The sequence below is a fragment of the Faecalimonas canis genome (assembly GCF_054601575.1).
On record NZ_BAAHSI010000017.1, the window covers coordinates 1 to 57671 of the forward strand.

The window sequence follows — 57671 nt, forward strand, 5'->3', positions numbered from 1 at the left end:
CGTGGTTTTCTTAATACAAGAAAAAGATTGCGTAAAACGCAATCTTTTGTAAAATCTATATATTATTTTTCTGCTTGAAATAAAATCTCATTCTTACGGGCAAGCCCCAATTCCTCTTTCGCCTTGTCCTCTATATACTCGTCTGTCTGCACATATTCTTCTAATTCTTTAATATCTTCCAGTCTTTCTTCCTCTTCTTTAATCTGTCTTCGCAATTCCTCTTCCTGTGCTTTGTATGTTTTGTTCTTTGCCTGAAGCGAAATGCTACTTACAGAAACGACCCCGCCCAGCAACATTAAAACACAGGTAACAATTACCATACTTCGTTTATGGCGTTTTAACTGTTGTTTTTTTTGGCGTGCAGATATTTTTTTGTTTATTTTCGCCATAAAAATTCCCCATTTACTACTTATTTATACGTCATTATCCCCATAACACATGTCCATATTAGCGTGTTTTCGCCCGTTTATCAACACTTTTCTTGATTTTTTCACATATTTTTTTCGTCAAAAAAATCAAAAAAGATAACATAATCATGCCTAAAACAACACCTAGTATGAAGAACCAACGGACACTACCATCACTTGTATAATAGATTTCTATAAACAAATAAAAACTCGTCCCTACCCAGAACAAAAAATCTTCTATCGAAATGGAAAGCAGGTTATGCCCGATAATTCTTCTTATAACTCTCAATAAAGTATATGTACCATACACGACCATTCCCGCAATTATGGCGTGGACAAATATTGCCATTTCTTTCTCTAACCCAAGCATCGACGATTACCTAAACAGTTTTGCAACCAGATTTTCTCCTTGTTTCGCTTTTGCATGAATTTCTGAGTAAGCGATACTGTCAATATTTCCCGAGAGGTCCACTTCTCCCTTTTCCAAACTAAGACGATTGACATGAATATCGCTTCCTTTGACCATAAGCATTCCCTGTTCCGTTTCCAGTAATATTTCATTCAAATCAAAAGACAAAACGTCCAGTACCCCCGTCACCACACTTGTCTTTCGGTTATTAATGATAATTTTATGTGCTTTTGGCACTTGCTTCTCTTCCATTCACCTACACGCCCTTTCCATTTGTCCGAACAGACAATACATTCTTTTTGCTATTATATGAAAAGAGCGGTAAATTTATGACTGTATCTACAGATAGCGGAATAAATCTTTCGCTTCCTCTTTCTTTGTTGTTTCCTGAAGGGCAAGCACTTCCGCTTTTACACTTTTCGTTCCGAATTGGATTTCAATAATATCGCCTATTTTTACTTTCTGCGATGCTTTCGCCACTAGCCCATTTACCAATACACGTCCCGCATCGCAGGCTTCATTTGCCACGGTTCTTCTCTTAATCAGACGGGATACCTTTAAAAATTTATCTAATCTCATACTTCCTCCTCTTAAAAGGGGACGTAGTAAAACTTAATTTTACTACGTCCCCTTTCACAGTTTTTTAACAATTCACAGCATCTTTTAATGCTTTTCCAACTTTAAATTTTGGTACTTTACAAGCTGCAATACTCATTGTTTTTCCTGTCTGTGGATTTCTTCCTTCTCTTGCTGCTCTTTCGCTTACTTCAAATGTTCCAAATCCTACTAACTGGATTTTTTCACCTTTTTTCAATTCTTCTGTAACAACTTCAACGAAAGCTTTTAATGCTTTCTCAGCGTCTTTTTTTGATAATTCTGCATTTTCAGCAACTGCTGCAATTAATTCTGTTTTATTCATGGATATATCCTCCTCTAGTTGTATCATAAAATCTATCTTAGATTCTATAGCAATTATGAGCATTTCACCTGTTTTTCCTGCTCTTGCCCTAAGTACTGTTATAACGGTTTCCCCTATATTTGTCAAGGGAATTATAGCATTTTATCAATCATTTCAAGCACTTCTTTGCCCAATTCTTCCGATTTTTTGTCCGCATCCTCTAAAGATGTTCCCTTTACTCCATAGTAGAATTTTACTTTCGGCTCTGTACCTGACGGTCTTACACATAACCAGGCTTCATCCGTTAAATCATAATAGATTACATTTGAGTTTGGAAGTCCTGTCGGTTTCATTTCTCCCGTTTTTATATCTTTGATTGTACCCGCCTTATAATCACGGGCTTTCACTACTTCATACGGACCAAATAACGCCGGTGTTTCTTCCCTCAATGTATTTAAAATCTGTTGGATTTTTTCCAGCCCTTCAATTCCTTTCAATGTAATCGACTGGATTCCGTCTTTGTAATATCCGTATTTTTCATACATATCAATCATTGCATCCCATAATGTTTTGCCTTTTGTTTTGTAGTATGCCGCCGCTTCACAAAGCGCCATTGTCGCAACAATAGCATCTTTATCTCTGGCGTGTGTTCCGACAAGGCACCCGTAACTTTCCTCAAATCCAAACAAATAGTGACCTTTTCCAGTTGTTTCAAACTCTAAGATTTTCTGTCCGATATACTTAAATCCTGTTAATACTTCGATAAGTCCTACTCCATATCCTTTTGCAATAGCATCAGCCATATTTGTCGTAACAATCGTTTTAATAAGATAACTATCCTCAGGAAGTCCTTCTCTTTCTTTTCTCTGTCCGATTTCATAGTCTGCAAGAAGACACCCTGACATATTTCCTGTAAGAACTTTATATTCTCCTGATACCGTATCTTTTACATATACTCCAAGTCTGTCAGCATCAGGATCTGTTGCCAAAATCAAATCGGCATCAACTTCTTTTGCTAATTTCAGACCAAGTTCAAACGCTTCTTCTGACTCTGGATTTGGATAAGATACTGTAGGGAAATTTCCATCTGGAAGTTCCTGCTCTTTAACAATATAAACATTTTCAAATCCCAATTCTTTTAAAACGCGTCTTACAGGAACATTCCCCGAACCGTGAAGGGCACTGTAAACGATTTTTAATTCTTTATTCATGGCATCAATGGCATCCTGATGGATTACCTGCTCTTTTAACGCTGCAATGTAAGCGTCATCAATATCCGCTCCGATTGTTTCATATAAACCTGCTTCTTTCGCAGCTTCTAAAGGCATTGTTTTTACACAATAGAAATCTTCCACCGCCTGCACTTCTGTCATAATTCCTTTATCATGCGGTGGTGTAATCTGTGCACCATCCTCCCAGTATACTTTATATCCGTTGTATTCCGGCGGATTGTGGCTTGCAGTAATATTAATACCTGCAATGCAGTTTAACTGACGCACTGCAAAAGATAACTCAGGAGTCGGTCTTAACGTATCAAATACATATGCCTTAATTCCATTTCCTGCAAGACAGAGTGCTGCCTCATCCGCAAATTCCGGCGACATATGGCGTGAGTCGTATGCAATTGCAACTCCTCTTTCCTTCGCTTCTCTTTTTATAATATAATTTGCCAATCCCTGCGTTGCTTTTCTGATTGTATATATATTTAAACGATTTGTTCCTGCACCGATAATTCCTCGAAGCCCTGCTGTTCCAAATTCTAAATCTTTATAAAAACGTTCTTTAATTTCTTTTTCGTCATCTGCGATTCCCTTTAACTCTGCTTTTGTATCTTCGTCAAAGTAAGCATCATTTAACCATTGATTATATTTTTTCTGATAATCCATACTTTCTTTTACCTCCCGTAAATTCCTAGTCTTTATTATACAACAGTATTTTCCAAATGAAAAGCAAATATACTCTTTAAAAACTGATTCTTTTCCTCTGTCTGCGAAATAGCAACAGAAAGTTTTTCTACATTTTTCTCAGAAATCCATGCTTTATTGGAATGATAATAATTATTCAGCACTTTCCAAAACTTCTCCGGATAAATAAATCTAAGACAAAGATATTCTTTTTCTTCCTCATCCAAAGGATTGATCTCCTGATATGTACGAAGCATCGCTCTGCCGAGTTCCACACTCCAATGATATTTTTCCAACACTTTTCGCATGAAATAGTATAAATCCGCCGCCTGAATATCTAAACAGGAATGTTCAAAATTAGTCGTTGCCATTCCTCTCTGTGTCATAATCAAATTATGGTAATTGTAATCCCCATGTGTAATCGTTCCTTCCTCAATACTTTTTTGTCGAAGTATTTTATATGACGAGTTTTCCAATTTTCTGCCGGCATATTCCGCCCACATATACATTTCATCAAAATGCTGCAGAACAACATTCTCAAACAGATTTTTCGCAGTCTTATTCCGTATAAATTTTCTTACTTTTCTCAATTCTCTATTATGCCGTATATACTCCTCTTCCAAATCATTTCCTACCAATGCTTTCCAATCTTCATCCGGCATTTTCATCAGTAAATGTATTCTCGCAAGATTTTTTGTCGCCTCTAAAACTTCCGTTTCTCTCTTCACGTCACACTCACGTCCCAAATACCACTTTTTCAGTACATAACGTGTCCCGTCTTCAGCCTCACTAACAAAGTTCCCTTCTTTATTGATAAACATATTGTCTACCCGTTCATATCCTCTATTTATCATTTGAGTTGTAAGTGTTTCCAACGCCGGAATTTTTTTCTCCGAGTAAACGGTTTCCTTAAGCAAGAGTACCCCCTTATCCGTTTCGCATAAAATAGCTCCTCTTACTCTTTTCGTTGCACTGACTTCTATATCATATTGCTCCAATACATTTAAACTATATTCTTTCATGACTCCCCCTACATTTTCTGTTTTGCTCTTTTAACTGTATGAGGAAGTATTATAAAGTAGAACAAAATCTATTGTACAAGTCAGATTTTTCCACTTTCTTTTACATAAAGTTTTAATAGTTCTTCATTATTATATTCAGGGTTATCCAAAACTAACTGTAATAATTTATTCAACATTTCTCCAATTTCTTTCCCCGGTTTCATTCCAAGTTGAATTAAATCATCTCCCGTAACAGAAAGAGTTTTTAGAGAAACACACTGCCCTTTTTCCTGTATTTCTTCAAAACAATCTTTAATTCCGTCAAGATTTGCCAATTTTTCCGTACGCTGATATTCACTCTGTGCCAATGTATCCGCCATACGCACTTCCAAATAAAACGGAAATAAATCTTCCCCGATAACATTTACCGCATGTCTGACATTTTTTGTCCGTGCAGGCATTCTGTAATCGTGGTGTTTTACCAGTTTTGTCACTTTTCGCAACGTATCATTATCAAATTTCAATCGTTTCAAAATCCTCTTAACGATTTTTTCACCTTCTACATCATGATATTTAAAATGAGCAACTCCGTCCTCATCTATTGTTTTCATCATCGGCTTACCAACATCGTGCAATAACATTGTCAGCCTTAAAATTTTATCCGCTCTAATAAGTGTGAGTGCCTTAATCGTATGTTCCCCGACCGTATACATATGGTGCGGTGTTTCCTGTTCTGTTGACATCATCTCATCAAATTCTGGCAAAATCACTTTCGTAATACCAAGTTCATATGCAAGACGAATTCTCTCAGGATTCGGAGAAACAAGCATTTTCACCAATTCTACCTGTATTCTCTCCGCACTAATCTGTTGTAATGTGGGTGCTAACGCCACAATTCCCGCTTTTGTTTCTTCCTCGATGGAAAATCCAAGCTGTGCCGAAAAACGAACCGCCCTCAAAATACGAAGTGCATCCTCGCCAAATCTTTCTTTTGCATTGCCGACACATCTAATCACACCTTGTTTTAAATCTTCCATACCGCCAAAAATATCGACAATTCCCTCTTCTTCATTGTATGCCATTGCATTAATTGTAAAATCTCTACGTAACAAATCTTCCCGCAGACATCTTGTAAACGTTACCTGTTTTGGATGACGGTTATCCTCATATTTTCCATCAATACGATATGTCGTCACCTCAAATCCTTCTTTTCCCATTAATACAGTAATTGTTCCATGCTCAATTCCTGTATCAAAAGTTCTCTCAAATAATGCTTTCGTTTCCTCCGGCAGAGCCGATGTAGTAATATCCCAATCTTCAGGCTCTCTTCCCAAAATGGAATCTCTCACGCATCCGCCAACTGCATATGCCTCATAACCGTGACTTTTCAACGTATGAATAATTTTTCTTACTTTTTCCGGTAATGTAATTTTCATTTTCTTTCCCTTTCCTATTCTCCCGCAGACCGAATATGTTTTTTCACTTCATCTTTTTTCATCACTTTTCCAACAGAAATCATTTTTCCATCAATCATCAGCGCCGGCGAAGTCATCACACCCAGTTTAACAATTTCCATGAGGTCTTCCACCTTTTCTACTACTGCCTCCACGCCCGTTTCATCTACTGCTTGCATAACGTTATCATATAATTTATCACATTTATCGCAACCTGTTCCAATCACTTTAATATTCATCTTTTTCACCCCTAGTTTCTCAACTTCATTTCCGTGTCATTATATTTTGCCCACAATTCAAAAATCTTTTTAATAATGGCCGGTCCAATTTTGGAAATAAACACAACCTGTCCTTTTTCTAACGCATCCGTCTTTTGAAAATCCACTTTTTTACCAACCAAATCTACCTGTTTCCAGCCTTTATCCTTAAGATTTACAAAACCCTTTGCCCTATATAAATCCGGTGCGATCTCTTCCAAAAAAGAAAGCAAGCCTTTTTCATCCACTTCCTGCTCTATCTCCATAAACAGCGTCTTCGGCTTTGTTTCTTCCGTATTTGTCGTTTCCTCGCCTTCCGCCCACTGATATAACAATAAATCTTCGTCTAAAACAGATAACTCCAAATCTCCATTTGCACTCTCCACAATTTTGCAGACAGGATTAATTTTTCTAATAGTTTTACAAAGATTGTCAATTTCTTCTGCTGTGATCAAATCTGTTTTTGTAATTACCGCCAAATGACAATGCTTTAATTGCCGATACACCGTTTCCAAATCATCTAACTGTGACAAAAAATTTACTCCGTCCACAAAGCAAATCACACCTTTAAATTCATACTGTTTCCCTGACACCATTTCAGCTGCTCTTAATATTTCTTCCACATTGGACGGATCTCCCAATCCGGAACTTTCCACAAATAATTTATCAAATTCATGCTGTGCCATTTCACTCAATGCCTGTACAAACTGTAATTTTAAACAGGAACAAAAAATTGATCCCCTATTAATTTCCACCATTTTAATATCATTGTGTTTCAAAATTTCTCCGTCAATTCCCAGTTTTCCAAATTCATTTTGAATCACTCCAATTTTTTCCCCCTGTAATTTTTGTAAAATTTTCAACAAAACCGTTGTTTTTCCCGCTCCCAAAAATCCTGTAAGAACATACAATTCCATTTTCTATCCCTTCTTTCTCTATACTATCAAAAACGAAATTCCATTGAATAAATATCCGACTAAAATAATTCCTATCGACACAATTCCTATAAATACGCCGAGAAGTTTTGGTTTAACCGCCTTTTTCAACATAATCATTGATGGAAGCGACAAAGTAGTGACCGCCATCATAAATGACAAAATCGTTCCCAATCCCGCTCCTTTTAAAAGCAGTGTTTCCGCTACCGGAACTGTTCCAAAAATATCTGCATACATTGGAATACCTACAATAACCGCCAGCAGAACAGAATACCATTTTTCTTTTCCTAATATACTTTCTACCCATACCTGCGGAATAAAATTGTGAATAATCGCTCCAATTCCAACCCCGACCAAAATGTACGGTGCAACTTTCTTAATCGTTTCTAACACTTGGTCTTTACCATACAAAACTCTCTCTTTTATTGTCATCTTGTGCCATTCACCTGATACATTTCCCGCATTTCTAATAAATTCTTCCACATATTTTTCCATATGCAGTTTCTCAATAAATATTCCGCCAATCACGGCAATAAGAAGTCCAAACACCACATAGATTACCGCAACCTTCACTCCGAAAATACTCATCAAAAGAACAAGTGAGCCTAAGTCTACCATCGGTGAAGAAATCAAAAAAGAAAAAGTAACGCCTAGAGGAAGACCTGCTCCGGTAAATCCCATAAAAATCGGAATAGAAGAACAGGAACAAAACGGGGTAACCGTTCCAAGCAATGCCCCGAGTATATTACCGCCTATTCCTTTAAATTTACCTAAAATCTTTCTGCTCCGCTCCGGTGGGAAATAACTTTGAATGTAAGAAGCAATAAAAACCAATACAGAAAGTAAAAAGAAGATTTTTACGGTATCATAAATAAAAAATTCTATCGCCTCTCTCATCTTTTTCCCTCACTTTTTTCAAACATTATTTTCCCTAAAACATCATACATATCCTGCAAAACCTCTTTATTTAAGGAATAATGTGTCCATTTCCCTTCTTTTCGCGGAATGACAAGTCCCACATCACACATCAACTTCATATCATGAGAAAGTGTAGGCTGTGTAACATGAAATTCTTCCTGTATTTTACAGGCACAAAGTTCACCTCCCGATAACATATGGATAATTTTTAATCGCTTCGGGTCCGAAAATACTTTCAAAATCCCTGCATATTTTATATAATCCATTTCTGCGTTTCCCCTTTATATATAGATTTTTTTCTATGTATAGAATACTCCTCACATAGAAAAATGTCAATATAAAAAGACACCTCAATATGAAGTGCCTTTCATTTTCTCTATTCTAGTATGATTTTCCCCAGTAAACCATATGTTTAGCAGGCTTACCACAGCAGATACACACGTCTGATAACTGTTCCTGTTCAGGCGGAATACAACGTGAAGAGGCTCCTCCTGTCTGTGCTTTGATTTCGTCCTCACAAGCCTCATCTCCACACCACATTGCTTTAATAAATCCACGGTTTTCTTGGAATTTTTCAATCATTTCATCCATAGTAACCGCTGTGTCAATGTGTGAATCAAGGAATTCTTTCGCTTTATCAAACATATCTTTCTGAATTTTTTCTAAGATTTCCCCTAATTTTGTTGTAATTTCATCTAAAGATACGACAATTTTTTCTCTTGTATCACGGCGTACAACAACAACCTGATTATTTTCAATATCTTTTGGTCCTATTTCAATACGTGTTGGGATTCCCTGCATTTCCTGTTCGCTGAATTTCCATCCCGGACTCTTATCTGAGTCATCCATATTAACCGAATATCCCGCTGCCTTTAATATGTTCATAAGTTCTGTTGCTTTTTCAAGAACACCTTCTTTATGCTGAGCAATTGGAATTACTCTTGTCTGAATAGGAGCAATTCTTGGCGGAAGAACAAGACCGCTGTCATCTCCGTGTACCATAATTAGTGCACCAATCATTCTTGTTGTTAATCCCCAAGATGTTTCGTATACACTGTGTAATTCATTATTTTTATCCAAATATTTAATGTCAAATGCATCCGCAAATCCGCTTCCAAAGAAATGGCTTGTCGCTGCCTGCAATGCTTTTCCGTCATGCATCAACGCCTCAACCGTATAAGTATCTTCTGCTCCTGCAAATTTTTCACTGTCTGTTTTTTTACCTGCAACAAGAGGGATTGCAAGACTTTCTTCAATAAAGTCTTTGTAAATCTTTTGCATTAAAATTGTTCTTTCTTCTGCTTCTTCATATGTCGCATGAATTGTGTGGCCTTCCTGCCATAAAAATTCTCTCGAACGAAGGAAAGGTCTTGTTGTTTTTTCCCAACGCAGTACAGAACACCATTGATTCCAAATTTTGGGAAGATCTCTGTAAGACTGTACTGTTTTGCTCCAATGGTCGCAGAATAATGTTTCAGATGTAGGTCTGATACACATTCTTTCCTGAAGTGGTTCGTTACCTCCATGTGTAACCCATGCAACTTCCGGTGCAAATCCTTCAATATGATCTTTTTCTTTCTGAAGAAGATTTTCCGGAATTAACATTGGAAGGTATACATTTTCTACACCTGTTTCTTTAAATCTTTTATCCAAGTCTGCCTGCATTTTCTCCCAGATTGCATATCCGTTAGGAAGATAAACCATGCAACCTTTTACTCCTGTATAATCACACAGTTCCGCCTTACTTACTACGTCTGTGTACCATTGTGCGAAATCCTCATCTCTTGAAGTAATCGCTTCTACAAATTTCTTTTCTTTTGCCATAGCACTCTCTCCTTTTACTACTTTATTTGATAGTTTACGGAAACAAAAAACGCCGGATTTTTCGTTCCCTAAAGGGACCGAAAAACCTCGGCGGTACCACCCTAATTAATTATGATAACATATACCTGTTTATCATAATTCACTTTCTTCCCTTTAACGCAGAGATACGTTGTATTTTCATACAAAGCTCGAAGGCAGGTTCTATATAGCATCCGTAGAAATATTCCACCACAAATTTCCTCTCTGTAACTTCTTCTATATATACTAATCCTTTTCATCGCCAATCTGTATAACTATTCGTAATTTTACGGGAAACACGCATCTTTGTCAAGTCCGTAACCCGAAAGATTTTATACTTATATTATAGAATTCCTCTGCTTTTCTTTTGAATATTTACCTGAGCCGGCATTGATTTGCAACCGCAAATCCTTTCATTCGGATTTGCGGTGAATAGATTTGAATTTTTGATAAAATATTATTTACATTTTAGAAATAAATTCATCTAAAGATTTTGACTTAGCTGCTGTTTGTATCCTGCATTTTAACACTTCCTGATCCCGTTCTTTAAAAAATTTTTCCTTAAGTTCTTCAGGTACTTCTCCGAAATTTTCCAAAAACATTATTAAAGATTTTACCATTCCGGCATTTTCCCCTTCTTTTCTTTCATCTTTCAGCAATTCTTCAAAAAGCATATATTTTTCCTCCATTTCTCTATTCTGCTTAATATGCTTCACAAATTCCTGCAACTTCCTTACATACTCATCTTGAAAATCATTCTGACTTTCTTTTAAATCTGCTTCTACAAATTTTAGAAAACGTATAAGTTCTTTCGGCACTTCCTCATCGTTACGTCCTTTTGTACTTAGGAATACAATATTTCTTTTATCTTGCAGTCTTACCTTTTTCGTTTCTTTACATTCCATTTGAAAAGTATATTTGTATTTCTTTTCTCCAAACGGATCAAAATCACAAATAAAAATAACATAACTATTTGGAAGTTCAGCATACTCTGAACCGGATAATAGCATCTCCATATCCATCTGACTTTGGTAATATCTGCTTCTCAATCCCAAGGAACTCTGACTGGATACCTGCATCTCCACATTGTAACGAGTATTATTTTCATCTTTCGCATACACATCTAAACGAACTCCTTTATACTCGGGATAATACACGATATTCTTCTCTGTACTGACTTCCACATGATCTATTTGTATTTGTAATGCTCTCTCCAGAAAGCCTTTGCAGTTTTCTTCATCTAACATTACCGCCGCAAACATAAAGTTGTCTTTAATTGTAAGGTTCTTTAATTGTTTCTTCATCTAAACTCCTCCGTTTACAGAGGAATTCTATAGATTATATTATAACAAACTTCTCACAAGATCGCCATGCCATTTTACTCCAGTTCAAACACCATTTCCTTTTTTGTCTTCGGATGCGTAAAACTAAGTCTATAAGCACAAAGGGCAATCTTATCCCACTTCTTTCTTTCATAGTTGCCAGCATTATATTTTGCATCACCCATAATTCCGCAACCGATATTTGACAACTGTACCCTTATTTGATGATGCCTGCCTGTTTCTAAACAAATATGTAAGACTGCAGTTCCATTTTCTCTTTCTTCCTTTACCTCGTAATGTAAAACCGCCCGTTTCGCCCCCATTTCATTTTCATCACATATCCGCGATGTATTAGAACGCTTATCTTTTACCATATAATTAGTAAGCGTCCCCTCTTTCTGCGGAGGAACTTTACAGACAATTGCCCTGTATTCTTTTCCAAACCCTTTTTGCTGCAACTGTCTACTCAATTCTTTTGCTGCAAAAGGTGTTTTTGCAAACACGAGTAGCCCTTCTACCATTTGGTCTAAACGGTGTATAACAGCAAGATACGGCTCTTGCTTTTTTACTGATTGCTGATACAAATAATTTTTCAGCAGACTTACCATATCTTTTTCACCTATTCGACTTGTCTGTGTTGCTATCTTAGGCAATTTATGACAAACGAGCAAATACTCATCTTCATACAAAATATAATCTTTTATATCCATTCTTCTTCCCCTTTATTTTTTATCTATTATACACAATTTATATAAAAAGTGCCACGAAACCATCTTCTGATTTCGTGACACCTTATCATCCTTAAACCTTATACAACTTCCGGTTCTTCCCGTAACGCTTCTTCATATTTTGCTAAAATTGTACTCTGTATTCTTTCTCTTGTTGCAGAGTTAATCGGGTGTGCAATATCTCTATATTCTCCATCCAATGATTTCTTACTTGGCATTGCAATAAATAACCCTTTTTCTCCTTCAATAACCTTTATATCATGTACTACAAATTCTTCATCCATAGTAATTGACACTACGGCTTTTAATTTTCCTTCTTTTGTTACCTTTCTTACTCGTACATCTGTAATCTGCATATCTTTGGCCTCCTTAATTATAATGTATATCTCTGATTTTTTTCTACTACAACTTTTATTCCGCCCTCACCTATATATCGGGTATTGGAGCGAATTGTATCTCTACTTTCCACAATACAATTTTCAATGTATGTATTATCTCCAAGATACACATCATTCAGAATGATTGAGTTCTTAATAATACAATTATTTCCAACAAATACCTTTTTAAATAAAATAGAATTTTCAACCGTACCGTTTATAATACTTCCGCTTGCAACTAAACTATTTTTTACAATCGCTCCCGGATTATATTTTGCCGGCGGTAAATCACTCACTTTAGAATATACTCGCGGTAATTCATGAAAGAAATACTCACGCACTTCAGGTTTTAGAAAATCCATATTTGTTTTATAATAAGCTTCAACTGTTGAAATATTGCTCCAGTAATTTTTTATCTTATATCCGTAAATTTTCTTTACGTTCTTATAACGAATTAAAATATCCGTTACAAAATCATAATTTTCTTCCTCTGCCGCTTTCTCAATCAAATCAATTAACTGTCTTCTGCGAAGAACATAAATTCCTGTAGAAATTGTTCTTGATTTTGCCAGCATCGGTTTCTCTTCAAATTCTTCTATCAGACAATCTTCATTCATCTTGATTGTTCCATAACGTCTTGCATTATCCCCCGGCTCTAAATCTTTACATACCACTGTAATATCAGCCTGTTTTTTAATATGATATTCCAAAACTTCATTGTAATCTAATTTGTAAACTGCATCCGCTGAAGTAATGATAACATACGGTTCATGCGATTTTTTCAGAAAATCAAGATTTTGGTGAATAGCATCCGCCGTTCCTCTGTACCAGTAACCGTTATCTTTTGTAATGGTAGGTGTAAATACATACAGACCTCCCTGTTTTCTTCCGAAATTCCACCATTTCGATGAATTCATATGTTCGTTTAAAGACCTTGCATTATACTGTGTCAACACTGCCACTTTCTGTATATTAGAATTAGTCATATTACTAAGTGCAAAGTCAATACATCTGTAACTTCCCGCAACAGGCATTGCCGCAACCGCACGTTTATTCGTCAGTTCTTTCATTCTGTTGTTGTTACCACCTGCTAAAATAATACCTACTGCTCTCATACCTATCTTTCACCTGCCTTTATTAATGTTTCACCACTTTCAAGCACTCCACCTATGTAATCTTCTTTTGATGTCACACCACTAATGGCGGTATTTTTCCCAATCTGTACATCTGACGGAATTACGCTCTTTTCTCCTATTGTGACTAATCCCGAATTATAAATATCCGGCCGCATTTTATTCGGCTTATCACTTCCGATTCCGATAGTGACGTTATCCTCGACTTTTACATTTTCGGCAATAATCGCCTTGTCCACTACACAATTCTCGCCGATTTCCGTTTCATTCATAATAATGGAATCCCTTATAATCGTTCCTTTTCCAACCCGCACTCTCGAACCGAGAATGGAATTATGTACTTCACCGTAAATACTTGCACCATTACATATAATACTTCTCTCTATTGCAGACTGATCTGAAACGTAGTTCGGCGGAAGAACTCCTGAATTTGTATAAATTTTCCAAAATTCTTCATACAAATTAAACTCAGGAATAATATCAATCAATTCCATATTTGCTTCCCAATATGAACTTAACGTTCCGACATCTTTCCAATATCCATTGTATTCATACGCAAATAATCTCTGATTCTTACCATGACAATATGGAATAATATGTTTTCCGAAGTCACAATTCGGCTGACTTGACAATTCCTGTAATGCCTCTTGTAATACAGGCCAACTGAAAATATAAATCCCCATAGAAGCAAGATTACTTCTAGGCTGCGCCGGTTTTTCCTCAAAGTCTTCAATTTTACCCTCATCATCTGTAATTACGATTCCAAAACGGCTTGCTTCCTCTAATGGTACAGGCATTGCCGCTATCGTAACATCCGCATTGTTTTCCTTATGGAAATCAAGCATAACTTCATAATCCATCTTGTATATATGGTCGCCGGACAAAATCAACACATAATCCGGATTATATGCACTCATATAATCTAAATTTTGATAAATGGCATTAGCCGTTCCTGAATACCATTCACTGCTTGTACTTTTTTCGTACGGCGGTAATACAGTTACCCCTCCTACATTGCGGTCTAAATCCCACGGTATCCCAATTCCAATATGTGTGTTTAATCTTAATGGCTGATACTGAGTCAATACTCCTACTGTATCAATTCCGGAGTTGATACAGTTACTCAGCGGAAAATCTATAATTCTGTATTTTCCACCAAATGAAACGGCAGGCTTTGCTACTTTTGCTGTCAGAACCCCAAGTCTGCTACCCTGTCCACCTGCTAAAAGCATTGCTATCATTTCTTTTTTTATCATGTCATCGCCCCTTCCAGTAGTAATAATTTTATTATAGCATACACAAGCCTATCCGTGAACATTTTTTACAAATTCTTTAAATCTTTTTTCCTTTTTCATACAAATGTAACAAAAAGAAATGGCTTGGCATTTTATCCTACAATAGTTATAATATAAAGGTAGACTATAAAATATGTTTAAAAATGTAAAAAAGAAGAATGGGGAGCATTTTTATGTATAAAATTGATTTTAAAAAGCCAATCCATGTACATTTTATCGGTATAGGTGGAATCAGTATGAGCGGTTTGGCTGAAATTCTGTTAAAAGAAGGTTTTACAGTTTCCGGTTCTGATAATAAAGAATCTGCACTAACTGAGCATCTTATAGGAAAAGGGGCAACTATTTTTTACGGTCAGAAAGCATCTAATATTATTGACGGAATTAACGCTGTCGTTTACACGGCTGCCATTCACGAGGATAACGAAGAGTTTGCCGAAGCTGTTCGCCAGAACATTCCAATGTTATCCCGCGCTGAACTTCTCGGACAATTGATGACAAACTATGAATGTCCTATTGCAGTTTCAGGAACACACGGAAAGACAACAACAACTTCTATGTTATCTCACGTACTTTTGGAAGGCAAAAAAGACCCGACCATTTCCGTGGGGGGTATCTTAAAAGCAATCAATGGAAATATTCGTGTAGGCAATTCAGGTATATTCGTTACGGAAGCCTGTGAATATACAAATAGTTTTCTGCATTTTCTTCCGAAAATCAGTATTATTTTAAATGTAGAAGAAGACCACATGGACTTTTTCAAAGATATTGATGACATTCGTCATTCTTTCCACCGTTTTGCACAATTACTTCCTCAGAGTGAAGAAGGTACGCTTATTATTAACGGTGAAATCGAAAATATAAACGCAATCACAGAAGGACTGACCTGCCGTATACTGACTTATGGTTTGTGCAGCGACTATGATTACTGTGCAAAAAATATCACTTATAACGAAACAGGCTGTACTTCTTTTGATTTTTATCGCTTTGGAGAGTTTGTTGACCGAATCTCCCTTTCCGTTACAGGAGAACATAATGTATCCAATGCCTTAGCGGCCATCGCCGTAGGCGAACTTACCGAAGTTCCTTTGGACGCTATCAAAAAAGGACTTTTATCTTTCTCCGGAACAGACAGACGTTTTGAATACAAGGGCGAGAAAAACGGATTTACAATTATTGATGACTACGCACATCATCCGACAGAAATTACGGCAACGCTTTCTTCGGTAAAACATTATCCACACAGAGAAACATGGTGTATTTTCCAACCGCACACTTACACAAGAACGAAAGCATTTTTCCATGAATTTGCGGAGGCACTTTCTCTCGCAGATCATGTCCTTCTCGTTGATATTTATGCGGCAAGAGAAACAGATACTTTAGGAATGTCTTCTGAACTTCTCGCTAAAGAAATTCAAAAATTAGGGACAGATGTACACTATTTTCCTGACTTTAAATCTGTGGAAAACTTTGTCCTTGAACACTGTATCCACGATGATTTGTTGATAACTATGGGTGCGGGAGATGTTGTAAACATTGGTGAATCATTACTTTCCACATAGTTATCCCCATTATCCACAATTTTTTTATCCACAAAAAAGCCAAGTTTTCCACCGAAAAGTTCTTTGTCCTATGCCGATATAATGTTATAATACGCATACGAACGAAGAAGAACTTACTTTTTGAAGGGGTAAAGATACAATGAAAGCATTGAAATTACACAATCATCTTCAGATGAATTTCACATGGATTGAAAATGATTTTATAGATAATTATATGGCACGTGCAAATGGGGAATATGTCAAAGTTTATTTGTTCTTACTCCGTCATTTGCAAAATCCGTGCACTGCTGTGACAATATCTACTATTGCCGACTGTCTTGAGAACACGGAAAAAGATATTTTGCGTGCCTTGAAATATTGGGAAAAAGAAGGATTAATCTCTCTTACTTATGATTCTTCTAATGAAATTGATGGCATCAGTATAGGGAGTGAACCAACAGAGATTTGCGAAGAAGTTACGGTTGAGAAAATTGAACCTGTCATTGAAACGACACCTGTTGTTGTACAGGAAGAAGTTGTTGACGAGAAGCCTGTTTCAAAGGCTTCCAGCATTGAACAGTTTAAAAACCGTAAAGAATTAAAATCTCTGCTATTTATTGCTGAACAGTATCTTGGAAAAACATTATCCGGAACGGATATTGAAGCCATTACATATTTTTATGATACCTTGCATTTTTCTGCAGATCTTGTAGAATATTTAATTGAATACTGTGTGGAAAACGGACATAAAAGTATCCATTACATTCAAAAAGTAGCTCTTGCATGGTCAGAAGAAAATATTACAACGGTAGAGCAGGCAAGAAACAGTTCTAAGTTTTATAACAAAAACTGTTATTCTATTTTAAACGCCTTTGGAATTAAAGGGCGTGCCGCTGCCGCACCGGAACTGGCGTATATTAAAAAATGGACGGAAGAATACGGATTTAGTTTGGATTTAATTATTGAGGCGTGTAATCGCACAATGGCGAAACTGCACCAGCCAAGTTTTGAATATACCGATTCCATTTTAAGAAAATGGATTGCATCTAATGTACATCATCTTTCTGATTTGCAACGCTTAGACTCTGCTCACCGTCAGACTGTTGTCCGCAGAAGAGCAGAAACGAAACCTGTTGTAAAAAATAAATTTAACAACTTTGAAGGTCGTACTTATGATTACGATTCTTTAGAAAAAAAACTTTTAAGCCAATAAATAATAGAAGGAGAGTATCGTGGCATTAAAAAACGCTCAACATGATATGATTATGCGTAACTATGAACAAAAGCAGTTACGCAGTCAGAATATTTTGACGCAACGCTATAATGAAATTTATGAGAAGATTCCCAAGTTTAAGGAACTTGAGGATTCTATTTCTATGCTCGGAGTTCAACACGCCCGCAAACTGCTTGACGGTGATACCCTTGCTTTAGAAGAATTTCGTGTACAGTTAAATACCTTATGCCGTAAAAAATCGGATTTACTCATTCAAAACGGCTATCCTGAAGATTATCTCGAACCGGTATATGAATGTCCTTTGTGCAAAGATACCGGATATATTGGCAATGAAAAATGTATTTGTTTTAAACAAGAAGCCATTGACCTGTTATATACGCAGTCTAATCTGAAAGAAATTCTGAAAAAGGAAAATTTTGACACCTTTTCTTTTGATTATTATTCTGATAATTTTGTAGATGCACGAAGCGGTCTGTCATCATTAACCGCCATTAAAAAGGCTTATCAGATCTGCGTTGATTTTGTTAAAAGATTTGGGGAAGATTTTGAAAATCTGTTTCTCTACGGAGATACAGGCGTAGGAAAAACATTTCTTTCCAACTGCATCGCAAAAGAACTCATTGATAAATCTTATTCCGTAATTTATTTTACTGCATTTGAACTCTTCAACATCTTTGAAAAAAGTAAATTCGGAAGAGATGAAACTGCCGAAGTAATGAACTCTCATATCTTCGACTGTGATTTGTTAATTATTGATGATTTAGGAACTGAATTATCCAATTCATTTACTACTTCACAATTATTTTTATGCCTGAATGAACGTCTGCTGAAAAAGAAATCTACAATCATTTCAACAAATCTTGCACTGGAAACTTTTTCGGATTATTATTCACAGCGTACATTCTCACGCATTACAAGTAACTACAAACTTTTAAAACTCATAGGCGATGACATTCGTCTGAAAAAGAAACTAATGAATATGGAGGCAAACTAATGTTACACCGAAAAGAACGCAACTTAGAAAACATCCCTGTAGGAGCACTTGGTATTATTGCCGTTGACGGCTGCCAAGAGTTAGGAAATAAGGTAAACAACTATCTTGTAAAATGGCGTAATGAAAGCACACAGGATATATCTGCATCTGAAGTTTTCACAGGATACAAAAAAGACTCTTACCTTATTGATGCAAAAGTTCCACGTTTTGGTTCAGGAGAAGCAAAAGGTATTATAAACGAATCTGTAAGAGGTAAAGATTTATATCTTATGGTTGATGTTTGTAATTACAGTTTAACTTACTCACTTTCAGGTCACACAAATCATATGTCACCTGATGACCATTTCCAGAACTTGAAAAGAATTATTGCCGCTATCGGAGGAAAAGGACGCCGTATTAACGTTATTATGCCATTCCTTTACGAAAGCCGTCAGCATAAGCGAAGCAGCCGTGAGTCATTGGACTGTGCTCTTGCTTTGCAGGAACTTGTTCACATGGGCGTAGATAACATTATCACATTTGATGCTCACGACCCTCGTGTACAAAATGCAATTCCACTCAGTGGATTTGAAACTATCCGCCCAACTTATCAGTTTATCAAAGGACTTCTTCGTGCTGTACCTGATTTACAGATTGACAGTAAACACATGATGGCTATCAGCCCTGATGAAGGCGGTACAAGCCGTGCTGTTTACCTTGCAAATGTTCTCGGTCTTGATATGGGTATGTTCTACAAACGCCGTGATTATACACAAATCGTAGACGGACGCAACCCAATCGTTGCTCATGAATTTTTAGGTTCTGACGTAGAAGGAAAAGACGTTATCATTATTGATGATATGATTTCTTCCGGCGATAGTATTATTGATGTTGCAACTGAACTGAAAAGAAGAAAAGCAAAACGTATTTTTGCCGCTGCAACATTTGGTTTATTTACAAACGGTCTTGATAAATTTGATAAGGCTTATGAAGAAGGTATCATTCATGGTATTTTAACAACAAACTTAATTTACCAGACATCTGAATTATTAAGTAAACCATATTATATCAACTGTGACATGAGCAAGTATATCGCTTTAATTATTGACACATTGAACCATGATGGTTCTCTCAGTTCGATCTTAAGCCCGAACGAACGTATTCAGCATATTGTTGAAAAATACCGTAACGGCGAACGTATTTAAAACTGATATGAAAAAAGGTGCTGCATCTATTAAAGATAGATGCAGCACCTTTTTCATTATCGACATTCATAATATGTATATGGGATTCCCATTTTCTTTAACAATTCTTCCTCTCTTTTCTGACAGGTAAACAATAGCACCTGCTTCTTATTTTCTACCAGCCACTTTAATGTATACTGTAACCTTTTCTCATCATAAAATGCAAATGTTTCATCTAAAATAACCGGAAATTCTTCTTCATTCATAATTTCCACAGATGCCATGCGAAGCGCAAAATAAATCTGTTCTATCGTTCCCCTACTTACTCTTTCAAGCGGGATTTTCTTCTCTTTTGTCAGCAGACTTATTTTTAAATTATCTTCCACAAACAAGCGGGTATATTTTCCGCCTGTAATTTGACCCATAATCTCTGACGTCTTTTCATTTAATGCCTGTCCAAGACTTTTCTGCATATGACGTGAAACTTCAATTAACTTCGAGGATGCCAAGTCAAGTGCCTCCTTTTTACGTTTCCAGTCTTTATGCTCTTCATTTTCTTCCTGCAGTTCCTCTAACTGTTCTTCAAGATTACTATGCTGAACCTGTTTTTCTTTTAGTTCTTCAAAAATATGGTTTCTTTCCCACCGTAGTTTTCGGATTACATTTTCATTTTCAATGTGTTCTTCTTTTTTTCTTCCTTCCTTCGTTCTGTTCCAAATATAAATGCCTTCCGCCAACGCTCCTACAATTACAATAAGATAATTCCACGGACGAAGAACAAAAACAAAAATTGCCACAAGACAGGCAAGCATTCCCAATACTTCCACCGGATGAACTCTCCACTTAGGTTTCTCCAAAGTTTTCTTTTCCTGCAACTCCTTTATCTTGATTTCTTCATCAAGCGTTTCTAATTTCTGCTCAATCTTGTGAATATCTCTCCATACATACGAGGACTCTAGCGCAAGTTCCTCACGCTTTCTATCCGTCTTCATTAATTCTTCTTTAAACTGTTTCTCTACTTCTTTCTTCTTGTTGTTCAGATACTTTAACGCTTCCTCCAAATGAATTTCACCGTCACCTGTTGTATAGTAATTTGTTGCATAATCCTGAAGTCTGTTCGCAAGGCTCTGATCCGTCTTCACTTTCAGTTGCCCGATAGAAACCGTGTTTTCAAACGCATCCTGTGTCAACCCGTCAAGAAGGACTTGTAAATCTCCTTGTTCCACAGATAATTCTTCCCCGTCATCCTCACAAATCAGATTGACGCTTTTAGAATATTTATCAAAATTTCTTTCTAAACGAAAATTTCTATTCCCACATGAAAATCTTAATATTCCGGAATAAAAATTGGGGTTTTCCCATGGCTCATACTGACTGAACTCATCATTTAAAGACGCACGCCCTCTTCCTCTTTCCAGACCAAAAAGCATACTTTTAATAAACGTATACAATGTTGTCTTTCCTGATTCATTTTCACCGTATATCACATTTATCCCTTCCGTAAATTCCCATGATTTTCCTGAAAATTTTCCGAAATTTTTTATAATGGTTTCCAGTAACTTCATTCCTTTGTTATCCCTTCTTTGTTTCTAAAAGTGCTTCCACACCTTCATAAAGAGCCATATATTCTAAACTATCCGGCTCACAGTTTCCCATACTCTCAATGTACTTTCCGAGTAAGTTATCCCTATTTTTTTCCTGCAACTGTTCAAAACGATATGCCGGTTTTGTTTCATCTACAATTTCCAAAATATTTCCAAACGGGTCTGTATTTGAAACATCAAATTCAATATCCGTATTTCTGAAACCTGAGAGAATAATTTTATAAATATTTTTTATTCCCCGTTTTTCTATCCTTTCCTTTATCATTTCTTTAAGTTGCATATTTGTCACTGTATCATCAATTTTCAAACGCATATGCACATATTCACGCATGGCAAACGGCACAAATCTTGTCGTAACTCTGCCGTCTTTTATCTCTCCTTCTATATAACCGTGTTCCCCTACATCATTTTTATCAATAGGTTCTAACGCCCCCGAGTAAACTATTTTATTTTCTTCGATAGTTATTTGTTTATGTATATGTCCAAAAGCAATGTAATTATAACTCAAAGAAACTAATTCATTTCTATTAATTGGTATATGTTTCTCATCGCCTCCATGTGCCAAAAGAATTTCATTTTTTTGTTTCTTCCACGCTTTCGCTTTTGCATATTTCTTCTCTGTAATTTCTCTCTGATAATAACTGAAACCGTAAACTGCCGTTTCAATCTCCTGAAATTCTATACAACCTAACCTGTCACTAAAAAGAGGAAATACATTTTTACTCCAACGAAATGTCCTATAATATGAATTCCATCTAATATAATCGTGGTTTCCCGCTATAAGTACGACTTTCGTCTTTGTCAACTTAGAAAACAGATAATCTACTTCCTTCAATTCTCGCAACAATGGTTGACGATGAAACAAATCACCTGCTATAAGCAACAAATTTATTTCTTTTTCCTCACATATTTCAATTACCTTTGCGAAACTTTCCCAAATTTCTTCTGAACGATTTGCACTATACTTTTTTCCTGCGTCTGCTTTTGCCCCCAAATGTACGTCCGCTATGTGAATAAATTTCATCCTTTTCCCCTTTCGGTAAACTTACAATAAACTTTGTTTGGTCTTCATTACTTTCCGCACGGATTGTACCCGAATGTAACTCAACAATTTCTTTTGCGATTGCCAATCCCAATCCGGCACCTCCTGTAGAACTTGACCGTGCGTCATCCACACGGTAAAATTTCTCAAACAACCTGTCTAATTTTTCCGGAGGAATTTGTTTTCCTCGGTTTATAAATATAATTTCAATATTATCGCCAATATCTTTCGCTTGTATTTCAATAAGCGTATCCGGATAACAGTAAGTAATTGCGTTTCTTAAAATGTTATCGAATACCCTAGCCAATTTATCAGGATCCCCTTCAACAACAAGATTTTCTTCTGTATAAACTTTACAGAGAAGTTTTTTCTCTCGCAAAACCCCATACAATTCATCCGCCAACTGCTCAAGCATCATGCTTAAATTTAATTCCACTTTTTCCAGTTCAATATTTTGAAGATTAAATCTCGTAATCTCAAAAAACTCACTAATCAATTCCCCAAGACGTATTGCTTTCTCCAGTGAAATATGTGTATACCTTGCCCTCTCTTCCACCGACATTTCCGGATGCGAATCTAACATACTTAAATATGCCACAATCGAAGTCAGAGGTGTTTTTAAATCATGAGCAAGAAAAACAACCAAATCATTTTTTCGATTTTCCGCCTCGATTGCTTCCATTTCCTGTCGCTTCAATGTTTCCTTAATCTCATTCAAACGTTTTTCAATCGGTTTTAATTCCGTAATCAAATGTACCGGCTCTGTAGAGTCTGAAATAATGTTTTCAATTCCTGCCTCAATCTGATGAAGATAATTTGTCATCTTTGACAGTGCAATATAAAAAAACACTGCAAACAGCGATAAAAATCCTATCATCATAAACAAGTCTTTGTTGTTACCGATAAACTTCCAATACCACTCTATCGCTGTTTCCCGTTTCACTCCCATATCCATTAAAACGTCCACAAAAATTCTTCCAAAACTTTCATTATATATACCGTCAATGACATAATTGAGCAAAAATGCTCCTACCAAAACTGTCAATGCCGTTACGAATACGGTCTGCAATAAAACGCTTAATTTTAATTTGCGATATTTATTCTTCAACTTTATATCCAACTCCCCACACGGTTTTAATGAAATCTGACTTACCTGTCGGCTCGCTCATTTTCTCACGCAAATGTCTAATATGTACCATCACCGTATTATTACTATTTTTATAGTACTGTTCTTTCCACACCGTTCTGAACAATTCTTCTGAACTAATAACCCTGCCTCTGTTTTCACACAGCAACCAAAGAATATCAAATTCAATCGGTGTCAGCGTCAGTTCCTTATCATAATAAATACATTCATGTGAAGTTCTGTTTAGAAACAACGCACCAAAATCAATAATATCTCCCTCGTTTTTTCCAACATCATTATACTGTGTATAACGTCTTAACTGTGCTTTCACCCTTGCAACTAATTCAAGCGGATTAAATGGTTTTGGAATATAATCATCCGCCCCTAAAGTTAAACCGGTAATTTTGTCCATATATTCTATTTTTGCTGTGAGCATAATAACCGGAAATGTATATTTTTCTCGAATTTTTTTCAAAATCTCAAATCCATCAATATCCGGAAGCATTACGTCCAAAAGCGCCAAATCAATCTTTGTATTTTCTATACAATCCAGCGCCTCCTGCCCCGTATAAAATTTATAAATATGATACTGGTCACTCTGTAAATACAACTCAACTACATCCGCTATTTCTTTTTCATCATCAACTACTAAAATATTCATACTCTTTTCCCCTTTATTTTTTAATACAAAAGGACGTGGAAATTCATTTTTCCCACGCCCCATTCTTCCTCTTATAATTCGCAGTTATTTACTGTTCTTGGGAATGGCACAACATCTCTAATATTAGACATACCTGTCAAATACATTACACAACGTTCAAATCCCAAACCAAATCCTGCGTGTCTTGTAGAACCATATTTTCTTAAATCCAAATAGAATTGATATTCTTCCGGTTTCAATCCCATTTCGTTCATACGAGCCAACAATTTATCGTAATCGTCCTCTCTCTGACTTCCTCCGATAATTTCCCCAATTCCAGGCACAAGACAGTCTACTGCTGCCACTGTTTTGTTATCATCATTCATTTTCATATAGAATGCTTTAATATCCTTCGGATAATCTGTTACGAAAACAGGACGTTTGAACACTTCTTCTGTCAGATAACGTTCATGTTCTGTCTGTAAATCTGCTCCCCAAGATACTTTATAGTCAAATTTATCGTTGTTTTTCTCCAACAATTCAATTGCCTCTGTATATGTCACACGAGCAAATTCAGAGTTTACCACATTGTGTAAACGATCCAAAAGTCCTTTATCTACGAAAGAGTTAAAGAAATTCATTTCTTCCGGTGCGTTTTCCAATACGTAGTTAATAATATATTTTAACATTGCCTCTGCAAGCATCATGTTATCGTCCAAATCTGCAAATGCAATCTCAGGTTCTACCATCCAGAACTCTGCTGCATGTCTTGTTGTATTAGAATTTTCTGCTCTAAATGTAGGACCAAACGTATAAATGTTACGGAATGCCTGTGCATATGTTTCACCATTTAACTGACCGCTTACAGTCAAACTTGTTTCTTTGTTAAAGAAATCCTGACTATAATCTACTGTTCCGTCTTCATTTTTCGGAAGATTTTCCATATCTAAAGTCGTTACTCTAAACATTTCTCCCGCACCTTCACAGTCACTTCCTGTAATAATCGGTGTATGAACATATACAAATCCTCTTTCTTGGAAAAACTGATGAATTGCATATGCGATTAAAGAACGTACACGGAATACTGCCTGAAATGTATTTGTTCTCGGACGTAAATGTGCAATTGTTCTTAAATATTCAAAACTGTGACGTTTTTTCTGTAACGGATAATCCGGTGCAGACGCTCCTTCTACAACAACTTCTGTTGCCTGAATTTCAAATGGCTGTTTAGCCTGCGGTGTTGCCACCAATGTACCTTTTACAACGATTGCCGCACCTACATTTAGTTTAGAAATCTCCGCAAAGTTTTCCATTGTATCATGATATACTACCTGTAATGTTTCAAAAAATGAACCGTCATTCACAACGATAAATCCAAATGTTTTGGAATCACGAATACTTCTTACCCAGCCGCCAATACTAACTTCTTTATCTAAATATTGTTCACGGTTTTTGTACAATTCTTTTACTGTTACTAATTCCATTTCCCCAGCTCCTTCTTATATTTTATTATCCTCTCAGACAATTATGTTCATTATTTTTATAGTATACCTTATTTTACGGTTTATCGCAATTACGAATGATAAGAAATAATGCTCTTACGCAAAATATAGGATTTTCTAATGAACCGTCACTCGTGAAATCCATTGAAAATTATAACAAAGACCTACAAGGGCAACAATGAATATTAATAACTGAATTAAATCAGAATATTCAACATACATTGGCATCGCCCTCCTTTCTTTCGTTTGGAGGGTGAACCTCTCCGTAAAAAAGAAAACGAAATTGCAATCACCGCTAAAATTATGATTAGAATTTTCCTATGCCCTTTTTCAGTTCATAGAAACAGAGCAGAAAACTCGAAAGATTCTGCTCTGTTAGGTATGGTTTCATTGTTATAATATGTAATTAAAAATAGATACTTTTACTTAGATTTTAATACTCCGTCAAATCCACTACCAGTAACTTCTACCTGAGCATTTTTAAATGTAGCAGTTCCGTATATCTCTTTAGAAATACTGTCTACGATTGCCAGTCCGCCATCTCCTTGGGTATATAATCTTCCATCAATTTCCAAGCCATTATTGTATTTTACATGAATTGCCGCTATATCTGCCCCCGTAGGAACATACTCTGTGCTTGCTTCTGCCATTTGTTCTGATACTATAATTGTCGTTGTATCGTTTTCATAAGTTCCTTCTATTTCCAAGTCAGGTGTAGAAGTACCACTAATTCTATGATAATTTCCCCAACCTTGACCTACTCCTGATGTTACACCAAGCAATCCGTTTTCATTTTTATAAAATGTATAATATTGCCCTTCTAAATAGTCTTTGCCCGCACTGCATCCGGATTCTTTCTGTTCAACTTGCCCGCTTGCTGTATACATTACATAAGACCATTCATATCCAATAGAAGCGATTACAAGACGTTCTCCTGAATCATCATCCTTATATGTACCTGCCCAACCCATTGTAATTGGGTCTGTCAATACATTCTCCTTTTCATTGCTTTCTGATGACTCTTCTTGCGGTTCTTTTACTGGTTCTTTTTTATGTTCTGTTTCTTCCGGCTCAGACTCTTCAGATTTATCTTTTTTTACTGTTTTCAGTTTCTTATCATCCATATTTGATTTAACATCTTTATAGGACAAAAGTGCAATATCATCTTTTGTAAGACCCATTTCTTCTAAATCATTCATTAAATGTGTCACTTTTGACTGAAAAAGTTCTCCTAATTTATATTTTTTAATCAAATCTAAAAGTTCCTTTTGGGGTTTATACCATTCTGAATCAAACATAAACCTAAATTTATCTTCTTTTATGTCATAAACAACTGCTGTCAATTTTTTGTCCCCAAAAGATGTTTCACAATTAATATGCATTTCTTCCGAATCTAAATTATAATAAACATCTCCGTTTTCTCCAAAATCCCCCAAACCTAATAACGATTCCAATGTTTCTTTAATGTTACTATTTTCTATTCTTACAATTTCGCTAGTCTTTGTATAACACAATGTCCATAAATTGTCAGATGCAAATTCATATCCATCGTTCACTTTATTTACTGTTGTATATTTTTGCAATTTTTTCAAGGTTTCTTTTGTCTGAGAATTTGCAGCAAACAATATAAAAACTATCACTCCCAAAATTATTCCCATTATTAATATTATTTTTTTTGATTTTCGTTTTTGGAGTTTATGTACGTTCTTAGCATTTTCGATAGTTTTTCCTGAATTATTTGATGTCTGCTCTATTTGTATAGATCGTCCACAGTTTGGGCAAAACGCATCATCATCTTTTATTTCTCTTCCGCAATTTTCACAAAACATATTTCCACATCCTTTATCTCTTTTTTGTAATTTTAATATAATGTCGCGGTTGTCTCATATCCATCATACTCTAAAATTAATGTTGCTCCCTTAACATTACATTCTGCAAAACTTAATCCATAAAATTCTAAGATATTTCCCTCTACATCTTCAATCGCAAAATCCCAATCGAGATTATCTGCTGTAATTGTGAATTCTATATTCATTTTTTCTCCGTCACATAATATATTTTCATCCAACAAATCTTCTTCCCAATCATCTACATTTGGTTCAGAAGCATAAAGCGCACAAATATCAAAACCTGTGTTGTTAACTACACGTATATTAAAATTCAGCGTTTCTTCTTTAGAACTCCATTTAAATATACCAATTACCACAACAACCGCTAAAACAATAATTGCTATCATTTTCCATTTTTTCTTTCCGCTCGAACCGTTATTCTCAAAATTACTTTGTGGCTTTTTCTGTGAATCAGTTCCTCTTCCTTTAATCTCTGAACCACAATTCTGACAAAATCTTTCATTCTCTTTTATTTTTCTTCCACAATTTTCACAAAACATACTTATCACCTTGTACTCTTATTCTTTTTTTATTTAAACAAAATATCTTAAATATTTCATAATGAAATTTCCAAACGCATATCCACACATGAAACCAGTTATTAACCTTCGCATATTATTTGATTCGCTATGAAACTTATATTGTACAAACCAATCCACAAACATAATCAAACAAAACAATATTCCGATTAAATTAGAAATTTCAGCAATCTTAAACAAAAGAACGCCCAATATTTCTCCTATAAACACTCCAGTACATCTAGCACATACTGGAAATTGTTTTCCATGATAGAAAAAACTCCTCTCTGGTAACTGGTGGCATCCCGTCGCTCTTCCTATTAACATAAGTTTTTTATATATTCTCTTTTTATTCATCATTCTACTCTGCAAAATATATTAAAATCGGGCAAACAATAATCAATGCCCCCGCCAAAGACAACATTGAACATTTTATACTATTCCAAATTTCTTTCTTCGTTTTTACTTCTAAAACATTCCAAATACTGTATCCTAATTGCTTGTCTATATCCTCACAAAGTTGATACGAAAAATATAATGGTATGGAAACTCCTGCTATAACAGCTATAAGAACGATTATGATTGTTCTTAAAAATCCACTCACAAGTTCATCCAATATTGGATAAAGCAAAAGTGAACCAATCGAACCATAACATAGACAATTTATAACCATTTTGTCTGTAAATGCCTTTATCATTTCTACGGCATCATGTTGTCCTAGATGCTGTTTGCCACAGTTTTTACACCCCCACCATGTTAACGAAGTATTCTTTACTTTAGATCCTGAACCGAATGCCCCACATAATAATCCGAACGGACCAAGCAAACACATTCCGCAGCATCCTCTTCCCATACTATATCCTTTTGTTTTTATTTCCGTCTCGCTCTTAACGATTGAAAATGTATCCTCACTGTTACAATACGGACATATGGAATCTTTTGGTATATTCGGTTCTGTCTGAATTGCTTTATCAATCGTACGGATAATATGCCCTCTCGCATCTTTCATACACTCAATCAGAACTTTAAAAAACTCAACAAATAATTCCCACAGTGTTTCATCTACGTTATTACCCTGAAAGGATTTTTCATTTCTTTCTGCTTGATCAACATTTACCGAGTTACCACAATTAGGACAATATTGAGCCTCTTCACTAATTTCACTTCCACAATTTCTGCAATATTTCATCTTACGCATACTCCTTATTCTTTTCCAATCAATGCCTGAAACTTCTCTACATCTTCAGTCATTCCATTTACAGGAATTTCAAAAGTCAATCCATTTCTCATTCTCAAATTTAAAATCTTTCCATAACCTGTATACAGAAAAATTGCTATCAAAAAAAGCCATACTATATCTGTCATATCCAGTAGAAACATTACCCCAAACAGTGCTGCATACAATGTATCCCAAAAATCCATTTTTGTTTTTACTTTCATTGAATCAATTTCTGATAGTTTTATCTCCAAATGATTCTCTTTATTTTTCCTTAAAAATCTATGGATATTTTGCTTTATCTGCAAACTATCTTCACTATTTCTCACCTCCGTTCGTATGATTTTATACCGCAGTCTTCCAAGCATTTTTATCTTTTGAAAATAAAATATCTTTTTAAATTGTTCTGTGTTATTAACTTCTTCATCTTTTGATACATCTATATCTTCCTTTTGTTCTAAAACACTGCTTCCACATTTAGAACAGAATTTTGCTTCTTCTTTAAGTTCATTTCCACAATTAACACATTCCTTTACGAACTGCCTTTCTTCATTTAGAATTTCATTACAGTTTTTTTCTTCTTGTTCCAAAATATTGTTTCCACATTTGGAACAAAATTTTGTACCCTCTTTAAGTTCATTTCCACAATTACTACACTTAATCATATCCTCATTTTCCTTTATAACTAATATTTTTATATCTATAGATTATTATACTATAACTAAACAAATATTACAATTAGATAAATATTTGTTAGGAGTTTTTATATGGATAATTTGAATTTTAAACAAATCGGAGAAAAATTAAGAACTATACGACTCTCTAAAAATCTGACACAAGAATATATTGCTAACTCCGCTGATGTAAACACCAGTCACATCAGCAATATCGAAAACGATCGTGTCAAAGTATCTCTTTCTACCTTAGTACAGATATGTAATGCTTTGGATACCACTGTTGACTATGTTTTATCTGAAGAATACACAGATGCTTCTTCTGCCATTGAACAGGAAATACTTCATGAATTACATGCTTGCAATAATGAAACAAAAGAACAGATTTTAAAAATTGTTAAGGCTTTACAATAGTTTTTTCGCTGCATAGCACTCTGCTATCAGCATTACCGCATACTGAAATCCTTTGACAAACCCTATCTCTTCTGTAAAACCTGTTACTATAAATAATTGATCTCGAATTTCCTCATACTCTTTTTCATTCAAACACAAACTATTTTTTTGCAGAAAATATTCTACTGCCTTTTCAATATCTTTCCCTGCTTCTTTCAAATAGTCTGTTTCCGATAATAATAGTTGATAAATTTCTTGTATTTTCCCATTCATAGCATCTTCTCCTTTTCCCAAAACATAAGTATAGTCCAAATCACATAAAAACAGCCAATGAAGATGACTCTCCATTGACCCCTTTTCAACTTTTTATATGATTGAATATCTTTATTTTAATTTTTCCGTCTTTTCATATTCGTACTTGCTAAAATCTGTTCTCTGTTTCTTTTAAAATATTATCAATAATTTAATATTTTTTCTCTAATTTTCTTCACTTGATTTTTGTACTTCTCTATGCTAAACTATTACCCGTTACAAAAACCCGAAAAACAAGGTCTTACAAGGGTTTCGCCGATTCCCGGCGTAAAATGAATCGAGTGTTCGTGACCTTCCACTCGTAAAACAAAACTAAAGGAGAATTGAATATGAAAAACCAGAAAGTAACATTTTTGACACAGGCGGCAATGATCGCCGCAATCTATGTTGTGTTGACTGTAGTGTTCGCACCATTCGGCTTTGGAGAAATTCAGGTCAGGGTTGCAGAATCCCTAACCATTCTTCCATTTTTCACACCGGCAGCAATTCCCGGATTATTTATCGGTTGTCTGATTGGAAATATATTAGGCGGTGCAATCATCCCTGATATTATTTTCGGAAGTTTAGCAACTCTTATCGCAGCCTGCTTTACATATACTCTGCGTAAGAAGAGTTCTTTTCTTGCTCCGCTTCCTCCAATCATTGCTAACACAATCGTTGTACCATTCGTTTTAGCATACGGATACGGAGTTCCACTCCCAATTCCATTTATGATGCTTACGGTAGGAATTGGAGAAATACTTTCATGCGGTGTACTTGGAATGATTGTACTAAAAGCACTTTCCAAATACGAATATGTTATCTTTAAAAATAGAAAAACTGTTTTTTAACAGCAAATGGCGTCATACGAATCCATCGCATGACGCCATTTTTTATTTCACATAGCCGAAGAACGTTCCCTGACTTCCTTTTGCCATATTTTCAATTACCGCTATTGCCTCTGTAGGTTTTTTAGAAGTACTCGGATTTAGATAAGTAATCATCTTATCATCATATCCCACTAATAGAATAGCGCTGTCTGTCCCTGTCATTGCAATGACAGGAGTCCCTTTTCCAATCATATAACACAACTGCTCTACAGTACATCCACTCAAATCAACTGCTTCTCCTCCTGAATATTTATTTAAAATATCCATAGGTGTTTTTCCGTCTTTCATCTCTTTTGCCACATTTACTTTTTTTCCTTCATATTCTAATGCCTGTCTTAAACACGCCTGAAGAGAAGTTTCTCCTGATTGTACGGAAAATGCAGAAGTGTTTTCCATATTGTATCGAAGTTGTCTGTTTCCTCTTTCCCAAACTTTTGTCTGCTTAGAAGTAACTACAACTCCCCTTAGTTCATCTGCTTTCGTAATAGCAGCCCCTGCTGTTTTATAAATCCCCTGTAACTTTCCTCTGCCATAAACATAATAACAGGTTTCATTGTCTGCCAGATTAAATTCAATTACTACAGGTTTTTCCTTCGATAAATGTTTTTGTATAAGACGTTTGGGGGTTGTTTCCAATGACATTTTCGTATCTTCCAGTCTTGTTATCGTCCCTTTTGTTTCGGATACATATGTTTCAACCGTAACGGAAGGTTCTTCCTGCACTTTATTATTCGTAATATAGTGCTGGGTAATACCCGCGTAAGTATCTCCGCTCTTTTTTACTCTTTCCAACGTAATCATATTATGTTCTGTTTTAGCATTTACAACATAAGTTTGGTCTTCCTGATACGTTTTTACCACTTCATTTTTCTGATTACGGATTTCTACCTTATATAATGGAATAATTTGATTACCGGATACGTTTTTACCAATATCCTCTTTTCTACCGATACCATAAACCGCATCGCCCAAAACAAATGTAAGCGGGCGGATAACTTCATTCTCTTCTGCTTTTACTTTATATTTTTTACCTGTCTGCAAATTTTGAATTGTCATCTCAGTCGCTTCCGTCAATTTGCCATTTGACTGATAAGCAATATATTTTCCGTCGTCAGAAACGATATACTGACCTTCCTCCAGACTTTTCACCAATACAGAACGCTTTTGTGTTTCTAAATCAATTTCATATAATGTGCCTTCAAACATTGCGTATAATTTATTCTCTTCCTTACTATAATAAGCAAGTTGAATTAAATTTTGTGCTGCTATCTCGCCGGATTTTCCGCTTGGAATAAATGCTTTCTCTTCCACATAATTTTTCTCGCTATTGAAATAATAAATACCCGCGCCAACCTGTCCTTCATGTATTCCACGATTCATATATCCACACACAACAAATGTTGTATTTCCTTTATTATCCATGGAAATTAAATCTATTGTGTGATTATCATTTCTGCTGCGAATATCATTTCCCTCTCCGTCTGCAAAACTGAACACAAGAGAAACCTCATTTTTTTCTTTATTATAATTCCATACTTCTCTTTCCTGCACAAAAGAAATCCTATTTTCTTTTTCATTGACAAGATACGGAACTTCTCCATTTGCAATTCCAAGTTCAATTCCTTTTATAGAAAAATCACTTTCTTTTCCCGAAAATATTTCATTCATTGTACGCTCATAATCTTCCAAAGAACCTTTTCCCTTAAGGAAACGCACTTTAAAAAATTCAGTTACATTATATAAATCTTCATTTTCTCCCATCTTGCATTTCACCTGATATTTCAGATAAATGGAAGTGTATGTTTCCGTACTTTCTTTAATCTGCCATATGACATCTCCGACAATTTCCGAATTTAATCCATTCCAGCCAATCTGCTTTATATCTGATTTTAACGTTACTTTATGAAGAGAGTTCGGATTTGGATTACTTCCGCGTTCCAACCTCGGCTTTAATGTATTTACCTGACCTGCATCGAATGTTTTCTTGTGAAAATCATCTGCAAATTCCAAACACTGTTGTACATGAAATTCCGTTGCCTTCAACACGCGTGTGTAGTAATAAACATCTCTTCCATTATCCAACGTCATTTTCATCTTTAGAACCTTTTCTTCTCCGTCAGAAATCGTATCACCAAGTTCTATATTGACGCTGTCCTGTACTTTTTTTATCGTATTCTGCTTAATGCTTTCCTTTCCGTCCAACGTACATATTTCATAAGTAAATGATTTAATTTTCCCCTCATAACCATGTATATCCGCCTGTACTGTCGTTCCGACAGAAATAGGTAAAACCATATCTCTTACTGATGTAATATCCATACTTTCCGTATAACCGAAAAGAGTATTAATCTTATATTCCCCTTCATTAAAGGAAATGACCGGAAGTCCCGCCTCCTCCATAACTTCTGTTTTTTCTGCGGATCTCTCTTTGAAAACCGTACCAAAAATAATGACCGCCACAATAATGATAACAGCCAGTACGCTTCCTGTTATTATCTTTTTTTTCATCTATACTTCCCCTTTATTATCTAATAGTTTCTTCAATGTTAGCGAAAGATGTAACTGTTCCTCACAAGCAGCAATCTTTTCCGCATTTTTTCTTTTCTTTCCTGTTTTGACAGCACGGATTAAAATATTTTTTGGAGTATGTTCCATATCAATAAACTCCAAAATCTGTGTTTCATATCCTTCCCTCTCCAAATATTCTGCCCGCAGTGCGTCCGTTACAAGAGCGGAAATTCTTTCCTTAATTAAACCATATTTTAAAATCGGCTCTAATATTTCATTTTTTATCTGATTATTCGCCTCATGCTGACAGCACGGCACAGATAAAATAACTTTTGCATTCCAGCCAACCGCTTTTGCCAGCGCATAGTCGGTAGCCGTATCACAGGCGTGAAGTGTCACAACCATATCTACCTCATTTACTCCTGTGTAATCTGCGATATTGCCTTCCAAAAACTTTAGTTTCTCATACCCATACTTCTCGCTTAACTCATTACAATGTTGAATAACATCTTTCTTCAAATCCAACCCGATAATGCGTACATCGTACTGCCTTAACTCATGTAAATAATAATACATCGCAAATGTCAGGTAAGATTTCCCACAACCGAAATCTAAAATCGTAATTTCTCTGTCTTTATCTAGCTGCGGTAATATATCCTCAATAAATTCTAAGAAACGGTTTATCTGTCTGAACTTATCAAAACGTGTTCTTACAATTTTTCCTTCCTGCGTCATTACCCCTAAATCACACAAAAATGGAACCGTTTTCCCTTCTTCTAAAATATATTGTTTTGAGCGGTTATGAGATAAATCGACCTGTTTTACACAACCTGCCTGCTGCTTTTTCTTCACAGTCACTTTTCCCTTCTTGCTTACCAAAACAGTATACTGATTTTGTTTTGTTTCCAACTGCATCTGTTTAAACTGTTCCATCATCTCTAAAAGATAGCAAACAGCCGCTTCTCTTTTATAATTTTTATGAAATGCCTGATTATTTTCAAATATCTCACACTGAAATAATAGTTCCCCTTTTACCATAACCGGACGGACTTTTATCTTCATCATCCCGCCTTTTCTCTTTGGGTTACTTATTGTTGCCTGTATAAAATCTATATGTAAACTTTCTTCTAAAATATTTCTGATTTCTTCCATAAATACCTCTTTAAATTTTAATCACATAATATTGTAATGCGTATTACTCACAAACGCAAGAAAGACAAGGAATATTTTATAATTCCTTGCCTTTTCTTCATTGTTTTGTTACATTTCTTCCTGTTTTGTAACAGTTGGCTGCATCTGCGGGAAAGTAATCGTAACTTTAAATAAATCTCCGTCAATATAAATCTTAAATTTTCCGCCCTGCATTTCTGTAAGATTTTTCGCAATGGAAAGTCCCAGACCGCTTCCTTCAGTACTTCTTGAAACATCTCCTCTTATAAATCTTTCGGTAAGTTCATCTGCCGTAATATTCAACGGATACTCAGAAACATTTTTTAAAGAAAGCACAACAATCTTACCGTTTGCAACTACATCCACATAAATTCTTGTTGACGGCATCGCATATTTAGCCGCATTATTGTAAATGTTTTCAATAACTCTCCACATACGACGTCCATCCACCCGAACAATCACCGGTTCTTCCGGTACATTTACAACCGCTTTCAAATCTTTTTTCTCAAACTTCTCTGCAAATTCACCTGTCGTCTGATGTATCATTTCAACAAGGTTTAAGTTAATAAACTCTAAGTTGATATTTCCCGAACTGATTTTAGATGCCTCAACAACATCTTCCGTCAAAGTTTTTAATCTCTGTGATTTCGCATCCAAAATATCCAAATATCTCTGCACTTTTGGGTCATCAAATTTTTCCTGTTTGAGCAAACCTACATAATTAATAATAGAAGTAAGCGGTGTTTTAATATCATGAGATACGTTGGTAATCAGATCCGTTTTCAACCTTTCATCTTTCAAACTTTTTTCAACCGCATTTTGAATACCTTCGCCAATGCGGTTAACCTGCATTGCCATTTCCTGATTATCTTTTGAAAGGTTTTTTAAAGAAATTTTATATTTTGCATCTCCGTTGGCGATACACATAATTCCTTTTTTAATTTTTTCTTTCTCAATGCTTCTCTGTGCAATTTTAATTACCATATATACATCAACTGCAATTCCAAGAAGAATGAAAAAACCTGAATTTGATGTCATCAAAAGATTAATAATAAGCATTCCGCTTCCGATAATTACAATTTTCGTAATACTGCTGCGATTTCTGTAAATATAAGCGACTGACTGTAAAAACCATCTACAGATACTGCCCTTCCATAAATTTCTCGCTTTAATTCTTCTCACAAAACTTAAATAAGCAATAAGAAATAGCATTCCTGCCACAAATGTGCCTGCGCCTATCCCCATAAATGTTGCCACAGTAATTCTTCCGCTTCGCAATGGTTCTGCATTCCATGATTCCGCATAATTGTTTATCTGATACAGATAATATTCTATTGCCATTACAATTTCCATTACAATAGGAGTTCCTAAACAACCGATTAAGCATAGCCAAATCTCTGTTTTCCATTTATCAAATCTTGTTAATTCCAGTTCTTCACATTGATTGGAACGTCCCGAAACTGCTGTAAGCCATATGATTGAGAGTAATAAAATAATCGTCGCCCCTACTCCAATAACAATGGCATTATCCATATACGGAGAATATTTTTCATATGATTCCGCCCAATTATAAAATGAATCCTGAATCGTATAATCTGTATTTACAGAAACAATCAATTGGAATTTTTCGGGATAATTCAAACTTGATTTGACCATATGCTGCCAATCTGATAAGGCTATTCCTTCTTTCGACATATTTGTGGAACAGTCAGCAAGTTTTGGAGAAACTACAACATACTTACCTGTTTTGGTCATTTCATGCATTTCGCTTTCAACATTATCCCATGTGATATTCCGGTTTGTTTCTAACTGTTTCTTATCGTAATCAACATACAGATACGATAAATTTGTGTTTCCCTGTGAAAAAGAAGGCTCATAGGTATCATATGCTTCCTTGAGAGAAGAAACTCTTGATTTCATCGCATCTAATGCTTCCTGCATCTGCTCCAATGAACCGTTAAACATTTCAGAAGTATTTGCCAACTCTACCATTGTTTTTCCTTCTGTTGTCTTTATCGTTGTATCAAACGGCTCATTATAGAACCATACTTCTTTGTAAACTGTCTTGCCGTCTTTATCAAGTATTTTGCCATCCGGAAGATATATTCCCTCTTCCATTGTTTTCAATGCCTCTTCCTGTTGCTTTTTTGTTTCTGCTTCATTTGGAAATAGATATGCATTTTGTCTTGATTCACGAATAAATTCCGGAAATCCCATATAATGATATGTACCGTCTTCTCTTTTTCCGACAACGAGTTCATTCTCTTCTCCCTCTACTCTATCCAATAAATCTTCTAAATGAAAACTAAATTCACCCTCGCCCTTTTTCAGTTCACCTATATTTCTAAGATTTTCCACCGTCACAGACTGCGTTAAATCTTTTTTCCCATCTTTTTCAAGAATGCTTTTGCTTTCCAAAAATGCAAGCAGTTCTCTTGTTTCATTAGATACCTGTTTTGAAAATCCTCTCGTATCTTCATAACTTCTCTCTGTCTTTTTTGTAAACAGTTCCTCGTAATTTTGTCCCGGATAGGCTAACCCAATCGCTAAGCAAACGCTCATCACTGCAACGGATGCCCCTGCGAGCAATACTAAAATTCCTTTACAAAAGGCTGATTTATACCATCTTTTCATAAATACCCCTTTCTAAAGTTTTTCTATCTTATATCCAACTCCCCATACAACTTTTAAATATCTAGGCTCTTTCGGATTGATTTCAATCTTCTCCCTAATATGCCGGATATGTACTGCAACCGTATTATCTGCTCCGATTGCGTCTTCATTCCAAATACTTTCATATATCTGGTCAATAGAAAAAACTTTTCCTTGATTTTTCATCAACAATAATAAAATATTATATTCGATAGGAGTAAGTTTTACCGGTTCTCCGTCCACAGTCACTTCTTTTAAATCATCATCAATGGAAAGTCCTCCTACCGTATATACCGCATTGTTATTTTGTACAACCGTACTTCCAAGTTTTGTATATCTTCTCAATTGCGATTTTACCCTCGCTACAAGTTCAAGCGGGTTGAAAGGTTTTGTTACATAGTCATCCGCACCTACATTTAACCCTAAAATCTTGTCAACATCTTCTGATTTTGCGGACAAAATAATAATCGGCAGACTATTCTCCTCTCGAATTTTCAGTGTTGCCCGAATACCGTCAAGTCTTGGCATCATTACATCTATAACTAATAAATCTACTTTTTCTTCCTGCTTTAATACCCTTAATGCTTCTTCGCCGTCATATGCCTTCAGCACGTTGTACCCTTCCTGTCTTAAGTAAATTTCAATTGCCTCTACAATTTCTTTGTCATCATCACATACTAAAATATTAAACATTTTCATCACCTCCCTTGTAGTATACAAGATTAGCATGGAATTTTTAAGAGCCTGCTCTGAAAATTCTTAAGAAAGTTTAAAATTTATGTACTTAGTAATTGTATTATAATTCGCAATTTAGTATAATTAAGTAAATTTTTTTCAGAGAAAGGAGTTTGCATATGGCTAATTCAATAGACAAAGCATTATTTGAAATTACCCCAAAAATCCAGCAATTAGCGGAACTGTGCGAACAGAACAACGCTATTGACAAAGAACTATATACAAAATATGAAGTAAAACGAGGACTTCGTGACTTAAACGGAAAAGGGGTCCTCGCCGGTCTTACGAATATTTCTGATGTCTGTGCTACCAAAGTAGTGGACGGCGTGGAAGTTCCTTGCGAAGGTAATCTCTACTATCGCGGCTATAATATAAAAGATCTTGTCCGAGGATTTTTAGAGGCGGAACATTTCGGTTTTGAGGAAGCCTCATATCTTCTCTTATTTGGTAGTCTTCCAAACAAACAGGAACTTAACGATTTCCATGAAACACTTATCGAGAGAAGAACACTCCCTCCAAACTTCGTTAGGGATATTATTATGAAAGCACCAAGTAGAGATATGATGAACAGTCTTTCCCGCTCTATTTTAAACTTATATTCCTATGATGAAAAAGCGGATGATACTTCTATTCCGAATGTTTTGCGCCAGTGTCTGAACCTAATTAGCCAATTTCCTATGCTCATGGTATATGGTTATCATGCTTATAATTATAGACGTGGAGATGACCTTTTCATTTATGCACCCTCGCCAAAACTTTCCACAGCAGAAAACATTCTGATGATGTTAAGAGAAGATAAGCAATATACAAAATTTGAAGCAACCGTGCTTGACATGGCACTTGTTTTACATATGGACCATGGCGGTGGAAATAACTCCACATTTACTACACACGTTGTTACCTCTTCAGGAACAGATACTTACTCAACAATTGCGGCAGCACTTGCCTCTCTCAAAGGTCCAAAACATGGCGGTGCAAATATTAAAGTTTCTCAAATGTTTGATGATATGAAACAACATTTATCTGACTGGACAGATGAAGATGCTGTTCGCCAATATTTAAATGACTTACTGGATAAAAAAGCATTTGATCAAAAAGGGCTTATCTATGGTATGGGACATGCCATTTACTCTATTTCTGATCCAAGAGCGGATATCTTCAAAGGATTCGTAAAACGTCTTGCCATTGAAAAAGGACGCGAAAAAGAATATAACCTATATGAAATGGTAGAACGTCTTGCTCCTGAAGTTATCGGGGAAAAACGTAAAATTTACAAAGGGGTTAATGCCAACGTAGACTTCTATAGCGGTCTTGTATATGGTATGCTCGGTCTTCCAAAAGAACTGTATACTCCTATTTTTGCCGCCGCACGTATTGTCGGCTGGAGCGCTCACCGATTAGAAGAATTAAAAAATGTAGATAAAATTATCCGTCCTGCTTATCGCCCGTTATGCCCTTACCGCGATTATGTCAAACTGGAGGACAGATAGTATTTATGAAGCAACATTTTTATTATCCGTCACAGGACGGAAAAACAAAAATTCACGCAATTGAATGGATTCCTGAAGGAAATATTTCCGCCATACTACAAATTTCTCATGGTATGGTGGAATATATTGACCGATATGATGAATTTGCCCATTTTCTAAATGAACATGGTTATTATGTGGTCGGACACGACCATTTAGGACACGGCAAATCTGTACAGACAAAAGAAAACTGGGGGTATTTTGAAAAAGAAAACGGAAACGAATGTGTTATCGGTGACATACATCAGTTACGCCAAATCACACAAGAAAAATATCCCGATATTCCGTATTTTCTTCTCGGACACAGTATGGGATCTTTTCTCGCACGACAATATCTCACGATACACGGAAACGGACTTTCCGGAGCAATTATTATGGGAACGGGAAATCAACCTCTTTTCCTTGTAAAACTCGGAAAAATATTATGTAAATTTATCGCATCATTTAAAGGCTGGCACTATAGAAGCCATTTCATAAACAATATGGCTTTTGGAGGATATAATAAAAATTTTTCTCCTTCCCGCACACCGATGGATTGGCTGAGCCGTAACCCGAAAAACGTAGATAAATATTTAAGTGAGGACTGTTGTACGTTTATTTTTACGGTAAACGGTTATTATCATATGTTTAGAGGTATGGAGCATCTTGCGAAAAAAGAAAATTTTGAACAAATCCCAAAAAATCTCCCCATATTTTTTGTTGCGGGACAGGATGATCCTGTGGGAAACTTTGGAAAAGGTGTTAAAAACGTCTTCCAAAAATATAAAAACGGCGGTATAAAAGACGTTTCCATAAAACTTTATAAAGATGACCGACATGAAATTTTAAATGAAGACGACCGCGGGATTGTCTATGCAGACATTTATCAGTGGCTTGAAACAAAGCGAATTTCCTGCACACATTAAGGTAATGATATGCTATACTTGTATCAAGATAAAAATGTTAGGAGATAGAAATTTATGAATACGCCCAAATGTACTTTAGGCAATCCACAAAATACAATAGAAATATTACAGAAATATCAGTTTTCTTTTCAAAAGAAATTCGGACAAAACTTTTTAATTGATACCCATGTTTTAGATAAAATCATCTCTTCTGCCGAGATTACAAAAGACGATTTTGTGCTGGAAATCGGTCCCGGAATCGGAACAATGACACAATATCTCGCTTCTGCAGCAAGAGAAGTTGTTGCTGTTGAAATCGACAAAGCGCTTATTCCGATTTTATCCGATACATTGAGTGAATTTGATAACGTTACGATTATTAATAATGATGTGTTAAAGGTAGATATAGGTGCTTTGGCACAAGAACGTAATGACGGCAAACCAATTAAAGTCGTTGCAAACCTGCCATATTATATTACAACGCCGATTATTATGGGATTATTTGAAAGCAACGTACCAATTGAAAGCATTACTGTTATGGTACAGAAAGAAGTTGCCGATCGTATGCAGGTCGGTCCCGGAACAAAAGACTACGGCGCCTTATCACTTGCCGTACAATATTATGCAAAACCATATATTGTAGCAAATGTTCCTCCAAATTGTTTTATGCCAAGACCTAAGGTTGCCTCAGCAGTTATCCGCCTGGAACGACATAAAGAACCTCCGGTTTCTGTTGAAGACGAAAAACTTATGTTTAAAATTATACGTGCGTCTTTCAATCAGCGAAGAAAAACTTTAGCCAACGGCTTAAATAACTCGCCTGAAATCAATCTCCCAAAAGAAGTCATTACCGAGGCGATCGAAGAACTCGGAAAAGGTGCAAGCGTGCGTGGAGAAATTTTAACGTTAAAAGAATTTGCCGCATTAAGCGATAATATAAGTAAACGATTATAATTTTCATCTTAGAAAGGAGATGTGTCTATGCAATACCAAATCAAAGGAGAAACTTTACCTGTTGTTATCTGTCATTTAGATGCAGGTGAAAAAATGATTACAGAAAAAGGCTCAATGTCTTGGATGTCACCGAATATGCTTATGGAAACAGGTACAAACGGTGGTATTGGAAAAGCATTTGGAAGAATGTTTTCCGGTGAATCTATGTTTCAAAACACTTACACCTCACAAGGTGGGAGCGGAACAATCGCATTTGCATCCAGTTTTCCGGGTTCAATAAAAGCATTTGAAATCAGTCCGGGAAATGAAATGATATTCCAAAAGAGCGCTTTCCTTGCAGCCGAAGCGGGCGTACAACTTTCTATTCATTTCCAAAAGAAATTAGGCTCCGGTCTGTTCGGTGGTGAAGGATTTATTTTACAGAGAGTTTCCGGTCAGGGAACTATGTTTGCTGAATTTGATGGTCATGTAATCGAATACGAATTACAGCCTGGGCAACAAATCGTTGTAGATACAGGACATTTGGCAGCAATGACACCATCCTGCCAAATGGATATTCAAACAATACGAGGAGTGAAAAATATTGTGTTCGGCGGTGAAGGACTTTTCAATACAATCATTACCGGACCCGGCCGTGTATGGTTACAGACAATGCCTGCAAGCAATGTAGCCGGTGCATTAATTCCATACTTACCTACGGGAAATTAATTCCTTCATAATTTGTTCAAATTTAAAACACAAAATGTACATATTACTCTTATATACTAAAAGAAAAGTTAATAAAACCTCTTATTTAACTTTTCTTTTTCATAATCAGCCGGCATCCTTGATGTCGGCTTTTCCTCTATTCATACATACGAGAAAGGTTGGTTTCTACTCAGTAGATAACCAACCTTTCTCGTTGTCTAACATCACATATTATTTGGGGTTAAACATGATGATGTCAGTTCATTATTTAAAGGAATGAGAGTAAAGTGTACACCTTAAGGTCACCTCAAGGTGAAAATTTACTTTATGAGGGGGGAGATAGTTGTTGTTTATCAACTATCTGACTCTTAGTATAAAGGATAAATGTGTCCAAAATATGTTCAGACTATAAAAGAAATAGAAATTTTATTAAGGGAAAATAAAAGAATAACTATTTTCCCTGCAAAATATACTTTCTCACAACTGAAAAAGGGGCTGGACCTAGTTCCAACACTGCCTTATGAAACTCTTTTTGTGAGAAATTTTTGCCTTTTTTATCTGCTACTTCCTTTTTCAACTCCAGAAACTCTACATATCCAATATAATACTTCAAATAATTTGCGGGAGTAGAAACGATTAACTCATAGATTTCTCCTATTACTTTTTTGTCTTTAATCCCATATTTTGAAAAAAACTTAACGGTATCCTGAAACGACCATCCGTCATAATGAATACCTATATCCGCCCTTGCGTATAATCCAAGCAGAAGAGAATTATTTTTCTGCGCCAAAACTGCCTGTTTCTTTTCCAAAGGAGTAAGATAATACGAACACATTTCGGCATAAGTCGCCCACCCTTCCACATACCCTCCAAACTGTAAAAGACTGCGAATAGGATTGGGGTTTGTTGAGGCAAAATATGTAGTCTGATACAAATGTCCCGGATACCCCTCATGTGCCAGTGTTGTATACAAATGTAGTTTTTCCATATCATGCAAACGGTTAATATAAATCACGTTTTCCTCCGTATTGTCAATACACGGTATCAAATAAAACGCAGGACTTAAATAGGATTCCATCTCTCTCGGTACAAACTTAATTTCTATTTTCACCTCCGGCACTTTTGGAAAAACCCTTCTTATTTTTTTCTTTAAATCTTCCAAATAATCCTCCGGTGTATTATCCTGCAAAGCAAAAACCTCAGCCACTTCTTGTTCTTCTCCCAACTGACTAATCGCAAGTAAATCTTCCGTCATCTGTTTTTGAATAAGCGATTTCAATTCCGAAACTTTACGCAAAGAACCTGTTTCCCTTTTCACTATGTATTGATAATATTTTTTTCCTCTCTGAAAATGACAAACTCCTCCTAGATTTTTCCCTTTCCCACGCATATTTTTTAATGCCTGAATCAATTTTTCATAAGAAGGGAACACATACGTTTGCAACATTTTTTCATTTTCCGAAAAATATGCCTTTTTCTCTTCTTTCGTTAATTCAGAAATATTTTTCAAACGCTGCTCAAAAGTAGAATACAGATAGTGTTTCTTTCCCTGTGAAACTACCGAATTACACTGTTCTATAATGGAGTCGGTAACCTCATTTGATAAAAAAAGCCCTTTTTCCCCCTTCTCTTTCTCAAACTCGATAAGTGACTCAAAGTAATCCGGTGTTGCCTTCAGCAGTTGCAAATAAGTGTCCACATCTTCTTTTTTTGTAAAAGAATATTCCGCAAGCAAAACCGGAAGTTGCGCCTGTATGCCCGTAACCGCATTTAGCGGCTCTTCATACAAGAGATATTTACACCCTTCTTTTTGTAACTGTAAATGGGATTTCAATACATCATATGTTAAACGATTTTCCTCCGACAACTTTCTATACGGAAATTTTTTCAACAATTCCTCGCAGTTTTCCACCGATGCCATCGCCGACACCCCATCTGTAGAAAATCCGCCGTAAGTTACAGGTGCATTCAAAATACCATACTCCTTCGGATTTTCTAATGTATAGTGCAGGTTAATTGTATTCGCGGAAACCTCCTGCTGAAATAAAGATAACGTAAACTTTTCAAAAGTTTTATTGACGTCAGCGGAACTCGGAATAAAATGATTTGCCAGCAGAGAAACGGCAAGTAAAATGGCAAGAAGAAATGAAATATGACGTGCCTTTTTGGATTTCTTTGCAAAAGAGATTTTCATAAAATTCACCCTACTTTTTTTACAGTGTATGAAAAAAAGCAGGGTGTTATACTATCAAAATCTATTATTTTACGATTTTTATTTTGAGCAGGTAAGCAGCCTTTTTCTCCGAAAATGACTTTCCGCACTCATTTACATTGACCCATTTGAATGTAACAATGTTATCTTTCGTAACATTGACGCAAAAATTCTGTACATTTGATGTTACGCCTTCTAACTTTTCGGGAACAGACACCTCTTTTTTGTTATAATTCATAACATTTAATGTTATGTTTTCTTCCATACACCAAAAATGTGTCGGCTGATACTGTGGCAGACTTATTTCAAGTGTTTCATCTTTCGGTAACTTCATTTCTATCTCTTTTTCCGTACCGGATAGTTTATATTCTTTTCCATTGATGAGGACAATATCATGTTTTGGGTAACCGTGTTTGTCTTTCGGAAATTCTGTATCTTTTTCATCCTTACAACCGCCTAACAGACATACTGTTAGAACAAGTAAACTACCTACTAGAATTTTTCTATACATTTCCCTGTTTCCATCCTCCTCCTTTCTGCAATATAAACCAAAAAACAATAAAAAATATAACATAGACAATCATACTTAGCATTGTAAAAGTTTGGCTATATTGCATTACACCTTCCATCATTAACATTGTATTCAAATTGATATTTCCGCTTTTTGTTAAAGAGTTTATGTCTGTATATGGCATTAACCCCTGATATTTTGAATTAAACGAAAAGAAAACAACAACATAAATACCTATTATGCCGCCTAAGATACCCGCATATTTATTTAAGGATTTATTTCATATAAATTTTCTTTTTGTACAAACATAAAATATAAATGTCATCATCGTGCTTCCAAACAATATTATTCCTATTTCCATTGCAAACGTTAAAAGTATCTGATTATTTGTTTTTTCTACCATTAATATTATAAGTGAGTCCATTCCCATTTTGATACATGAAACAATAATACCAAAAATAAAACTATAACAACTTGTCTTTATAATATTGTCATTTCCGCTACTTTCAATTTTTCCGGCAATATATAAAGAAATTGAGTAAAGTACCCATAACACAAACGATAAAACAAAATATAAGTCAAAATGTCCCCATGCCATATAAGGTATGCCTACCAGCCACTTTGAGATTATTCCGAACAATATTGTTGATGTAACTACAATTGTTAAACTTTTATTTTCCTTCATTTATCGGTCCTCCTTTATATACTTATTATTATACAAATTTTTCAATATCTTCACAATAAAAAGCAGACTATCTATGTTTGATTAATTCCGAATCATTGACAAAAAAGCAGGTCTATGTTACGATTTTTACATATATAACGAAAACGCAGTGACGAAAAGAGTAGGTTTCCGGAAACTTTACAGAGAAATCCCAATACGCTGAGAGGGATAAGTGAAAAGAAACTGAATATGGCTTCTGAGCGGTGTACTGAGCAAATACATATTTGTAAGGTATAATGGGTTCGCCCTTTACAGCGAACGGGTATGCATTTGTACCCATTGAGGTTTCTGTCGTGAGGCAGAGATAAACAGAAGTGGTAACACGGGTAACACTCGTCTTCTCTAAGATTTGGAGAAGGCGATTTTTTTCGTTTAAAAGTAAAAGGAGAGAGATTATGGAAAACAAAAAATTTTATATGACAACTGCCATTGCCTATACATCAGGCAAACCGCACATTGGAAACACTTATGAATTTGTTCTTGCCGACGCAATCGCAAGATACAAAAGAAGTCAGGGATACGATGTATTTTTCCAGACAGGAACAGATGAACATGGACAAAAAATCGAATTAAAAGCGGAAGAAGCCGGAGTATCTCCAAAAGAATTTGTTGACGGCGTTGCCGCTCAAGTAAAAGAAATCGCAGATATGATGAACACTTCTTACGATAAATTTATCCGTACAACTGACGATTATCACGAAAAACAAGTACAGAAAATTTTCAAAAAATTGTACGAACAAGGAGATATTTATAAAGGACATTACGAAGGAATGTACTGTACTCCTTGCGAATCATTTTTCACAGAATCACAGTTGGTAGACGGAAAATGTCCTGACTGCGGAAGAGAAGTACAACCTGCCAAAGAAGAAGCATACTTCTTCAAAATGAGCAAATATGCTGACCGCCTTATCGAGCATATCAACACACATCCTGAATTTATTCAGCCGGTATCACGCAAAAACGAAATGATGAACAACTTCTTATTACCTGGATTACAGGATCTTTGTGTGTCCAGAACATCTTTTAAATGGGGAATTCCTGTTGATTTCGACCCAAAACATGTTGTATATGTTTGGCTTGACGCATTAACAAACTACATCACAGGAATCGGATATGACTGTGACGGAGAAAACAATGAACTCTTCAACAAAAACTGGCCTGCTGATTTACATTTAATCGGAAAAGATATTATCCGTTTCCATACAATTTACTGGCCAATCTTCTTAATGGCATTAGACCTTCCGCTTCCGAAACAAATTTTCGGACACCCATGGTTATTACAGGGTGACGGAAAAATGAGTAAATCTAAAGGAAACGTTATCTATGCAGACGAACTTGTAAATATGTTTGGCGTAGACGCTGTACGTTACTTCGTTCTTCACGAAATGCCATTTGAAAATGACGGTGTTATCACATGGGAATTAATGGTAGAACGTATGAACTCAGACTTAGCAAACACATTAGGAAACCTTGTCAACAGAACAATTTCCATGACAAACAAATATTTTGGCGGAAATGTAACAGACAAAGGCGTAAACGAAGAAGTCGATGCTGACTTAAAAGCAGTGACAGAAAACACACCAAAAGCAGTGGATGAAAAAATGGACAAACTCCGTGTGGCAGACGCTATCACTGAAATATTCAATTTATTCAAACGTTGCAACAAATACATTGACGAAACAATGCCATGGGCTTTAGCAAAAGAAGAGGATAAAAAAGACAGACTTGAAACTGTACTTTATAACTTAATTCAAAGCATTTCCGCAGGCGCAGAATTACTTTCTTCATTCATGCCGGAAACAGCCGAAAAAATCCTTGCACAGTTAAACGGTGGAAATGTAACAGACAAACCTGAAATCTTATTCCAGAGGTTAGATTTAGAAGAAGTCATGAAAAAAGTGGAAGAACTTCACCCACCTGTACAGGAAGAAAAAGAAGAAGAAGTAATTGACATTGAACCAAAAGAAGAAATCACATTTGATGACTTTATGAAATTACAATTCCAAGTTGGTGAAATTATTGCTTGTGAAGAAGTCAAAAAATCAAAAAAATTACTTTGCTCTCAAGTAAAAATCGGAAGTCAGGTAAAACAGATTGTTTCAGGAATTAAAGCACACTATACTGCTGAAGAAATGGTTGGTAAAAAAGTTATGGTACTTGTCAACTTAAAACCGGCTAAATTAGCAGGTGTATTATCTGAAGGTATGTTATTATGTGCTGAAGATGCTGAAGGAAATCTTGCATTAATGACACCGGAAAAAACAATGCCGGCCGGCGCTGAGATTTGTTAATGTATCGGGGACGTAGTAAAATGCGTTTTTACTACGTCCCCGATACAACTTTGCCCTGTCCCTTTTCTCAAATTACCCTGTCCCCTTTTTAACATAAGCTTTTTTCTTTCCATAAAAGTCACACATTCTATACTATATATGGTATTCATACCCAAAAAATTAAACCTATATAGTATAAATTTATATTTTTATTTCAGAAACAAAGTTAATACCTCATTTTTCCACGTATTTCTCGGAAAAACTCAAAAAGGGACAGGACATTTCTCATTTAGGGACACAGTATTTCTCATTTGGGGACGTAGCATTTTTTAATTTTACTACGTCCCCAAATGAACAAGGAGGACTAACATGATTTTTGATACACATGCTCACTACGATGATGAGCAATTTAACGAAGACAGAGAAACACTATTATCACAAATGCAGGATAACGGTATCAGCACAATCATAAATGTAGGTGCAAGTTTACAAGGCTGCCACAATTCCGTTAAACTGGCTGAAAAATATCCTTTTATTTATGCAACTGTAGGAGTACATCCTGACGAAGTCGGAAGTTTGAACACAGAAACGTTTTCATGGCTGAAAGAACAATGTAATCACGAGAAAGTTGTTGCTGTAGGCGAAATCGGTTTGGACTATTACTGGGATAACGAATCCCACGATATACAACAGAAATGGTTTATCGAACAATTAAATCTCGCAAGAGAAAAAAATCTTCCTGTCGTAATTCACAGCCGCGAAGCCGCACAGGATACTTTGGAAATTATGAAGGAGTATGCTCAAGGTTTAACCGGGATTATCCATTGCTTTTCATATTCTGTAGAAATGGCAAAGGAATATGTAAAAATGGGATTTTATATCGGAGTAGGCGGTGTTGTTACTTTTAAAAACGGAAAGAAATTAAAAGAGGTGGTCGCAGAAATTCCTTTAGACCGCATTGTTCTCGAAACAGATTGCCCTTATTTATCGCCTGTTCCTAATAGAAGCAAACGTAATTCATCATTGAACCTTAAATATATTGTGGAAGAGATTGCAAATATAAAAGGCATTTCATCCGAAAAAGTTATTCACCAGACAGAATTAAATGCCTACGAAGTTTATCAAAAATGTATAAAAAGTATTTCTTAACTTGGAATTAAGAAAATTTCGTTTTCTTTAATGAATCTAACATATTTTGGACACATTTTTCTTTTATACTAAAGTCAGATAGTTGATAAACAACAACTATCTCCCCCCTCATAAAGTAAAACACATCTTGAAACCAAGATGTCGCACTTTACTCTCATTCCTTTAGATAATAATAAAACGACGAACCCCGTTAGCCGTATGGTTAACGGGGTTTCGCTGTTTTATCCTACAATCCAAACACTTGCCACAATCCCCGCTAACGTTGCAATCAATGCTCCTGCCAGCGTATATCTCGTCTTTTTCACTTTTACCGCCATAAAATAAACACTCATCGTATAAAAAATTGTTTCCGTGCAACTCATCATCACAGACGCAATCAACCCTATCTGTGAATCTGTCCCATACTGCTTAAAAATATCGAGAACAAGTCCCGTAGCCGCCGAAGAAGAGAACATTCTCACAATCGCCAACGGCACCAATTCCCCCGGAAAACCTATATACGAAGTAAATTGTCCTAACACTTTTCCAAAAAACTCTAAAAATCCGGATGCTCTTAAAATCCCAACGGCAACCATTAACCCAATCAATGTCGGCATAATCTTTATTACCGTCAGAAACCCATTTCTTGCTCCTTTTATAAACTCATCATACACATTTATATTTTGCATAAGTCCATACATGATAATTCCCAAAATCACGGCAGGAACAATAAAATCCGAAATATATAATAATAACTGCACAGTTTTCCCTATCTTTTCTTTTCATTATTGCAGTTTATGTTTTTTATCATAAAATATTACTGCAAAGCAGATTTTTTTGCCATAACCATAGCGAAAATAATTCCCGCAACTGTACTGACCGTTGTGGCTACAATTCCCGCACCTATAATTCCTGCAGGATTTACACTTCCATACTGACTTCGATAGGCGATAACATTTATCGGTATCAGTTGAAGAGAAGAAATATTAATAATAAGAAATGTACACATATCACAACTTGCCACTTTTTTATCCCTGTTTGGATTAATTTCCTGTAAATGTTTCATCGCCATAATTCCCGCAGGAGTGGCAGCCCAACCAAGCCCAAGAAAATTGGCAATCATATTAGTCGTAATATATTTTTCCGCTAAATGTCCTTTTGGCACACCTGGAAATAACAGATGAATAAGTGGACGGATTTTTTCGGAAATTGTATCTATCAAACTGGATTTTGTTGCGATTTCCATAATCCCGACCCACATGGACATAATTCCTATCATCATCACACATAAGTCAACGGCTTCCTTTGCAGAGTCTAATGCACCATTTGTAATATCCGGCATTTTACCACTGAAAACACCGAAAATAATTCCTACGATAATCATACCGCCCCAAAGATAATTCAACATATTATGTATTCTCACTTTTTGTTTTTAATATCTTATGCTTTATAGGTAAAAAAATAGAAGAAGGATTGATTTACTTTCAATCACTTCTTCTACTTTTCTTTTATTCTACCTTAATTTTTCTTCTCTCTAATCTTCGATGTACAATTCCTCTTAACAATGTATACACAACAGAACTAATCGGAATAAATATCAGCATTCCGACAATCCCCATAAGGCTGCCTCCGACACTAACCGCAACCAATACCCATATAGACGGAAGCCCAACCGAACTTCCTACCACATGAGGATAAATCAGATTTCCCTCTACCTGCTGCAAAATGAAAAACATAACAAGGAAACCAAGCGCCTGCATCGGATTTACCATAAAGATAAGTAGTGTTCCTATTGCACAACCTATAAACGCACCAAAATAAGGAATTAACGCCGTAAACGCAATTAATACACCTACTAAAAGTGCATACGGCATATGAAATACCAGCATCGTTATAAAGAACATACTTCCCAAAATAATTGCTTCCACACACTGTCCTGTCAAAAAGTTTGAAAATGTCTTATATGCCATAGAGGAAATGGCAATTAAAATTTCCACCCAATCTCTAGGAATAAATGCATATCCAAGTTTTCTAACCTGTACATTCAACTTCTCTTTCTGCAAAAGAATGTAACAGGCAAAGATAAATGAAATGGCAAATGTTGTAACCCCGCTTACAATCGACTTGGCAACCGCAAATGTGGAGTCTAAAACACTTCCCGCACCATTTTTAAAGAAATCTATTCCACCGGCAATCATTTTGTCCCAGTCAAATTCCAGACTCTGAATCCAGCCCAAAATCTCCTTATTGTTATGGAAAATATCTTCTGCCCACAACTGTAATTCAATAATAAACCTTTGAATTGTTTTTCCAAGTCCGGCAATCGTATTTGCCAACTCCGGCGCTACAATAAATACCACTAAAAATACAATTCCAAACACAAATAAAATTGTCATCACAAGGCTAACCGGTCTTGCAATTCTCTGTAAAAATTTACTGCTCTTTGCCGTCTTATTGCCAAATACTTTCTCCTCGATAAAGTGCATCGGAACATTTAGTACAAATGCAATTGCTCCACCAATTAGGAATGGAAGGATAATATTTAACACATATCCTAAAAGTCCGAAAAACACTTTATAGTTCCATATAATCATCAGAACAACTATCGTAAACACAATAAGCCCTCTGATTTTCCGAATAGTTTCTTTGTCTAAATTCATATATTCACCTTTCCAATCTATTTTTTGCGAATAAATTTTAGGAACTGAATAATTGGAAGATTTACAAGTGCCAGTCCATACACCGTCATTAACTGCGAAATATTCAATGTCTGCACTTTAAAGATGCTTTCAAGCGCAGGTACCATTAATACGGATGTAATCAAAACAAGTCCTAATAAAAATGCACCGATTAAATATATATTATTGAAAAATCTCTTTGTAAAAATCAGTGGTCTGTCTGATTTACAGTTAAATCCATGAACAAGTCTAGCCGTACAAAGTGTACCGAATGCCATTGTACTTGCCAACACTGCATTTCCACTTCTGTACCCAATCATAAACGCAATCACCGTAGTTACAGCAATGGACAATCCTTCGATTCCTATTTTTGTAATGAAATCTTTTGTCAAAATAGATTCGTTCATCGGACGTGGTTTTTCGTCCATAACTGCTTTCGTATGTGGCTCTAATCCCAGTGCAATTGCCGGTAAACTATCTGTTAAAAGGTTAATAAACAATAGATGTACCGGTGCAAACGGCACAGGAAGTCCTGTGATTGCAGCATAAAGAACTGCCAAAATTCCTCCAAAATTCCCTGATAATAGAAATTGTATAGAACCTTTAATGTTTTTATAAACATTTCGTCCATTTTCTACTGCTTTTATAATAGTTGCAAAATTATCATCAGTCAAGACCATAGATGCCGCATCTTTCGATACTTCACTTCCCGTAATTCCCATTGCAACACCGATGTCAGCCTGCTTTAAAGCAGGAGCATCATTTACACCGTCACCTGTCATGGAAACAATATTTCCTTTTTCCTGCCATGCACGAACAATTCGGATTTTATGTTCCGGTGAAACTCTGGCATATACGGAAATTCCTTCAACGAAATCTTTCAACTCTTCGTCTGAAAGGTTGTCTATCTCAGAACCTTCACAGGCTTCCGATTCATCTTTTAAAATACCGATTCGTTTTGCAATCGCTGCTGCTGTAATCTTATGATCTCCCGTAATCATAATCGGTTTAATTCCTGCACGGATACATTCTGCAACTGCCTGTGCTGATTCTTCTCTCGGCGGGTCCATCATGGAAATCAAGCCAACGAAGATTAAATTCTGCTCATCTTCCAAAGTCAGTTCATGTCCCTCTTCAATTTCCTTATAAGCAAATGCAAGTACACGAAGTCCGCCTCTTGAAAATTCCTGATTCTGTTCCTCGATTGCTCTCTTCTCTTCTTCCGTAAGTTCCTGTACTTTTCCGTTTTTCCAAATACGGTTCATTCTCGTAAGTAGAACATCGACAGCCCCTTTCGTAATCATTACCGGACCATCCTCTAAAATATGTGCGGTAGACATTAATTTTCTATCACTATCAAACGGGATTTCACTCATACGCGGAAATTTTTCTCTCACATATCCTGCCTCAGCCCCAAGTTTACTTCCCAAATTAATCAGTGCTGTTTCCGTAGGATCACCTATTTCCACACCATCCACATTTGTAGAATCATTACACAAAATACTGTATCTTAATAACTGTTTCTGTCCCTGTGCCTGTCTGTCAATATCTTTTGCTAAAATACGCTGTCCGTTTACATAGTAGTCTTCTACTGTCATTTTATTTTGTGTCAATGTTCCTGTTTTATCCGAGCAGATAACTGATACACTTCCAAGTCCTTCTACCGCCTGCAATTTACGAATAATAGCGTGTTCTTTTGCCATTTTTTGTGTTCCAAAAGAAAGAACAATTGTCACGATTGAACTAAGCGCTTCAGGAATTGCCGCAACCGCAAGTGCTACTGCAAATAAAAATGCATCCCCTACGGAATCTCCTCTGAATACGCTTATACCAAATAAAATAGCACAGAAAATCAAAATAATAATCGAAAGTTTCTGTCCAAACTGATCCAAATTCATCTGTAACGGAGTCTTTTTCTCTGATGTTGTTTTTAACAGAGTTGCAATTTTCCCGACTTCCGTTTCCATTCCGATAGAAGTTACAATAAATGAACCTCTTCCGTATGTGACAAAACTTCCTGAAAATACCATATTTGTTTGGTCACCCAATGGAACTTCTCCTGCAATAACTTCTTCTGCCTTTTCTACTCCAAGACTTTCTCCTGTCAATGCGCTCTCGTCAATTTTCAAACTGGCATTTTGTAAAATACGTCCGTCTGCCGGAACATAATCTCCCGCTTCCAACATAACCTCGTCACCGATTGTCAGTTCAGAAGACGGAACTTGTATAACTGTTCCATTTCTCAAGACTTTTGCTGTAGGACCGGATAATTTTTTCAAACTATTTAAAGATTGCTCCGCCTTTACCGTCTGTACCGTTCCCAAAATCGCATTCATTGTAATAACGATAAGAATAACGGCTGTACTTTCCATATCTCCTAAAAATCCGGAAACAATCGCCGCCACAATCAAAATAATTACGAGAAAATCTTTGAACTGTTCCAAGAAAATCTGAAAAGTACTTTTCTTTTTTCCTTCCACTAATTCATTTTTCCCATATTGCTCCTGATGATTCAATACTTCTTCGTCTGTCAGTGGTTCGAGTTTACCATTTATCTGCATTCTCACTTCATCTGACGACAACTGATAATATTTTTTCATATTCTTTCCTCCAATTTCCCGTGCTATGTCTTTTAGTATGCCCATTTATTGTATAAAAACAAAGGTTCCAGGCAATAAAAAAGAGACCTTTATTGCACGTTAATAATGCAATAAAAGTCTCACTATTTCATTACGATACGGATGATTACTCATCGTACTGACGACATCGCACACGTTTAAAACGTTAGTTACTCCCTTTTATTAGTGTCTAATATAAACTTTTTTCCAGTTTATGTCAACCCTAAATTTTAGTTTGTAATCGTTCTTTCTGTTTCTTTATCAAATACATGAATTTTTTCTGCATCAAGAGCAAATTTAACTGTATCGCCTGTTCTTGCTGTTGTTCTAGGATTTACTCTTGCTGTCATAGATGCATTTTCATAATCAAAGTGTAAATAAACTTCTGCACCTAACATTTCATATACACGGATTGTTGCTTCAATCACTGTATTTGGTGAAGATTCAATAAACATCTGTTCATCATGAATATCTTCAGGACGAATACCAAGTACAACTGTTTTTCCGTCATATCCGCCGTCAATAAGTTTTTTCGCTTTTGCAGGCGGTAATTCAATAGATGCCGGTCCTGCCTGAAGAGAAACCTTATTTCCATTTACTTTACATACTGCATCTACAAAATTCATCTGTGGTGAACCGATAAATCCCGCAACGAATAAGTTACATGGTGTATCATATAATACCTGTGGTGTATCTACCTGCTGTACAACACCTGCATTCATAACAACGATTCTTGTTCCTAATGTCATCGCTTCTGTCTGGTCATGAGTAACGTAGATGATTGTTGTACCTAATCTCTGATGTAATTTAGAAATCTCAATACGCATCTGTCCTCTAAGTTTTGCATCAAGGTTTGATAAAGGTTCATCCATAAGGAATACTTTTGGATTACGAACGATAGCACGTCCCATAGCAACACGCTGTCTTTGTCCACCTGATAATGCTTTTGGTTTACGGTCTAATAATGCTTCCAAATCAAGAATTTTAGCTGCTTCACGAACCATTTTATCAATTTGTTCTTTTGGTACTTTTCTTAATTTTAAGCCAAATGCCATGTTATCATATACTGTCATGTGTGGATACAATGCATAGTTCTGGAATACCATCGCAATATCTCTGTCTTTTGGTTCTACATCATTTACTAATTTATCTCCGATTCTTAATTCACCTGAAGAAATATCTTCAAGCCCTGCAATCATACGAAGTGTTGTAGATTTTCCACAACCTGAAGGTCCTACAAAAATGATAAATTCTTTATCTTCAATTTCAAGATTGAAATCTTTTACCGCTACAAATCCGTTAGGATATACTTTGTTAATGTTCTTAAGTGATAAACTTGCCATTATATCTTTCCTCCCAAATACTAATCGTTTTCTCTTTAACCAGTATATAAAAAAAGTTCAACTCGGTCTACGCCCAAGTTGAACAATTTTTTTTTGAGAAAATATACAAATTGACGAATTAATATAATCTTTCTCCAACATACTCTGCATTACCAAATGCCAGTATCATCATAAAGAATGGATTTAACAACATTAATCCAAGTGCATAACCTATTCCTTTATTAAAGGCCTGTGCTAATTTTACGCTATATACAATAGATAAAATCGCATTCACACATGGAACAAGAAGACAGATAATGTACCATCCTTTTCCTTTTCCGAAAGCCATTTGATACAGGCAGTATGTATTATAAATCGGAATAAGTCCTTTCCAACCTTGAAGTCCTGCTTTCTCAAATAATCTCCACGATGCAATAAGGTTTAAAAGAATCATTCCTAAAGATAAAATTAACCCCATTCCTGTCGTAAGTAACTCTGTTAAGTCCGCTATCATAATGACGCCTCCCTCTGAATAATTTATGTATGATACCATATCACACTTTTATCAGCCTGTCTACTGTAATAACGCCTGATAAATATCTCTTTTGCCTACCCCTCTGTCTTTGGCTACACGCTTCATCGCTTCCTTCTTTTCAATCCCCTGTGACATATAATATTCCATATGTTCTTCCACACTCATCTCTTCCCATCGAGAAATTTCTTCCTCACGTATTTCCGTACGGCTCTTTCCTTCCAACACAAGAACACATTCCCCTTTCGGTTCATTGTCTTCATAATAAGAAATTGCTTCTTCTAATGTTGTAGCAAAAGCGGTTTCATGTTTCTTTGTTAATTCACGGCAAACTGTAATTTTTCGGTTACCCACCGTATTATACAATTCTTTTAATGTTTTTATAAGACGATGAGGAGCTTCATACAAAATCATTGTCCTTGTTTCACTTGCCAGTTCCTTTAAAACTTCCTGTTTTTCTTTTTTATCAGTAGGAAGAAATGCCTCAAATGCAAATCTTCTCGTAGATAATCCTGACAGAGTAAGAGCGGTAATACAGGCTGCTGCCCCCGGCAAAGAAGTAACTTCAATTCCCGATTCATAACACATTTTCACCAGTTCTTCTCCCGGATCGGATATTCCCGGCGTTCCCGCATCTGTGATTAACGCAATATTTACTCCCGCCTGCAATTTTTCCACCAGTTTTTTTCCTTTTTCAATCTTATTGTACTCGTGGTAACTCGTCATCGGTGTTTTAATTTCAAAATGATTTAACAGTTTAATACTGTTCCTTGTATCCTCAGCAGCGATTAAATCCACTTCTTGTAAAGTCCGTATAACTCTATATGTCATATCTTCCAGATTTCCAATCGGCGTTGCACACAGATATAGTTTTCCTGCCATTTTTTACTCCTTTACTTTAACCCGTATTCTCCCAGTAACTCTTCTGAATACACATTTTTTTCTCTGTATACAATCAAAGGA

The 57671-nt window shown here is 35.8% G+C and carries 56 protein-coding genes and 2 other annotated features (1 of these 58 running past the window's edge); of the genes, 12 read left to right on the plus strand and 44 right to left on the minus strand.

Annotated elements, in window-relative coordinates:
• Positions 1-62: 62 nt before the first annotated feature.
• The 18 genes from ACYPXO_RS05595 to ACYPXO_RS05680 all read right to left on the minus strand — a co-directional run bounded on the left by ACYPXO_RS05595 (position 63) and on the right by ACYPXO_RS05680 (position 14841).
• On the minus strand, positions 63-389 hold the full coding sequence (locus ACYPXO_RS05595) for an FtsB family cell division protein (RefSeq protein ID WP_459639642.1): 327 nt from the start codon (positions 387-389) through the stop codon (positions 63-65).
• A gap of 58 nt (positions 390-447) precedes the next feature.
• Positions 448-777: a spore cortex biosynthesis protein YabQ gene (gene yabQ, locus ACYPXO_RS05600; RefSeq protein WP_459639643.1), complete on the minus strand. Its 330-nt coding sequence runs from the start codon at positions 775-777 to the stop codon at positions 448-450.
• A 6-nt stretch (positions 778-783) separates the two neighbouring features.
• On the minus strand, positions 784-1068 hold the full coding sequence (gene yabP / locus ACYPXO_RS05605; protein WP_459639644.1) for a sporulation protein YabP: 285 nt from the start codon (positions 1066-1068) through the stop codon (positions 784-786).
• 87 nt (positions 1069-1155) lie between these two features.
• Positions 1156-1395, minus strand: a complete 240-nt coding sequence (locus ACYPXO_RS05610) for an RNA-binding S4 domain-containing protein (protein WP_459639645.1) — start codon at positions 1393-1395, stop codon at positions 1156-1158.
• A gap of 64 nt (positions 1396-1459) precedes the next feature.
• A complete protein-coding gene (locus tag ACYPXO_RS05615; RefSeq protein ID WP_459639646.1) occupies positions 1460-1762 on the minus strand; it encodes an HU family DNA-binding protein in 303 nt (100 codons plus the stop codon).
• A gap of 104 nt (positions 1763-1866) precedes the next feature.
• Positions 1867-3600: a phospho-sugar mutase gene (locus ACYPXO_RS05620; protein ID WP_459639647.1), complete on the minus strand. Its 1734-nt coding sequence runs from the start codon at positions 3598-3600 to the stop codon at positions 1867-1869.
• Between the two features lie 35 nt (positions 3601-3635).
• Complete coding sequence (locus ACYPXO_RS05625) at positions 3636-4640, minus strand: CotS family spore coat protein (RefSeq protein ID WP_459639648.1); 1005 nt, start codon at positions 4638-4640, stop codon at positions 3636-3638.
• 80 nt (positions 4641-4720) lie between these two features.
• Complete coding sequence (locus ACYPXO_RS05630; RefSeq protein ID WP_459639649.1) at positions 4721-6055, minus strand: CCA tRNA nucleotidyltransferase; 1335 nt, start codon at positions 6053-6055, stop codon at positions 4721-4723.
• Positions 6056-6069: 14 nt separating this feature from the next.
• Positions 6070-6312: a thioredoxin family protein gene (locus ACYPXO_RS05635; RefSeq protein ID WP_459639650.1), complete on the minus strand. Its 243-nt coding sequence runs from the start codon at positions 6310-6312 to the stop codon at positions 6070-6072.
• Positions 6313-6323: 11 nt separating this feature from the next.
• The gene (locus tag ACYPXO_RS05640) at positions 6324-7247 is read right to left on the minus strand and encodes a CobW family GTP-binding protein (RefSeq protein ID WP_459639651.1); all 924 of its coding nucleotides are present in this window, start codon (positions 7245-7247) and stop codon (positions 6324-6326) included.
• 18 nt (positions 7248-7265) lie between these two features.
• The gene (locus ACYPXO_RS05645; protein ID WP_459639652.1) at positions 7266-8162 is read right to left on the minus strand and encodes a permease; all 897 of its coding nucleotides are present in this window, start codon (positions 8160-8162) and stop codon (positions 7266-7268) included.
• Positions 8159-8449: an ArsR/SmtB family transcription factor gene (locus tag ACYPXO_RS05650; RefSeq protein ID WP_459639653.1), complete on the minus strand. Its 291-nt coding sequence runs from the start codon at positions 8447-8449 to the stop codon at positions 8159-8161. The genes ACYPXO_RS05645 and ACYPXO_RS05650 overlap by 4 nt, the downstream gene beginning before the upstream one ends.
• A gap of 115 nt (positions 8450-8564) precedes the next feature.
• The gene (gene proS, locus ACYPXO_RS05655) at positions 8565-10007 is read right to left on the minus strand and encodes a proline--tRNA ligase (RefSeq protein WP_459639654.1); all 1443 of its coding nucleotides are present in this window, start codon (positions 10005-10007) and stop codon (positions 8565-8567) included.
• 69 nt (positions 10008-10076) lie between these two features.
• Positions 10077-10294: a binding site (T-box leader), on the minus strand.
• 192 nt (positions 10295-10486) lie between these two features.
• Positions 10487-11329 (minus strand): Rpn family recombination-promoting nuclease/putative transposase, encoded by an 843-nt coding sequence (locus tag ACYPXO_RS05660; protein WP_459639655.1) that lies wholly within the window; start codon positions 11327-11329, stop codon positions 10487-10489.
• A 74-nt stretch (positions 11330-11403) separates the two neighbouring features.
• Entirely contained in the window at positions 11404-12057 is a 654-nt protein-coding gene (locus ACYPXO_RS05665; protein WP_459639656.1) for an RluA family pseudouridine synthase, read from the minus strand.
• Between the two features lie 98 nt (positions 12058-12155).
• Positions 12156-12431 (minus strand): septation regulator SpoVG, encoded by a 276-nt coding sequence (gene spoVG, locus ACYPXO_RS05670; RefSeq protein WP_459639657.1) that lies wholly within the window; start codon positions 12429-12431, stop codon positions 12156-12158.
• A 17-nt stretch (positions 12432-12448) separates the two neighbouring features.
• Complete coding sequence (gene glgD, locus ACYPXO_RS05675; protein WP_459639658.1) at positions 12449-13567, minus strand: glucose-1-phosphate adenylyltransferase subunit GlgD; 1119 nt, start codon at positions 13565-13567, stop codon at positions 12449-12451.
• A gap of 2 nt (positions 13568-13569) precedes the next feature.
• On the minus strand, positions 13570-14841 hold the full coding sequence (locus tag ACYPXO_RS05680) for a glucose-1-phosphate adenylyltransferase (RefSeq protein ID WP_459639659.1): 1272 nt from the start codon (positions 14839-14841) through the stop codon (positions 13570-13572).
• Between the two features lie 212 nt (positions 14842-15053).
• Here ACYPXO_RS05680 and murC point away from each other — a divergent pair, with 212 nt between their 5' ends.
• The 4 genes from murC (at position 15054) to ACYPXO_RS05700 (ending at position 19830) form a co-directional block, all read left to right on the plus strand.
• Positions 15054-16439: a UDP-N-acetylmuramate--L-alanine ligase gene (murC, locus tag ACYPXO_RS05685; RefSeq protein WP_459639660.1), complete on the plus strand. Its 1386-nt coding sequence runs from the start codon at positions 15054-15056 to the stop codon at positions 16437-16439.
• A 139-nt stretch (positions 16440-16578) separates the two neighbouring features.
• Complete coding sequence (locus ACYPXO_RS05690; RefSeq protein ID WP_459639661.1) at positions 16579-17631, plus strand: DnaD domain protein; 1053 nt, start codon at positions 16579-16581, stop codon at positions 17629-17631.
• Between the two features lie 19 nt (positions 17632-17650).
• On the plus strand, positions 17651-18646 hold the full coding sequence (locus tag ACYPXO_RS05695; RefSeq protein WP_459639662.1) for an ATP-binding protein: 996 nt from the start codon (positions 17651-17653) through the stop codon (positions 18644-18646).
• Positions 18646-19830 carry a ribose-phosphate pyrophosphokinase gene (locus ACYPXO_RS05700; protein WP_459639663.1) on the plus strand — a complete coding sequence of 395 codons (1185 nt, stop codon included), beginning with the start codon at positions 18646-18648 and terminating at the stop codon, positions 19828-19830. The genes ACYPXO_RS05695 and ACYPXO_RS05700 overlap by 1 nt, the downstream gene beginning before the upstream one ends.
• A gap of 56 nt (positions 19831-19886) precedes the next feature.
• Here ACYPXO_RS05700 and ACYPXO_RS05705 read toward each other — a convergent pair whose 3' ends face one another.
• The 10 genes from ACYPXO_RS05705 to ACYPXO_RS05750 form a co-directional block, all read right to left on the minus strand.
• Positions 19887-21374, minus strand: coding sequence for an ATP-binding protein (locus ACYPXO_RS05705; RefSeq protein ID WP_459639664.1), 1488 nt, complete (start codon positions 21372-21374; stop codon positions 19887-19889).
• A 7-nt stretch (positions 21375-21381) separates the two neighbouring features.
• The gene (locus tag ACYPXO_RS05710) at positions 21382-22437 is read right to left on the minus strand and encodes a metallophosphoesterase family protein (RefSeq protein WP_459639665.1); all 1056 of its coding nucleotides are present in this window, start codon (positions 22435-22437) and stop codon (positions 21382-21384) included.
• Positions 22373-23563, minus strand: a complete 1191-nt coding sequence (locus ACYPXO_RS05715) for a sensor histidine kinase (protein WP_459639666.1) — start codon at positions 23561-23563, stop codon at positions 22373-22375. The genes ACYPXO_RS05710 and ACYPXO_RS05715 overlap by 65 nt, the downstream gene beginning before the upstream one ends.
• On the minus strand, positions 23553-24242 hold the full coding sequence (gene vanR / locus ACYPXO_RS05720; RefSeq protein ID WP_459639667.1) for a VanR-ABDEGLN family response regulator transcription factor: 690 nt from the start codon (positions 24240-24242) through the stop codon (positions 23553-23555). The genes ACYPXO_RS05715 and vanR overlap by 11 nt, the downstream gene beginning before the upstream one ends.
• A gap of 71 nt (positions 24243-24313) precedes the next feature.
• On the minus strand, positions 24314-25705 hold the full coding sequence (asnS, locus tag ACYPXO_RS05725) for an asparagine--tRNA ligase (protein WP_459639668.1): 1392 nt from the start codon (positions 25703-25705) through the stop codon (positions 24314-24316).
• Positions 25706-26145: 440 nt separating this feature from the next.
• Complete coding sequence (locus tag ACYPXO_RS05730) at positions 26146-27552, minus strand: zinc ribbon domain-containing protein (protein ID WP_459639669.1); 1407 nt, start codon at positions 27550-27552, stop codon at positions 26146-26148.
• Positions 27553-27584: 32 nt separating this feature from the next.
• Positions 27585-28112 (minus strand): zinc-ribbon domain-containing protein, encoded by a 528-nt coding sequence (locus tag ACYPXO_RS05735; protein WP_459639670.1) that lies wholly within the window; start codon positions 28110-28112, stop codon positions 27585-27587.
• A 33-nt stretch (positions 28113-28145) separates the two neighbouring features.
• Complete coding sequence (locus tag ACYPXO_RS05740; RefSeq protein ID WP_459639671.1) at positions 28146-28490, minus strand: DUF2085 domain-containing protein; 345 nt, start codon at positions 28488-28490, stop codon at positions 28146-28148.
• 1 nt (position 28491) lies between these two features.
• The gene (locus ACYPXO_RS05745; RefSeq protein ID WP_459639672.1) at positions 28492-29319 is read right to left on the minus strand and encodes a zinc-ribbon domain-containing protein; all 828 of its coding nucleotides are present in this window, start codon (positions 29317-29319) and stop codon (positions 28492-28494) included.
• 14 nt (positions 29320-29333) lie between these two features.
• A complete protein-coding gene (locus ACYPXO_RS05750) occupies positions 29334-30011 on the minus strand; it encodes a zinc ribbon domain-containing protein (protein WP_459639673.1) in 678 nt (225 codons plus the stop codon).
• A 102-nt stretch (positions 30012-30113) separates the two neighbouring features.
• Here ACYPXO_RS05750 and ACYPXO_RS05755 point away from each other — a divergent pair, with 102 nt between their 5' ends.
• Positions 30114-30434: a helix-turn-helix domain-containing protein gene (locus tag ACYPXO_RS05755; protein WP_459639674.1), complete on the plus strand. Its 321-nt coding sequence runs from the start codon at positions 30114-30116 to the stop codon at positions 30432-30434.
• Here ACYPXO_RS05755 and ACYPXO_RS05760 read toward each other — a convergent pair.
• Entirely contained in the window at positions 30426-30686 is a 261-nt protein-coding gene (locus ACYPXO_RS05760; RefSeq protein ID WP_459639675.1) for a hypothetical protein, read from the minus strand. The genes ACYPXO_RS05755 and ACYPXO_RS05760 overlap by 9 nt on opposite strands.
• A 368-nt stretch (positions 30687-31054) precedes the next feature.
• Here ACYPXO_RS05760 and ACYPXO_RS05765 point away from each other — a divergent pair, with 368 nt between their 5' ends.
• The gene (locus ACYPXO_RS05765) at positions 31055-31555 is read left to right on the plus strand and encodes a QueT transporter family protein (RefSeq protein ID WP_459639676.1); all 501 of its coding nucleotides are present in this window, start codon (positions 31055-31057) and stop codon (positions 31553-31555) included.
• 42 nt (positions 31556-31597) lie between these two features.
• Here ACYPXO_RS05765 and ACYPXO_RS05770 read toward each other — a convergent pair whose 3' ends face one another.
• The 4 genes from ACYPXO_RS05770 to ACYPXO_RS05785 form a co-directional block, all read right to left on the minus strand.
• The gene (locus tag ACYPXO_RS05770; RefSeq protein ID WP_459639677.1) at positions 31598-34102 is read right to left on the minus strand and encodes a cysteine peptidase family C39 domain-containing protein; all 2505 of its coding nucleotides are present in this window, start codon (positions 34100-34102) and stop codon (positions 31598-31600) included.
• Positions 34103-35254, minus strand: coding sequence for a class I SAM-dependent methyltransferase (locus ACYPXO_RS05775; RefSeq protein ID WP_459639678.1), 1152 nt, complete (start codon positions 35252-35254; stop codon positions 34103-34105).
• A 108-nt stretch (positions 35255-35362) separates the two neighbouring features.
• Complete coding sequence (locus tag ACYPXO_RS05780; protein WP_459639679.1) at positions 35363-37906, minus strand: sensor histidine kinase; 2544 nt, start codon at positions 37904-37906, stop codon at positions 35363-35365.
• A 12-nt stretch (positions 37907-37918) separates the two neighbouring features.
• Complete coding sequence (locus ACYPXO_RS05785) at positions 37919-38617, minus strand: response regulator transcription factor (protein ID WP_459639680.1); 699 nt, start codon at positions 38615-38617, stop codon at positions 37919-37921.
• A 161-nt stretch (positions 38618-38778) separates the two neighbouring features.
• Here ACYPXO_RS05785 and ACYPXO_RS05790 point away from each other — a divergent pair, with 161 nt between their 5' ends.
• Genes ACYPXO_RS05790 through ACYPXO_RS05805 form a run of 4 tightly spaced genes read left to right on the plus strand, consistent with a single transcriptional unit; the run spans position 38779 to position 42734 of the window.
• Positions 38779-40149, plus strand: a complete 1371-nt coding sequence (locus tag ACYPXO_RS05790; protein WP_459639681.1) for a citrate/2-methylcitrate synthase — start codon at positions 38779-38781, stop codon at positions 40147-40149.
• Positions 40150-40154: 5 nt separating this feature from the next.
• A complete protein-coding gene (locus ACYPXO_RS05795; RefSeq protein ID WP_459639682.1) occupies positions 40155-41093 on the plus strand; it encodes an alpha/beta fold hydrolase in 939 nt (312 codons plus the stop codon).
• Positions 41094-41147: 54 nt separating this feature from the next.
• Positions 41148-42026 (plus strand): 16S rRNA (adenine(1518)-N(6)/adenine(1519)-N(6))-dimethyltransferase RsmA, encoded by an 879-nt coding sequence (rsmA, locus tag ACYPXO_RS05800; RefSeq protein ID WP_459639683.1) that lies wholly within the window; start codon positions 41148-41150, stop codon positions 42024-42026.
• A 27-nt stretch (positions 42027-42053) separates the two neighbouring features.
• Positions 42054-42734, plus strand: a complete 681-nt coding sequence (locus tag ACYPXO_RS05805) for a TIGR00266 family protein (RefSeq protein ID WP_459639684.1) — start codon at positions 42054-42056, stop codon at positions 42732-42734.
• A 430-nt stretch (positions 42735-43164) separates the two neighbouring features.
• Here the strand turns inward: ACYPXO_RS05805 and ACYPXO_RS05810 are convergent, their stop codons facing one another.
• The 3 genes from ACYPXO_RS05810 to ACYPXO_RS05820 all read right to left on the minus strand — a co-directional run bounded on the left by ACYPXO_RS05810 (position 43165) and on the right by ACYPXO_RS05820 (position 46121).
• The gene (locus tag ACYPXO_RS05810; protein WP_459639685.1) at positions 43165-44907 is read right to left on the minus strand and encodes a DUF885 domain-containing protein; all 1743 of its coding nucleotides are present in this window, start codon (positions 44905-44907) and stop codon (positions 43165-43167) included.
• A 64-nt stretch (positions 44908-44971) separates the two neighbouring features.
• Positions 44972-45436, minus strand: coding sequence for a hypothetical protein (locus ACYPXO_RS05815; RefSeq protein WP_459639686.1), 465 nt, complete (start codon positions 45434-45436; stop codon positions 44972-44974).
• Positions 45437-45716: 280 nt separating this feature from the next.
• Positions 45717-46121, minus strand: coding sequence for a hypothetical protein (locus tag ACYPXO_RS05820; protein ID WP_459639687.1), 405 nt, complete (start codon positions 46119-46121; stop codon positions 45717-45719).
• A 139-nt stretch (positions 46122-46260) separates the two neighbouring features.
• Positions 46261-46504, plus strand: a binding site (T-box leader).
• A 3-nt stretch (positions 46505-46507) separates the two neighbouring features.
• Here ACYPXO_RS05820 and metG point away from each other — a divergent pair.
• Together metG and ACYPXO_RS05830 are read left to right on the plus strand one after the other, a co-directional pair.
• The gene (metG, locus tag ACYPXO_RS05825) at positions 46508-48451 is read left to right on the plus strand and encodes a methionine--tRNA ligase (protein ID WP_459639702.1); all 1944 of its coding nucleotides are present in this window, start codon (positions 46508-46510) and stop codon (positions 48449-48451) included.
• Positions 48452-48799: 348 nt separating this feature from the next.
• Positions 48800-49579, plus strand: a complete 780-nt coding sequence (locus ACYPXO_RS05830; protein ID WP_459639688.1) for a TatD family hydrolase — start codon at positions 48800-48802, stop codon at positions 49577-49579.
• Between the two features lie 221 nt (positions 49580-49800).
• On the opposite strand, the gene ACYPXO_RS05835 is transcribed toward ACYPXO_RS05830, so the two are convergent.
• From ACYPXO_RS05835 to ACYPXO_RS05870, 8 genes are all read right to left on the minus strand, one after another.
• Positions 49801-50319: a spore maturation protein gene (locus ACYPXO_RS05835; RefSeq protein WP_459639689.1), complete on the minus strand. Its 519-nt coding sequence runs from the start codon at positions 50317-50319 to the stop codon at positions 49801-49803.
• A 56-nt stretch (positions 50320-50375) separates the two neighbouring features.
• Positions 50376-50966, minus strand: coding sequence for a nucleoside recognition protein (locus tag ACYPXO_RS05840; protein WP_459639690.1), 591 nt, complete (start codon positions 50964-50966; stop codon positions 50376-50378).
• A 100-nt stretch (positions 50967-51066) separates the two neighbouring features.
• Positions 51067-52218 (minus strand): AI-2E family transporter, encoded by a 1152-nt coding sequence (locus ACYPXO_RS05845; protein WP_459639691.1) that lies wholly within the window; start codon positions 52216-52218, stop codon positions 51067-51069.
• Between the two features lie 17 nt (positions 52219-52235).
• Positions 52236-54836, minus strand: a complete 2601-nt coding sequence (locus tag ACYPXO_RS05850) for a cation-translocating P-type ATPase (RefSeq protein WP_459639692.1) — start codon at positions 54834-54836, stop codon at positions 52236-52238.
• A 248-nt stretch (positions 54837-55084) separates the two neighbouring features.
• On the minus strand, positions 55085-56197 hold the full coding sequence (locus tag ACYPXO_RS05855; protein ID WP_459639693.1) for an ABC transporter ATP-binding protein: 1113 nt from the start codon (positions 56195-56197) through the stop codon (positions 55085-55087).
• Between the two features lie 118 nt (positions 56198-56315).
• Positions 56316-56690 carry a DUF5684 domain-containing protein gene (locus ACYPXO_RS05860; protein WP_459639694.1) on the minus strand — a complete coding sequence of 125 codons (375 nt, stop codon included), beginning with the start codon at positions 56688-56690 and terminating at the stop codon, positions 56316-56318.
• A gap of 60 nt (positions 56691-56750) precedes the next feature.
• On the minus strand, positions 56751-57590 hold the full coding sequence (rsmI, locus tag ACYPXO_RS05865; protein WP_459639695.1) for a 16S rRNA (cytidine(1402)-2'-O)-methyltransferase: 840 nt from the start codon (positions 57588-57590) through the stop codon (positions 56751-56753).
• A gap of 11 nt (positions 57591-57601) precedes the next feature.
• Positions 57602-57671, minus strand: partial view of a tRNA1(Val) (adenine(37)-N6)-methyltransferase gene (locus ACYPXO_RS05870; RefSeq protein WP_459639696.1) — the 3' portion only. It continues 671 nt past the right edge of the window; the window shows 70 of its 741 coding nt (coding positions 672-741); its start codon lies beyond the right edge, outside the window; its stop codon occupies positions 57602-57604.

What these genes read in the sequence shown, in the direction of transcription:
- ACYPXO_RS05690 (WP_459639661.1), top strand. Translation starts at nt 16,579, where the DNA reads ATGAAAGCATTGAAATTACACAATCATCTTCAGATGAATTTCACATGG.
- ACYPXO_RS05625 (WP_459639648.1), bottom strand. Translation starts at nt 4,640, where the DNA reads ATGAAAGAATATAGTTTAAATGTATTGGAGCAATATGATATAGAAGTC.
- ACYPXO_RS05645 (WP_459639652.1), bottom strand. Translation starts at nt 8,162, where the DNA reads ATGAGAGAGGCGATAGAATTTTTTATTTATGATACCGTAAAAATCTTC.
- vanR (WP_459639667.1), bottom strand. Translation starts at nt 24,242, where the DNA reads ATGAATATTTTAGTAGTTGATGATGAAAAAGAAATAGCGGATGTAGTT.
- ACYPXO_RS05850 (WP_459639692.1), bottom strand. Translation starts at nt 54,836, where the DNA reads ATGAAAAAATATTATCAGTTGTCGTCAGATGAAGTGAGAATGCAGATA.
- ACYPXO_RS05620 (WP_459639647.1), bottom strand. Translation starts at nt 3,600, where the DNA reads ATGGATTATCAGAAAAAATATAATCAATGGTTAAATGATGCTTACTTT.
- ACYPXO_RS05710 (WP_459639665.1), bottom strand. Translation starts at nt 22,437, where the DNA reads ATGAAATTTATTCACATAGCGGACGTACATTTGGGGGCAAAAGCAGAC.
- ACYPXO_RS05790 (WP_459639681.1), top strand. Translation starts at nt 38,779, where the DNA reads ATGGCTAATTCAATAGACAAAGCATTATTTGAAATTACCCCAAAAATC.
- ACYPXO_RS05810 (WP_459639685.1), bottom strand. Translation starts at nt 44,907, where the DNA reads ATGAAAATCTCTTTTGCAAAGAAATCCAAAAAGGCACGTCATATTTCA.
- ACYPXO_RS05740 (WP_459639671.1), bottom strand. Translation starts at nt 28,490, where the DNA reads ATGATGAATAAAAAGAGAATATATAAAAAACTTATGTTAATAGGAAGA.
- ACYPXO_RS05660 (WP_459639655.1), bottom strand. Translation starts at nt 11,329, where the DNA reads ATGAAGAAACAATTAAAGAACCTTACAATTAAAGACAACTTTATGTTT.
- ACYPXO_RS05635 (WP_459639650.1), bottom strand. Translation starts at nt 6,312, where the DNA reads ATGAATATTAAAGTGATTGGAACAGGTTGCGATAAATGTGATAAATTA.
- ACYPXO_RS05795 (WP_459639682.1), top strand. Translation starts at nt 40,155, where the DNA reads ATGAAGCAACATTTTTATTATCCGTCACAGGACGGAAAAACAAAAATT.
- yabQ (WP_459639643.1), bottom strand. Translation starts at nt 777, where the DNA reads ATGCTTGGGTTAGAGAAAGAAATGGCAATATTTGTCCACGCCATAATT.
- rsmI (WP_459639695.1), bottom strand. Translation starts at nt 57,590, where the DNA reads ATGGCAGGAAAACTATATCTGTGTGCAACGCCGATTGGAAATCTGGAA.
- ACYPXO_RS05830 (WP_459639688.1), top strand. Translation starts at nt 48,800, where the DNA reads ATGATTTTTGATACACATGCTCACTACGATGATGAGCAATTTAACGAA.
- ACYPXO_RS05750 (WP_459639673.1), bottom strand. Translation starts at nt 30,011, where the DNA reads ATGATTAAGTGTAGTAATTGTGGAAATGAACTTAAAGAGGGTACAAAA.
- ACYPXO_RS05640 (WP_459639651.1), bottom strand. Translation starts at nt 7,247, where the DNA reads ATGGAATTGTATGTTCTTACAGGATTTTTGGGAGCGGGAAAAACAACG.
- yabP (WP_459639644.1), bottom strand. Translation starts at nt 1,068, where the DNA reads ATGGAAGAGAAGCAAGTGCCAAAAGCACATAAAATTATCATTAATAAC.
- ACYPXO_RS05815 (WP_459639686.1), bottom strand. Translation starts at nt 45,436, where the DNA reads ATGTATAGAAAAATTCTAGTAGGTAGTTTACTTGTTCTAACAGTATGT.
- glgD (WP_459639658.1), bottom strand. Translation starts at nt 13,567, where the DNA reads ATGAGAGCAGTAGGTATTATTTTAGCAGGTGGTAACAACAACAGAATG.
- rsmA (WP_459639683.1), top strand. Translation starts at nt 41,148, where the DNA reads ATGAATACGCCCAAATGTACTTTAGGCAATCCACAAAATACAATAGAA.
- spoVG (WP_459639657.1), bottom strand. Translation starts at nt 12,431, where the DNA reads ATGCAGATTACAGATGTACGAGTAAGAAAGGTAACAAAAGAAGGAAAA.
- ACYPXO_RS05680 (WP_459639659.1), bottom strand. Translation starts at nt 14,841, where the DNA reads ATGATAAAAAAAGAAATGATAGCAATGCTTTTAGCAGGTGGACAGGGT.
- ACYPXO_RS05705 (WP_459639664.1), bottom strand. Translation starts at nt 21,374, where the DNA reads ATGAAGTTACTGGAAACCATTATAAAAAATTTCGGAAAATTTTCAGGA.
- ACYPXO_RS05860 (WP_459639694.1), bottom strand. Translation starts at nt 56,690, where the DNA reads ATGATAGCGGACTTAACAGAGTTACTTACGACAGGAATGGGGTTAATT.
- ACYPXO_RS05745 (WP_459639672.1), bottom strand. Translation starts at nt 29,319, where the DNA reads ATGAAATATTGCAGAAATTGTGGAAGTGAAATTAGTGAAGAGGCTCAA.
- ACYPXO_RS05610 (WP_459639645.1), bottom strand. Translation starts at nt 1,395, where the DNA reads ATGAGATTAGATAAATTTTTAAAGGTATCCCGTCTGATTAAGAGAAGA.
- ACYPXO_RS05595 (WP_459639642.1), bottom strand. Translation starts at nt 389, where the DNA reads ATGGCGAAAATAAACAAAAAAATATCTGCACGCCAAAAAAAACAACAG.
- ACYPXO_RS05845 (WP_459639691.1), bottom strand. Translation starts at nt 52,218, where the DNA reads ATGAATTTAGACAAAGAAACTATTCGGAAAATCAGAGGGCTTATTGTG.
- ACYPXO_RS05785 (WP_459639680.1), bottom strand. Translation starts at nt 38,617, where the DNA reads ATGTTTAATATTTTAGTATGTGATGATGACAAAGAAATTGTAGAGGCA.
- ACYPXO_RS05615 (WP_459639646.1), bottom strand. Translation starts at nt 1,762, where the DNA reads ATGATACAACTAGAGGAGGATATATCCATGAATAAAACAGAATTAATT.
- ACYPXO_RS05780 (WP_459639679.1), bottom strand. Translation starts at nt 37,906, where the DNA reads ATGAAAAGATGGTATAAATCAGCCTTTTGTAAAGGAATTTTAGTATTG.
- ACYPXO_RS05700 (WP_459639663.1), top strand. Translation starts at nt 18,646, where the DNA reads ATGTTACACCGAAAAGAACGCAACTTAGAAAACATCCCTGTAGGAGCA.
- ACYPXO_RS05770 (WP_459639677.1), bottom strand. Translation starts at nt 34,102, where the DNA reads ATGAAAAAAAAGATAATAACAGGAAGCGTACTGGCTGTTATCATTATT.
- ACYPXO_RS05630 (WP_459639649.1), bottom strand. Translation starts at nt 6,055, where the DNA reads ATGAAAATTACATTACCGGAAAAAGTAAGAAAAATTATTCATACGTTG.
- ACYPXO_RS05650 (WP_459639653.1), bottom strand. Translation starts at nt 8,449, where the DNA reads ATGGATTATATAAAATATGCAGGGATTTTGAAAGTATTTTCGGACCCG.
- ACYPXO_RS05775 (WP_459639678.1), bottom strand. Translation starts at nt 35,254, where the DNA reads ATGGAAGAAATCAGAAATATTTTAGAAGAAAGTTTACATATAGATTTT.
- ACYPXO_RS05730 (WP_459639669.1), bottom strand. Translation starts at nt 27,552, where the DNA reads ATGTTTTGTGAAAATTGCGGAAGAGAAATAAAAGATGATGATGCGTTT.
- murC (WP_459639660.1), top strand. Translation starts at nt 15,054, where the DNA reads ATGTATAAAATTGATTTTAAAAAGCCAATCCATGTACATTTTATCGGT.
- ACYPXO_RS05735 (WP_459639670.1), bottom strand. Translation starts at nt 28,112, where the DNA reads ATGTTTTGTGAAAATTGTGGAAGAAAAATAAAAGAGAATGAAAGATTT.
- ACYPXO_RS05840 (WP_459639690.1), bottom strand. Translation starts at nt 50,966, where the DNA reads ATGTTGAATTATCTTTGGGGCGGTATGATTATCGTAGGAATTATTTTC.
- ACYPXO_RS05820 (WP_459639687.1), bottom strand. Translation starts at nt 46,121, where the DNA reads ATGAAGGAAAATAAAAGTTTAACAATTGTAGTTACATCAACAATATTG.
- ACYPXO_RS05760 (WP_459639675.1), bottom strand. Translation starts at nt 30,686, where the DNA reads ATGAATGGGAAAATACAAGAAATTTATCAACTATTATTATCGGAAACA.
- asnS (WP_459639668.1), bottom strand. Translation starts at nt 25,705, where the DNA reads ATGGAATTAGTAACAGTAAAAGAATTGTACAAAAACCGTGAACAATAT.
- ACYPXO_RS05855 (WP_459639693.1), bottom strand. Translation starts at nt 56,197, where the DNA reads ATGGCAAGTTTATCACTTAAGAACATTAACAAAGTATATCCTAACGGA.
- ACYPXO_RS05665 (WP_459639656.1), bottom strand. Translation starts at nt 12,057, where the DNA reads ATGGATATAAAAGATTATATTTTGTATGAAGATGAGTATTTGCTCGTT.
- ACYPXO_RS05755 (WP_459639674.1), top strand. Translation starts at nt 30,114, where the DNA reads ATGGATAATTTGAATTTTAAACAAATCGGAGAAAAATTAAGAACTATA.
- ACYPXO_RS05765 (WP_459639676.1), top strand. Translation starts at nt 31,055, where the DNA reads ATGAAAAACCAGAAAGTAACATTTTTGACACAGGCGGCAATGATCGCC.
- ACYPXO_RS05805 (WP_459639684.1), top strand. Translation starts at nt 42,054, where the DNA reads ATGCAATACCAAATCAAAGGAGAAACTTTACCTGTTGTTATCTGTCAT.
- proS (WP_459639654.1), bottom strand. Translation starts at nt 10,007, where the DNA reads ATGGCAAAAGAAAAGAAATTTGTAGAAGCGATTACTTCAAGAGATGAG.